The 55,605-nt window shown below is 61.6% G+C and carries 53 protein-coding genes (2 of these 53 only partly in view); 28 read left to right on the top strand and 25 right to left on the bottom strand.

The genetic code is table 11. From position 1 onward, the window contains the following. Nucleotides 1-319, top strand: partial view of an SDR family oxidoreductase gene (locus ACGKZZ_RS09555; RefSeq protein ID WP_411223318.1) — the 3' portion only. The gene continues 461 nt to the left of window position 1, outside the view; only the last 319 of its 780 coding nucleotides appear in the window; the start codon falls outside the window, past its left edge; the stop codon is at nt 317-319. Nucleotides 320-628: 309 nt separating this feature from the next. Continuing rightward, nucleotides 629-2,494 (top strand): excinuclease ABC subunit UvrC, encoded by a 1,866-nt coding sequence (gene uvrC, locus ACGKZZ_RS09550; RefSeq protein WP_411223427.1) that lies wholly within the window; start codon nt 629-631, stop codon nt 2,492-2,494. 78 nt (nt 2,495-2,572) lie between these two features. Here the strand turns inward: uvrC and ACGKZZ_RS09545 are convergent, their stop codons facing one another. The 13 genes from ACGKZZ_RS09545 to trpS form a co-directional block, all read right to left on the bottom strand. Then, the gene (locus tag ACGKZZ_RS09545; protein WP_411223317.1) at nt 2,573-3,331 is read right to left on the bottom strand and encodes a TIGR02186 family protein; all 759 of its coding nucleotides are present in this window, start codon (nt 3,329-3,331) and stop codon (nt 2,573-2,575) included. After that, nucleotides 3,331-4,245 (bottom strand): sulfite exporter TauE/SafE family protein, encoded by a 915-nt coding sequence (locus ACGKZZ_RS09540; RefSeq protein WP_411223316.1) that lies wholly within the window; start codon nt 4,243-4,245, stop codon nt 3,331-3,333. The genes ACGKZZ_RS09545 and ACGKZZ_RS09540 overlap by 1 nt, the downstream gene beginning before the upstream one ends. A gap of 114 nt (nt 4,246-4,359) precedes the next feature. Next, nucleotides 4,360-5,325 (bottom strand): ABC transporter permease, encoded by a 966-nt coding sequence (locus tag ACGKZZ_RS09535; protein WP_411223315.1) that lies wholly within the window; start codon nt 5,323-5,325, stop codon nt 4,360-4,362. Then, on the bottom strand, nt 5,325-6,416 hold the full coding sequence (locus ACGKZZ_RS09530) for an ABC transporter permease (RefSeq protein WP_411223314.1): 1,092 nt from the start codon (nt 6,414-6,416) through the stop codon (nt 5,325-5,327). The genes ACGKZZ_RS09535 and ACGKZZ_RS09530 overlap by 1 nt, the downstream gene beginning before the upstream one ends. Then, nucleotides 6,409-8,214 (bottom strand): ABC transporter ATP-binding protein, encoded by a 1,806-nt coding sequence (locus ACGKZZ_RS09525; RefSeq protein ID WP_411223313.1) that lies wholly within the window; start codon nt 8,212-8,214, stop codon nt 6,409-6,411. Before ACGKZZ_RS09525 ends, ACGKZZ_RS09530 begins: the two co-directional genes overlap by 8 nt. 106 nt (nt 8,215-8,320) lie before the next feature. Then, nucleotides 8,321-9,325 carry a BMP family lipoprotein gene (locus ACGKZZ_RS09520; protein ID WP_411223312.1) on the bottom strand — a complete coding sequence of 335 codons (1,005 nt, stop codon included), beginning with the start codon at nt 9,323-9,325 and terminating at the stop codon, nt 8,321-8,323. A gap of 96 nt (nt 9,326-9,421) precedes the next feature. Then, on the bottom strand, nt 9,422-9,880 hold the full coding sequence (locus ACGKZZ_RS09515; RefSeq protein ID WP_411223311.1) for a GNAT family N-acetyltransferase: 459 nt from the start codon (nt 9,878-9,880) through the stop codon (nt 9,422-9,424). Continuing rightward, the gene (gene tsaB, locus ACGKZZ_RS09510) at nt 9,877-10,452 is read right to left on the bottom strand and encodes a tRNA (adenosine(37)-N6)-threonylcarbamoyltransferase complex dimerization subunit type 1 TsaB (RefSeq protein WP_411223310.1); all 576 of its coding nucleotides are present in this window, start codon (nt 10,450-10,452) and stop codon (nt 9,877-9,879) included. The genes ACGKZZ_RS09515 and tsaB overlap by 4 nt, the downstream gene beginning before the upstream one ends. Then, nucleotides 10,442-11,005: a NifU family protein gene (locus tag ACGKZZ_RS09505; protein WP_411223309.1), complete on the bottom strand. Its 564-nt coding sequence runs from the start codon at nt 11,003-11,005 to the stop codon at nt 10,442-10,444. Before ACGKZZ_RS09505 ends, tsaB begins: the two co-directional genes overlap by 11 nt. A 109-nt stretch (nt 11,006-11,114) precedes the next feature. Continuing rightward, nucleotides 11,115-11,570: a universal stress protein gene (locus tag ACGKZZ_RS09500; RefSeq protein ID WP_411223308.1), complete on the bottom strand. Its 456-nt coding sequence runs from the start codon at nt 11,568-11,570 to the stop codon at nt 11,115-11,117. Nucleotides 11,571-11,636: 66 nt separating this feature from the next. Beyond that, nucleotides 11,637-12,101: a GNAT family N-acetyltransferase gene (locus tag ACGKZZ_RS09495; RefSeq protein ID WP_411223307.1), complete on the bottom strand. Its 465-nt coding sequence runs from the start codon at nt 12,099-12,101 to the stop codon at nt 11,637-11,639. Then, nucleotides 12,098-12,958: a branched-chain amino acid aminotransferase gene (locus ACGKZZ_RS09490; protein WP_411223306.1), complete on the bottom strand. Its 861-nt coding sequence runs from the start codon at nt 12,956-12,958 to the stop codon at nt 12,098-12,100. The genes ACGKZZ_RS09495 and ACGKZZ_RS09490 overlap by 4 nt, the downstream gene beginning before the upstream one ends. 81 nt (nt 12,959-13,039) lie before the next feature. Continuing rightward, nucleotides 13,040-14,071 (bottom strand): tryptophan--tRNA ligase, encoded by a 1,032-nt coding sequence (trpS, locus tag ACGKZZ_RS09485; protein WP_411223305.1) that lies wholly within the window; start codon nt 14,069-14,071, stop codon nt 13,040-13,042. Nucleotides 14,072-14,178: 107 nt separating this feature from the next. Between trpS and ACGKZZ_RS09480 the strand changes: the two genes are divergently transcribed. Beyond that, nucleotides 14,179-14,841 (top strand): rhomboid family intramembrane serine protease, encoded by a 663-nt coding sequence (locus ACGKZZ_RS09480; protein ID WP_411223304.1) that lies wholly within the window; start codon nt 14,179-14,181, stop codon nt 14,839-14,841. On the opposite strand, the gene murJ is transcribed toward ACGKZZ_RS09480, so the two are convergent. Continuing rightward, complete coding sequence (gene murJ, locus ACGKZZ_RS09475; RefSeq protein WP_411223303.1) at nt 14,838-16,385, bottom strand: murein biosynthesis integral membrane protein MurJ; 1,548 nt, start codon at nt 16,383-16,385, stop codon at nt 14,838-14,840. The genes ACGKZZ_RS09480 and murJ overlap by 4 nt on opposite strands. A gap of 287 nt (nt 16,386-16,672) precedes the next feature. Between murJ and ACGKZZ_RS09470 the strand changes: the two genes are divergently transcribed. After that, nucleotides 16,673-16,993: a hypothetical protein gene (locus ACGKZZ_RS09470; protein WP_411223302.1), complete on the top strand. Its 321-nt coding sequence runs from the start codon at nt 16,673-16,675 to the stop codon at nt 16,991-16,993. Nucleotides 16,994-17,058: 65 nt separating this feature from the next. On the opposite strand, the gene ACGKZZ_RS09465 is transcribed toward ACGKZZ_RS09470, so the two are convergent. Further along, entirely contained in the window at nt 17,059-19,863 is a 2,805-nt protein-coding gene (locus tag ACGKZZ_RS09465; protein WP_411223301.1) for a [protein-PII] uridylyltransferase, read from the bottom strand. After that, on the bottom strand, nt 19,823-21,004 hold the full coding sequence (locus tag ACGKZZ_RS09460; protein ID WP_411223300.1) for a penicillin-binding protein activator: 1,182 nt from the start codon (nt 21,002-21,004) through the stop codon (nt 19,823-19,825). Before ACGKZZ_RS09460 ends, ACGKZZ_RS09465 begins: the two co-directional genes overlap by 41 nt. An 89-nt stretch (nt 21,005-21,093) precedes the next feature. Here ACGKZZ_RS09460 and rsmI point away from each other — a divergent pair, with 89 nt between their 5' ends. The 3 genes from rsmI (at nt 21,094) to gshB (ending at nt 23,386) form a co-directional block, all read left to right on the top strand. Then, nucleotides 21,094-21,948, top strand: a complete 855-nt coding sequence (rsmI, locus tag ACGKZZ_RS09455) for a 16S rRNA (cytidine(1402)-2'-O)-methyltransferase (protein WP_411223299.1) — start codon at nt 21,094-21,096, stop codon at nt 21,946-21,948. A 37-nt stretch (nt 21,949-21,985) separates the two neighbouring features. Continuing rightward, nucleotides 21,986-22,390 (top strand): YraN family protein, encoded by a 405-nt coding sequence (locus tag ACGKZZ_RS09450; protein WP_411223298.1) that lies wholly within the window; start codon nt 21,986-21,988, stop codon nt 22,388-22,390. 63 nt (nt 22,391-22,453) lie between these two features. Then, nucleotides 22,454-23,386, top strand: coding sequence for a glutathione synthase (gshB, locus tag ACGKZZ_RS09445; protein WP_411223297.1), 933 nt, complete (start codon nt 22,454-22,456; stop codon nt 23,384-23,386). 9 nt (nt 23,387-23,395) lie between these two features. Here the strand turns inward: gshB and ACGKZZ_RS09440 are convergent, their stop codons facing one another. Then, nucleotides 23,396-24,907, bottom strand: a complete 1,512-nt coding sequence (locus tag ACGKZZ_RS09440; RefSeq protein WP_411223296.1) for a YifB family Mg chelatase-like AAA ATPase — start codon at nt 24,905-24,907, stop codon at nt 23,396-23,398. Nucleotides 24,908-25,106: 199 nt separating this feature from the next. Between ACGKZZ_RS09440 and ACGKZZ_RS09435 the strand changes: the two genes are divergently transcribed. From ACGKZZ_RS09435 to ACGKZZ_RS09400, 8 genes are all read left to right on the top strand, one after another. After that, nucleotides 25,107-25,985 carry an RNA polymerase factor sigma-32 gene (locus tag ACGKZZ_RS09435; RefSeq protein WP_411223295.1) on the top strand — a complete coding sequence of 293 codons (879 nt, stop codon included), beginning with the start codon at nt 25,107-25,109 and terminating at the stop codon, nt 25,983-25,985. Next, nucleotides 25,982-26,764, top strand: a complete 783-nt coding sequence (locus ACGKZZ_RS09430; protein ID WP_411223294.1) for a ChaN family lipoprotein — start codon at nt 25,982-25,984, stop codon at nt 26,762-26,764. The genes ACGKZZ_RS09435 and ACGKZZ_RS09430 overlap by 4 nt, the downstream gene beginning before the upstream one ends. Before the next feature lie 60 nt (nt 26,765-26,824). Beyond that, nucleotides 26,825-28,018: a bifunctional phosphopantothenoylcysteine decarboxylase/phosphopantothenate--cysteine ligase CoaBC gene (coaBC, locus tag ACGKZZ_RS09425; RefSeq protein ID WP_411223293.1), complete on the top strand. Its 1,194-nt coding sequence runs from the start codon at nt 26,825-26,827 to the stop codon at nt 28,016-28,018. 65 nt (nt 28,019-28,083) lie between these two features. Beyond that, complete coding sequence (gene dut, locus ACGKZZ_RS09420; RefSeq protein ID WP_411223426.1) at nt 28,084-28,527, top strand: dUTP diphosphatase; 444 nt, start codon at nt 28,084-28,086, stop codon at nt 28,525-28,527. Further along, nucleotides 28,524-29,597: a HesA/MoeB/ThiF family protein gene (locus ACGKZZ_RS09415; protein ID WP_411223292.1), complete on the top strand. Its 1,074-nt coding sequence runs from the start codon at nt 28,524-28,526 to the stop codon at nt 29,595-29,597. The genes dut and ACGKZZ_RS09415 overlap by 4 nt, the downstream gene beginning before the upstream one ends. 139 nt (nt 29,598-29,736) lie before the next feature. Beyond that, nucleotides 29,737-30,528 (top strand): transporter substrate-binding domain-containing protein, encoded by a 792-nt coding sequence (locus ACGKZZ_RS09410; protein WP_411223291.1) that lies wholly within the window; start codon nt 29,737-29,739, stop codon nt 30,526-30,528. Between the two features lie 21 nt (nt 30,529-30,549). After that, on the top strand, nt 30,550-31,338 hold the full coding sequence (locus tag ACGKZZ_RS09405; protein WP_411223290.1) for an amino acid ABC transporter permease: 789 nt from the start codon (nt 30,550-30,552) through the stop codon (nt 31,336-31,338). Between the two features lie 96 nt (nt 31,339-31,434). Next, entirely contained in the window at nt 31,435-33,447 is a 2,013-nt protein-coding gene (locus ACGKZZ_RS09400) for a M3 family metallopeptidase (RefSeq protein ID WP_411223289.1), read from the top strand. 21 nt (nt 33,448-33,468) lie between these two features. On the opposite strand, the gene ACGKZZ_RS09395 is transcribed toward ACGKZZ_RS09400, so the two are convergent. Both ACGKZZ_RS09395 and ACGKZZ_RS09390 read right to left on the bottom strand, forming a co-directional pair. Continuing rightward, nucleotides 33,469-33,810 (bottom strand): ArsR/SmtB family transcription factor, encoded by a 342-nt coding sequence (locus ACGKZZ_RS09395; protein WP_411223288.1) that lies wholly within the window; start codon nt 33,808-33,810, stop codon nt 33,469-33,471. 31 nt (nt 33,811-33,841) lie between these two features. Next, complete coding sequence (locus ACGKZZ_RS09390; RefSeq protein ID WP_411223287.1) at nt 33,842-34,867, bottom strand: hypothetical protein; 1,026 nt, start codon at nt 34,865-34,867, stop codon at nt 33,842-33,844. Between the two features lie 296 nt (nt 34,868-35,163). Here ACGKZZ_RS09390 and ACGKZZ_RS09385 point away from each other — a divergent pair, with 296 nt between their 5' ends. The 5 genes from ACGKZZ_RS09385 to ACGKZZ_RS09365 all read left to right on the top strand — a co-directional run bounded on the left by ACGKZZ_RS09385 (nt 35,164) and on the right by ACGKZZ_RS09365 (nt 37,749). Continuing rightward, nucleotides 35,164-35,511 carry an AtpZ/AtpI family protein gene (locus tag ACGKZZ_RS09385; protein WP_411223425.1) on the top strand — a complete coding sequence of 116 codons (348 nt, stop codon included), beginning with the start codon at nt 35,164-35,166 and terminating at the stop codon, nt 35,509-35,511. Beyond that, complete coding sequence (locus ACGKZZ_RS09380) at nt 35,495-36,256, top strand: F0F1 ATP synthase subunit A (protein WP_411223286.1); 762 nt, start codon at nt 35,495-35,497, stop codon at nt 36,254-36,256. Before ACGKZZ_RS09385 ends, ACGKZZ_RS09380 begins: the two co-directional genes overlap by 17 nt. Before the next feature lie 65 nt (nt 36,257-36,321). Next, nucleotides 36,322-36,546, top strand: coding sequence for a F0F1 ATP synthase subunit C (locus ACGKZZ_RS09375; RefSeq protein WP_072775827.1), 225 nt, complete (start codon nt 36,322-36,324; stop codon nt 36,544-36,546). Between the two features lie 85 nt (nt 36,547-36,631). Continuing rightward, entirely contained in the window at nt 36,632-37,183 is a 552-nt protein-coding gene (locus ACGKZZ_RS09370) for a F0F1 ATP synthase subunit B' (RefSeq protein WP_411223285.1), read from the top strand. 5 nt (nt 37,184-37,188) lie between these two features. Continuing rightward, the gene (locus ACGKZZ_RS09365; protein ID WP_411223284.1) at nt 37,189-37,749 is read left to right on the top strand and encodes a F0F1 ATP synthase subunit B; all 561 of its coding nucleotides are present in this window, start codon (nt 37,189-37,191) and stop codon (nt 37,747-37,749) included. Nucleotides 37,750-37,867: 118 nt separating this feature from the next. Here ACGKZZ_RS09365 and ACGKZZ_RS09360 read toward each other — a convergent pair whose 3' ends face one another. From ACGKZZ_RS09360 to ACGKZZ_RS09350, 3 genes are all read right to left on the bottom strand, one after another. Then, a complete protein-coding gene (locus ACGKZZ_RS09360) occupies nt 37,868-38,527 on the bottom strand; it encodes a YggS family pyridoxal phosphate-dependent enzyme (RefSeq protein WP_411223283.1) in 660 nt (219 codons plus the stop codon). Then, the gene (locus tag ACGKZZ_RS09355; protein WP_411223282.1) at nt 38,518-39,987 is read right to left on the bottom strand and encodes a tetratricopeptide repeat-containing sulfotransferase family protein; all 1,470 of its coding nucleotides are present in this window, start codon (nt 39,985-39,987) and stop codon (nt 38,518-38,520) included. The genes ACGKZZ_RS09360 and ACGKZZ_RS09355 overlap by 10 nt, the downstream gene beginning before the upstream one ends. A 100-nt stretch (nt 39,988-40,087) precedes the next feature. Next, nucleotides 40,088-41,056: a porin gene (locus tag ACGKZZ_RS09350; RefSeq protein ID WP_411223281.1), complete on the bottom strand. Its 969-nt coding sequence runs from the start codon at nt 41,054-41,056 to the stop codon at nt 40,088-40,090. Between the two features lie 277 nt (nt 41,057-41,333). Between ACGKZZ_RS09350 and ACGKZZ_RS09345 the strand changes: the two genes are divergently transcribed. Then, entirely contained in the window at nt 41,334-41,840 is a 507-nt protein-coding gene (locus ACGKZZ_RS09345) for a DUF3576 domain-containing protein (RefSeq protein WP_411223280.1), read from the top strand. A 35-nt stretch (nt 41,841-41,875) separates the two neighbouring features. Here ACGKZZ_RS09345 and ACGKZZ_RS09340 read toward each other — a convergent pair whose 3' ends face one another. Next, on the bottom strand, nt 41,876-43,135 hold the full coding sequence (locus ACGKZZ_RS09340) for a glycosyltransferase (RefSeq protein WP_411223279.1): 1,260 nt from the start codon (nt 43,133-43,135) through the stop codon (nt 41,876-41,878). Nucleotides 43,136-43,281: 146 nt separating this feature from the next. Between ACGKZZ_RS09340 and leuS the strand changes: the two genes are divergently transcribed. From leuS to ACGKZZ_RS09315, 5 genes are all read left to right on the top strand, one after another. Next, complete coding sequence (gene leuS, locus ACGKZZ_RS09335; RefSeq protein WP_411223278.1) at nt 43,282-45,867, top strand: leucine--tRNA ligase; 2,586 nt, start codon at nt 43,282-43,284, stop codon at nt 45,865-45,867. Then, nucleotides 45,854-46,348: an LPS assembly lipoprotein LptE gene (lptE, locus tag ACGKZZ_RS09330; RefSeq protein WP_411223277.1), complete on the top strand. Its 495-nt coding sequence runs from the start codon at nt 45,854-45,856 to the stop codon at nt 46,346-46,348. The genes leuS and lptE overlap by 14 nt, the downstream gene beginning before the upstream one ends. Then, nucleotides 46,345-47,370 carry a DNA polymerase III subunit delta gene (locus ACGKZZ_RS09325; protein WP_411223276.1) on the top strand — a complete coding sequence of 342 codons (1,026 nt, stop codon included), beginning with the start codon at nt 46,345-46,347 and terminating at the stop codon, nt 47,368-47,370. Before lptE ends, ACGKZZ_RS09325 begins: the two co-directional genes overlap by 4 nt. Nucleotides 47,371-47,462: 92 nt before the next feature. Next, nucleotides 47,463-50,231 carry a formate dehydrogenase subunit alpha gene (gene fdhF / locus ACGKZZ_RS09320; RefSeq protein ID WP_411223275.1) on the top strand — a complete coding sequence of 923 codons (2,769 nt, stop codon included), beginning with the start codon at nt 47,463-47,465 and terminating at the stop codon, nt 50,229-50,231. 73 nt (nt 50,232-50,304) lie between these two features. Then, the gene (locus ACGKZZ_RS09315) at nt 50,305-50,655 is read left to right on the top strand and encodes a PRC-barrel domain-containing protein (protein WP_411223274.1); all 351 of its coding nucleotides are present in this window, start codon (nt 50,305-50,307) and stop codon (nt 50,653-50,655) included. A gap of 21 nt (nt 50,656-50,676) precedes the next feature. On the opposite strand, the gene ACGKZZ_RS09310 is transcribed toward ACGKZZ_RS09315, so the two are convergent. Together ACGKZZ_RS09310 and ACGKZZ_RS09305 are read right to left on the bottom strand one after the other, a co-directional pair. Next, nucleotides 50,677-51,378, bottom strand: a complete 702-nt coding sequence (locus ACGKZZ_RS09310; protein WP_411223272.1) for a response regulator transcription factor — start codon at nt 51,376-51,378, stop codon at nt 50,677-50,679. After that, entirely contained in the window at nt 51,375-53,261 is a 1,887-nt protein-coding gene (locus tag ACGKZZ_RS09305; protein WP_411223270.1) for a PAS-domain containing protein, read from the bottom strand. Before ACGKZZ_RS09305 ends, ACGKZZ_RS09310 begins: the two co-directional genes overlap by 4 nt. A gap of 215 nt (nt 53,262-53,476) precedes the next feature. Between ACGKZZ_RS09305 and ACGKZZ_RS09300 the strand changes: the two genes are divergently transcribed. Both ACGKZZ_RS09300 and ACGKZZ_RS09295 read left to right on the top strand, forming a co-directional pair. Beyond that, nucleotides 53,477-55,441, top strand: a complete 1,965-nt coding sequence (locus tag ACGKZZ_RS09300) for an AMP-binding protein (RefSeq protein WP_411223424.1) — start codon at nt 53,477-53,479, stop codon at nt 55,439-55,441. A 106-nt stretch (nt 55,442-55,547) separates the two neighbouring features. Next, nucleotides 55,548-55,605, top strand: the 5' end (the start) of a protein-coding gene (locus ACGKZZ_RS09295) for an ABC transporter ATP-binding protein (protein WP_411223423.1). 698 nt of this gene lie beyond the right edge of the window; only the first 58 of its 756 coding nucleotides appear in the window; its start codon is at nt 55,548-55,550; its stop codon lies off the right edge, out of view.

Here is a 55,605-nt window from a genome sequence, read left to right as displayed (position 1 = left end):
GACGCCGGAGTTCATGACCTACACGCTTGCCAAGATGGGATTGTGGACGCTTACCCAAACGGCGGCGCAGGCGTTGGCGCCCCAATGCCGGGTCAATGCAATTGGGCCGGGGCCGACCTTGCGCGGCGCGCGCCAAAGCCCGGCGCATTTCGCTGCCCAACGGGCGGGAACCATACTGGAGCGGGGGGCCGATCCGGATGATATCACCGCGGCGTTGGGCTACTTTCTTGACGCCAAAGCTGTCACCGGCCAACTGATGTGCGTCGATGGCGGCCAGCATCTGGCATGGCAAACGCCCGACATCGTCGGCGTGGAATGATGCACCTGTCGTGCAAGTTTTGCACCGCTCACGTTGACGTTACGAAAGCGTTACGAAAGTCTTAATGTTTTCATAGGCTTGTTCGATGCCTAGAAAAATAAACATTGAAAACAATGGGTTATGCTTGAGCCTAAAAAAGAGGCAAATTTACGAACCTCCCGAAATACAATGGAAATTTCACAACCTCTGAAAGTTCTCCGCAGAGTTATCCACAGAAACCGTGGATGCCTTAACGGTTGCAATGGGGGGTGCCATTGTGCAGCCAACCTCCTAGAATCGGACCCTTGAGTGAATGATCGCGATCTCGACATGACGACCGACACGGAAGACGCAAAATCGACAGGGTACGCCTGTATCCAAAGCTATCTGAAGACGCTGGATTCAAGCCCCGGTGTCTACCGGATGCTGGATGCACAGGCGCGGGTTTTGTATGTCGGCAAGGCGCGCAACCTGCGGGCGCGGGTGTCGAACTATGCGCGCCCCACAGGGCATTCAGGGCGCATCGCGCGGATGATCTCGGAAACCGCGTCGATGATGTTTTTGACGACGCGCACCGAGACCGAGGCGCTGCTGCTTGAGCAGAACCTGATCAAGCAACTCAAGCCGCGCTACAACGTGCTTTTGCGCGACGACAAGTCCTTCCCCAACATCCATGTCACCGAGCACACCTTTCCGATGATCCACAAGCATCGCGGCGCGAAAAAGGACAAGGGCGCGTATTATGGCCCCTTTGCCAGCGCCGGCGCGGTGAACCGGACGCTGAACCAGTTGCAGAAGGCATTTTTGCTGCGCAATTGCTCGGACGCGATGTTTGAAAGCCGCACGCGGCCCTGTCTCTTGCACCAGATCAAGCGTTGCTCCGCGCCCTGTGTCGGCCGTATCAGCGAGGCGGAATACGCCGCCAGCGTGCGCGATGCGGAACGGTTTCTGTCGGGCAAGTCGACCCATGTGCAAGAGACTCTGGCGGCGCAGATGGCCGAGGCGTCGGAAGCGATGGAGTTTGAACGTGCCGCCGCCCTGCGCGACCGCATCCGCGCGCTGACGCAGGTGCAGACGGTGCAAGGCATCAACCCGCGCGGCGTGACCGAGGCGGATGTGATCGCGCTGCATCTGGAAAAGGGACAAGCCTGCGTGCAGGTGTTCTTTATCCGCGCCAACCAGAATTGGGGCAATCGCGACTTCTACCCGCGCGTCGGGCCGGATGTGGAGGAAGCCGAGGTGCTGGAGGCGTTTCTTGGCCAGTTCTACGACACCAAGGAACCGCCGCGGCAGTTGATCCTGTCGCACGGGATCGACAACGAAGATCTGATGACGCAGGCGCTGTCGGACAAGCTGGGCCGCAAGGTCGAGATCGTGGTGCCAAAGCGCGGTGAAAAGGCCGAGCTGGTGGATGGCGCGCTGCGCAATGCGCGGGAATCGCTGGCGCGTCGGATGGCCGAGACGGCGACGCAGGCCAAGCTGCTGCGCGGTCTGGCCGAAGCCTTCGGGCTTGATGCGCCGCCGGAACGTGTCGAGGTCTACGACAACAGCCACATTCAGGGCACCAACGCCGTCGGCGCGATGATCGTCGCGGGGCCGGACGGGTTTTTGAATAACCAATATCGCAAGTTCAACATCAAGGGCGATGATCTGACCCCCGGCGACGATTTCGGGATGATGAAAGAAGTGCTGACCCGTCGGTTCAAGCGGTTGCTCAAGGAAGACCCGGATCGCGAAAAAGGGCTGTGGCCCGATCTGTTGTTGATCGACGGGGGCGCCGGGCAGGTGTCTGCGGTGCGCGAGATCATGGCGGAATACGGTGTCGAAGATGTGGCGATGGTGGGGGTTGCCAAGGGTGTTGACCGCGATGCCGGCAAGGAGGAGTTCCACCGCTCCGGAACGCGCCCGTTTGCATTGCGGCACAATGATCCGGTGCTCTATTTCGTGCAGCGCCTGCGCGACGAGGCGCACCGATTTGCAATCGGAACCCACCGCGCCAAACGCTCAAAGGCCATCGGCGCGACTCCGCTGGATGAGGTGCCCGGCGTCGGTGCGGCACGCAAGCGCGCGTTGCTGGCGCATTTCGGCTCCGCCAAGGCGGTCAGCCGCGCAAATCTTGCGGACCTGAAGGTGGTGGACGGGGTGAGCGAAGCCCTGGCCGAGCGCATTTACGGGTTCTTCCACGAAAACGGCTGATCGCGGCGAGCGGGGCCGATGCCGGAGCCTCGGGCGGAGGTATTTTGAGCCCAAAGAAGCCTGTCTGCGGGAGAGGGTTTAGCCCGAGCGCAACATGCGGAATGCAGCGGACGCGCCCCAGCCGGCGGCGATGGCGATCGCAAGCGAGAGCAGGCCGTACATCAGCGGCTGTTCGCGCGACAGTTCGAACAACCAGCGCTCCATGCCGACCTTGCTGACGTCGATGCTGGTTTCATAGGTGGACACCACACTGCCACCGCGGGTGAGAAAGACGCGGATGGCGTAGTCACCTTCGGTCAGGTTTGCCGGCATGTCGATTTCGGTATTGAACAGCGTTGAATCGCGCAGATCGACACCGCCTTCATCCAGCGCGTAGAGACCATTTGCGGTGCGGATACGGACCAGCGCGTCGGAGAACACCTGTGGTCTTTCGACCGACATCGGTGCTCCGACCGAGCGGATCGCCCGGGGGATGGAAATGGTCTGGCGCAGGTCTTCGGTGTCGCTGATGACCTCGTCCCAGGGGGCCGATGTGGCCACCGCATAAAAGCTGGGCGCGGCATCGACATCGACCGCATCGACATTGACCCAGATACCGAACCGCCGTTCCTTTCGCCGGACCGTCACCGGAACGAGCGGACCGGAGACCGTCACGATGACCTGCAACGGTTCTGCGGTCGGGATCGGTTCCTCGCGCTTGATCGCGCCATAGAGGATGATTTCGGACCCGTCGAAGTTGGTCGAGATCGACACCTGCTCGCGACTGAGGCCAAGAACAACCTCTTCGGCGGACAGCGGTGCGGCCATCAGGGTCAGCAAGAGAAGAACCCAGCGCATCAGTGATCCCCCGCCGCGCCGATCGAGAACAGCTCGGACGGTTGGATCAGGAGGTCCAGCGCCAGTTTGCCGCACACGATCAGCACCATCATCGCCAGCAGGATACGCAACTGTTCGGCCTGAAGCTTGGCTCCGATCACCGTGCCGACCTGGGCGCCGATCACGCCTCCGACCAGCAACAGGACCGCGAGCACCATATCGACGGTATAGTTGGTCGTGGCGTGCAGCAGCGTGGTGAACGCGGTCACGAAGATGATCTGGAAGAGCGACGTGCCGACCACAACCTTGGTCGGCATCCCCAGCAGGTAGATCATCGCCGGTACCATGATGAAACCGCCGCCGACACCCATGATCGCGGCCAGAATGCCCACCAGAACCCCGACGATCACCGGCGGGATCACAGAGATATAAAGTCCCGATGTGCGAAACCGCATCTTGAAGGGAAGGCCGTGAATCCAGTTGTGTTTCTTGCGCGCAGGCGGCTTGCCGGATTTGGTCTTGCGGATCGCGTTCAGGCTTTCGACGAACATCAGCCCGCCGATGATGCCAAGGAAGACGACGTAGCAGAGCTTGACCAGAAGATCGACCTGACCGAGGCTCTTGAGATAGTTGAACAGCGCCACACCCAGTGCCGCACCGACAAGGCCGCCGATCAGCAGCACCGTGCCCATCTTGAGATCGACCGTCTTTCGCCTGAGATGCGCGAGCACACCAGAGAACGACGATGCGACGATCTGGTTGGCTTCGGTGGCAACGGCGACGGCCGGGGGGATGCCGATAAAGAACAACAGCGGCGTCATCAGAAACCCGCCGCCGACGCCGAACATGCCGGACAATATACCGACCATCCCGCCCAGACCGAGGAGCAGGAACGCATTGACCGACACTTCGGCGATGGGGAGGTAGATTTGCATGGTTGTCCATAAACCCAACTGTCAGGCCGTTTCAAGCGGTCCGATGACAGGCGGGTGAAAAGGACGGGGGCGACTGGCCCCCGAAATGAGTATTTTTGGAGAGAAGACGCGGGATCAGCGCTCTTTCACGTAAGGCTCGCCCCCGGCGCGGGGCGGGATTGCCTTACCGACGAAACCCGCAAGGATCACCACGGTCAGAATGTAGGGCAACGCATCCATGAACTGAACCGGAACGGTGAAGGCACCGAGGTCGATGTTCTGGTAACGCAGGGCGATCGCTTGCAGCAGGCCGAACAAGAGGCAGGCGTAAAGCGCGTACCAGGGACGCCACTTGGCGAATATCAGGGCGGCCAGTGCGATGAAGCCGCGCCCGGCGGTCATGTCTTTCACAAAGCCAGCTTGCAGCGCGGTGGCGAGATAGGCGCCTGCAATGCCGCACAGCACGCCGCAGATGCCAACCGCGACATAGCGCAGACCGATCACCGAGACGCCGGCCGTGTCGACCGCTTCGGGGGCTTCGCCAACGGCGCGGAGGCGCAGGCCGAAGCGGGTGCGATAGAGAACCCACCAGGTCAACGGCACCATCGCGAAGGCGACATAGACGAGGATCGAGTGACCGGAGATCAATTCGGCATAGATCGGGCCAAGGATGGGAATCCCCGAGAGGGCGTTCGCGCCGGGCAGAATAATCGCCTCGAACCGGCCTGCGCCGATGAGCGACGGGGTGCGGCCCCCTTGGCTGAACCAGTCCTGTGCGATGAGAACGGTAAGACCCGCCGCAAGGAAGTTAATCGCCACGCCGGAAATCAGCTGGTTGCCGCGAAAGGTGATGGAGGCCAGCCCGTGCACGATGGAGAGCGCAAGAGATGCGGCGATGCCTGCTGCAAGGCCGATCCAGACATCGCCGGTGATCGACGCAATTGCGGCGGAGAAGAAGGCGGCGGCAAGCATCTTGCCCTCAAGCCCGATGTCGAAGATGCCCGCGCGTTCGGAATAGAGCCCGGCGAGACAGGCCAGTAGCAACGGCGTGGCAAGGCGCACGGTGCTGTCGAGCACCTGCAAAAGGGTGGCGAAATCCATCAGGCTTTCCTCCGGCGGGCGAGAAAGAGTTTTTCGAGCGGCATTCGCACCATGTTGTCGAGCGCGCCGGTAAAGAGAATCACCAGCGACTGGATCACGACGATCAGTTCGCGCGGGATGTTTGTCCAAAGTGCCAGTTCCGCACCGCCCTGGTAGAGAAAGCCGAACAGAAGCGCCGCCAGAAACACGCCAAGCGGATGGGACCGGCCCATCAGCGCGACCGCGATGCCGATGAATCCGGCCCCTTCGGTGGCGTTCATCACAAGGCGTTCGGCCTCTCCCATCGTGGTGTTGATGGCCATCATGCCGGCCAGACCGCCAGAGATCAGCATGGTGACGACGGTGATCTTGACCGGGCTGATGCCCGCATATCTGGCGGCGGATTCGGATTCGCCAAAGGCGCGGATTTCATAGCCGAGCCGGGTGCGCCAGATCAGCACCCAGACCAGAAGGCAGGCCAGCACCGCGATGAAGAAGGACACGTTGGCGGGCGAGCCGCGGAACATGGGTTCGGCCGCTGTCGAGAACATGTCCTGAAACGTGGGCAGGTGGGTCGGTTCGGGAAAGCGTGCGGTTGCAGGGTCCATCGCGCCCTGGGGGCGGAGCACGTTCACGAGGATATAGTTCAGAAAGGCCGCGGCGATGAAGTTGAACATGATCGTCGTGATGACGATATGGCTGCCGCGTTTGGCCTGAAGATAGGCCGGGATCAGCGCCCAGAGCGCACCGAAGATCGCCGCCGACGCTGTCGCACCGATCAGTGCGATGTACCAGTTGGGCCACGGGATATAGAGGCAGCACAGCGCCACGCCGAGGCCGCCGATCATTGCCTGACCTTCGCCGCCGATATTGAAGAGGCGAGCGTGAAAGGCGATGGCCACGGCAAGGCCCGTGAAGATGAAATTGGTCGCGTAATAGAGCGTGTAACCCCATCCCGACGATCGCATCAATGCGCCGTCGACCATCAATTTGAAGGCGGCAATCGGGTCTTCGCCGATGCCGATGATCACCACTGCGGACAGGATCGCAGCAAGCAAAAGCGAAAACAGGGGGACGAGGACCGCATCGGCCCAGCCGGGCATCTTATCCATTCTTGTCGGTCTCCTCGGTGGGCGGGGTCGGGTCGGTCGAGCGGGCCGGTGGCGTCAGGGGGTTTGCAGCGTCGCCGCTTTCCGCCTCGTCTGCCGGCGCGGGCTGCGCCGCTTTGGGAAGGGCCTCTGTTTCGGCAGCAAGGCTGGGATCGTGCGTCTCCGCCTCGTCATGCGCTGCCTTTTGCAAATCACCGTCCGACAGCGCCATCGGCGAGTCGGGAACGTGCGCGTGGTCGGTGTCGGTGATCCCGGCCATCAAGAGGCCCAGTTCCTTCTCGTTCGTTTCGGAGGGCAGGCGTTCGCCCATGATCTGACCATCGAACATCACCGCGATGCGGTCCGAGAGTGCAAAGATCTCGTCAAGCTCGACCGAGACCAGCAGGATCGCCTTGCCTTCGTCGCGCAGGCGGATGATTTGCTGATGGATGAACTCGATCGCGCCGATATCGACGCCGCGGGTGGGTTGGCCGATCAGCAGGATATCGGGATTGCGTTCGATCTCGCGGGCCAGAACGATCTTTTGCTGGTTGCCGCCGGAAAAATTGCGTGCCGCGAGTTTGGGGTTGGGCGGGCGCACATCGAACCGCTCCATCTTGGCGGCGGCCTCGGCCTTGATGGCGGCGTTGTTCATCAGCGGTCCGGATTGAAGCGCCGGATCGCGGTGATAGCCGAAAATCGTATTTTCCCACGCGGTGAACGCCATGATCAGCCCTTCGCGGTGGCGGTCTTCGGGCACATGGGCGATGCCGCGCGCGCGCCGCGACTGGCCGTCAGAGGCGCCGCCCGTCAGATCGAGATCCTGACCGTTGACGCGGATTGTGCCGGTGGCGTCGGCGTAGCCGCCCAGCACTTCGAGAAGATCGGATTGGCCGTTCCCGGCGACCCCGGCGATGCCAAGGATTTCACCGGCGCGGACCTCAAGCGAGATGCCCTTGAGCCGTTCCACGCCCTTTTCGTCAGTCCGGCGGAGGTTTTCGATTTCGAGCACCGGTTCGCCGGGCTTCGCAGGAGATTTGTCGACCTGCATCAGCACCTTGCGGCCCACCATCATCTCGGCCAGCCGTTCGGGGCTGGTTTCCGAGGTCTTGACGGTCGCCGTCATCTCGCCACGCCGCATCACCGACACGGTGTCGGTGGCGTTCATGATCTCGCGCAGCTTGTGGGTGATGAGGATGATCGTCTTGCCCTCGGCGCGCAGGTTGTCGAGGATGCGGAACAGGTGATCGGCCTCGGCGGGGGTGAGCACGCCGGTGGGTTCGTCCAGGATCAGGATGTCCGCCTGCCGGTAGAGCGCCTTGAGGATTTCGACCCGCTGCTGGTGGCCGACGCTCAGGTTTTCGATGATGGCGTCGGGATCGACGTTCAACTCGTATTCCTCGGCCAGTTGCTTCAACACACCGCGCGCCTTGTTGAGCGAGGGGCGGAGCAACGCGCCGTCTTCGGCACCGAGGATGACGTTTTCCAGAACGGTGAAGTTCTGCACCAGCTTGAAATGCTGGAACACCATGCCGATCCCGGCCTTGATGGCGGCCTGACTGTCGGGGATGTCGGTTTTTTTGCCGTTGATGAAAATGTCGCCGCTATCGGCTTTGTAGAACCCGTACAGGATCGACATCAGCGTCGACTTGCCTGCGCCGTTTTCGCCGATGATGCCGTGAATCGTGCCGGGGCGCACGCTGATCGAGATGTTCTTGTTGGCCTGTACCGGACCAAAGGCCTTGGAAATGCCTTTGAGTTCGATCGCGGGGTGATCGGGCGCGGCAGAGGCTTCGGTCTCGGAGGCAACAGCGGTGGTCATGGCCTATCCCTGATTTTGTGTCCGGGTCTTTTTTGCTGTGCCCGGCTGACTCGATGGGGCGGCCTTTGCGGGCCGCCCCGATTGTAACGCTAAGACTTGCGCCCGATCAGAAGTTGATCGCAGGGCAGCTGTCATTTGCATAATAGCTGACGACTTCGATGTCACCGTCGATGATCTTCTGACGGGCCTCTTCCACAGCGGTCATCATCTCGTCGGTGACCAGCTCCTTGTTGTTGTCATCGACCGCGACGCTGACGCCTTCTTCGGCCAGACCAAGCGTCTTGCCAACGCCGGTTTCAAGATCGGCTCCCGCCATCAACGAGTCGTAGACGGCCACGTCCACACGCTTGAGCATGGAGGTCAAAACCTTGCCCGGATGCAGGTGGTTCTGGTTGCTGTCGACACCGATGGACAGAATGCCCTCGTCGGCGGCGGTTTGCAGCACGCCCACGCCTGTGCCGCCAGCGGCTGCATAGATCACGTCAGCGCCCTGGCTGACCTGCGCCTTGGCCAGTTCGGAGCCTTTCACCGGGTCATTCCAGGCTGCGGGCGTGGTGCCCGTCATGTTGGCGATGACCTTGATGTCGGGATTTACGGCCTTGACGCCCTGCGCATAGCCGCAGCCGAAATGGCGGATCAGAGGCACGTCCATGCCACCGATAAAGCCTACGGTGTTGGACTCGGTCGCCATCGCGGCCATCATTCCGACGAGGTAGGAGCCTTCGTGCTCCTGAAAGGTGATCATCTGAACGTTCGACGGAATCTCGGGCAGGAAGCCGTCGATGTTCACGAACTTGGTGTCGGGATAATCGGGAGCCACCTCTTCAAGCGAGGATGCGATGGCAAAACCGGTGGTGATGATCGGGTTGGCACCGGATTCCGCGAAACGGCGCAGCGCCTGTTCGCGTTGCGCTTCGGACTGGATCTCGATCTCGAGATATTTCTCGCCGGTTTCCTCGGCCCAGCGCTTGGCACCGTTATAGGCCGCTTCGTTGAAGGATTTGTCGAACTTTCCGCCCAGATCGTAGATCAGCGCAGGCTCGGCGGTTGCCGCGCCACCGACCAGCGCCATCGCGGCGGCGGCACTGTAAAGTTTTTTCATTAGGGTCATCTTGCAGCTCCCAGGTATTGACCGCGACGGCTTGATTGCGTCGCTTGATAAGATCAGGTGATCAGATGCAATTTAGGACGCAGGCGGGGCAGAGGGTCAACCGCTTTCTGCATCAAGCCCTTGTGACGTTGGAAGAGTTGCGGCGCCAATCGGGCGGGACAACAGCAACGCGTCGTCTTTTCGACCATCGCGCAGTGTGTAATAGCCGTGGCGTTCGCCAACCTGCGCGAATCCCTTCGCCGCATAAAAGGCGCGCGCGGCGGCGTTACTGCGCGCCACATCCAGAAAAACGCGCTCTGCGCCCTGCGCTTGAGCGGCTTGAAGAAGCGTGTCGAGCAAGCCTGTCGCCACGCCCGTGCGTTGCGCAACCGGATCGGTTGCGATGGACAGGATTTCACACTCTCCGGCGACGATCCGGGCGATCAGCCCTCCATGTGTCGTGGTGAAAAAGACAGTGTGAGGCGTGGCGAGCGACGATGCGACCTCCTCTGTCGACCAAGGGCGCATGTGGGTATAGGCGCGATCCATCAGCCGCGCGAAGGCCTCTGGTGTCACGACAGGATCACCGGGGCTGCATTGCGGGCAGGGGCTGCATCGGCGGGTTTGATGTAAAGCGGCTTGGGGCGGTCCGCCGATTGCGGATCGGCTTTCGCTGCACACTGCGCCATCGCGATCACCAGCGCCTTGGCATCTTCCAGGAACACAGGAGAGTCCACCGCATCGGCGGCGCATAAAAGAGGCTCGCCGCCGGCTGATTGGACGTAGAGCATATCGCGCGGGGCGGATACGGCACCGGTGGCTGCGGGGTGCACATGATGGATTGCGTCGAATGTCGAAACGCCGATGGTAGGAATGCCCAGCCCCAGCGCCAGTCCGCGCGCGGCTGAAACCGAAATGCGGATGCCTGTGAAGTTGCCCGGCCCGATCCCCACGCCGATGCGCGACAGGTCGGTCCAGTTCTTGCCGGCGTCGTGCAGCACTTCCTGCAATAGCGGCATCAAGCGTTCCGCCTGACCTTTGGCCAGTGTCTCCACCTGGCACGCAAGCAGCTCGTTCCCGCATAGCAAAGCGGCTGCGCAATGCGCAGCCGATGTGTCGAACGCCAGGACGAGAGAGTCAGACGGCAACCGGGCGGACCTCGGTCACTTCGGGGATGTAGTGGCGCAAGAGGTTCTCGATCCCCATCTTGAGCGTCAAAGTGGAGGACGGGCAACCTGCGCAGGCACCTTGCATGTGCAGGTAAACCACGCCGCGATCAAAACCGTGAAACGTGATGTCACCGCCATCCTGTGCCACGGCAGGGCGGACGCGGCTATCAAGCAACTCTTTGATCTGGTTCACGATTTCGCCATCTTCGCCGGTGTGCTCCGCGTGCCCGGACGGCGCCTTTGCGTCACCCGCCATGACCGGATCGCCGGACTGGAAATGCTCCATGATCGCGCCCAGGATCGACGGTTTCAGATGGTCCCAATCGCGGTCGTCTTCCTTGGTCACAGTCACGAAATCATGGCCGAAGAACACGCCTTTGACGCCCGTTATCGCAAACAGACGAGACGCCAGTGGCGACGCCGATGCGCCGTCAGCGGAGGGAAAATCGGCTGTTCCCATGTCAAGCACGGTCTGACCGGGCAGGAACTTGAGCGTGGCCGGGTTGGGCGTGGATTCTGTTTGAATGAACATGACGACATCTCCTGATGGGCCATCCTTATATGCGGTCTCGCCCGGCTGGCGTCAAGGTTTAGAACGGTTCTAAAGTCCTTGCCGGCGCGTGACGATCTGGGCGGACAAATCAGGTGATCGCTTCCAGCCGTTCCTTGGACAACTCACCCGGTACGATGGTGATCGGAATGGGCATGTTGCCGACGTTCTTGGTCAGTTGCGTGACCAGCGGGCCGGGGCCCTTCTTGTCGGAATTGGCCCCGAGAACCAGAACGCCGATCGCCGGGTCTTCGTTGACCTGTGCGACGATCTCGGCCACCGCTTCGCCTTCGCGGATCACCAGTTCGGGGTCGACGCCCTGCTTGTCGCGCATCCATTTGGCGAACACTTCGAAATGCGCATGAATCCGCTCCCGCGCCTCTTCGCGCATCACTTCGCCAACGCCGATCCAGTGGTTGAACTCGTCCGGCGAAATGATCGACAGGATCGCGACGCCGCCTTTGGTCTTGGCGGCCCGCATGGCGGCAAACCGCATGGCGTTCAGGCATTCGCGGCTGTCGTCCAGCACCACAAGGAATTTACGCATTGGTGGTCTCCATGTGCGGATCATGCCGCAGGACGGGGGGCCGTGCAATAGAACTTGCGGCGTAAGTCATGCGACTGTCGTGGGAATTTCGAGCAACGGCAGGCGGCGGCCGGGGATTGCGTCGGACGCGACATCGCCCACCTGCGTTGCCCCATGCGCGAGGTAGAACGGCACGGCCTGAGGATCGGAGTCGATCTGAAACGACAGATACCCGTTGCTTAACGCTTCTGCCTTGGCCCAGCGGATCAGCGCGGTTCCAATGCCTTTTCCCATGCGATTGGGGCAGACAAAAAGTCTGGTCAGCGCAGCGATTGGGTGTGACAGGTCGAGTTGCGCAACTCCGGTGAAGGATGCGCCTTCACGCGTCACGGCCACCGGCGTTGCCAGATCGTTTTGCGTCAAGCGCAAAACGTCCCGGCAGGCAGCCATGAACGCGGCGTCATAGCCCCAGTATGCCTTGGATCGCATGCAGAGATCGGACAGCTCCGCCAGGGTTTCATCGGTTGCCGTTGTCAGCCGCGTGGGCGTCATTCCGACAGCGCCCAGTCCCAGTAGAGCTCGCGTGCGCGACGTGTCATCGGGCCTACCTGATACGACTGGTCCTCGATCCCGGTGACGGCGGTGACCTTGCTCATGTTGCCTGACAGGAACACCTCGTCCGCGTCCTCGAAATCGGCAAAGCCCAGAACGGTTTCATGCACGCTCACGCCATCAGCGCGCAGATTGGCCATATGCCGCGCGCGGGTGATTCCGGCCAGAAACGTGCCGTTGGCGATCGGTGTGAACACCTCTCCGTCCTTGACCATGAACACGTTGGCGGTGGCGCTTTCGGCGACATTGCCCAACGCGTCGGTCACCAGAGCATTGCCGAACCCGCGCGCGCGCACCTCGGCCAACATCCGTGCGTTGTTGGGGTAAAGGCAGCCCGCCTTGGCATCGACCACAGAGCTTTCCAGCACGGGCCGCCGGAACCGGGTTTTGCCGAGCGTGACGGTAGCGGTGTCGGGGGCAAAAGGGATTTCCTCAAGGCAGATCGCAAAGCCGGTCTTGGTGGACAGCGGCACGATGGCGCTCTGGTCACCGTCGATCGCCCAGTACATCGGGCGGATATAGACCGCAGAGTCTTTGGAAAACGCAGCAAGCCCGTCCCAGACGATCTGCACCATGTCTTCGGCAGAGACCGTCGGCGTTACCATCAACGCCTTGGCCGAGCGGTTCACCCGTTGGCAATGGGCCAGCAGGTCGGGCGCCACGCCGTTGACGTATCGCGCACCGTCGAACACGCCGCTTCCAAGCCACGCGCCGTGATCGGCGGCGTTCATGATCGCGACATCACCGTCGTGCCATGCGCCGTTGAAATAGGTGCGAATGTTCTTGCCGATTGCCATGATGACTTCCTGTTTTCCGGTTCAGCGTAGAAGCGCGGCGCATAAAGGTCCAGTCGAACCCGGCGTCGCTCGACGGGGCGTTCAGCCAGTCATGCCGACGATTTCATAGGTGCGCTTGAGGATCGGTGCGGCGATCAGGCGCGCTCGTTCGGCACCGTCAGAGAGGATCGCATCAATCTCGTCGGGTTGTCGCATCAGGCGCGCCATTTCCGAGGAAATCGGCGACAATTTGTCGACCGCGAGATCAGAGAGCATCGGCTTGAATTCCGAGAACGGCTTGCCGCCGACTTCGCGCAGAACGTCGTCAACCGACTGCCCTGACAGCGCGGCGTAGATGTTCACGAGGTTGCGCGCTTCGGGGCGGTCGTCCAGACCCTTGGCTTCGGATGGCAGCGCATCGGGGTCGGTTTTCGCCTTGCGGATCTTTTGCGCGATGGCATCGGCATTGTCGGTCATGTTGATCCGGCTGGCGTCGGACGGGTCGGATTTCGACATCTTCTTTGATCCGTCGCGCAACGACATCACCCGCGTTGCCGCGCCTTCGATGACGGGTTCGGTGATCGGAAAAAACTCCTGCCCGAAGTCGTGATTGAACTTGGTGGCGATGTCGCGGGTCAGCTCAAGGTGCTGTTTCTGGTCTTCGCCCACCGGCACATGCGTCGCGTGATAGACAAGGATATCCGCCGCCATCAGCGCGGGATAGGCAAACAGCCCGAGCGAGGCGTTTTCCTGGTTTTTCCCCGCCTTGTCCTTCCACTGCGTCATGCGCTTCATCCAGCCCATGCGGGCGACGCAATTGAACACCCAGGCAAGCTGCGCATGCTCGGCAACCTGGCTTTGCTTGAACAGGATGGACCGGCTCGGGTCAATGCCGCTGGCGAGGTAGCCCGCCGCAAGTTCGCGCGTCTGGCGGCGCAGGGCGTCGGGGTCTTGCCAGACCGTGATCGCGTGCATGTCGACCATGCAATAAAGAGTTTCAAAGCCGTGGTTCTGCATCTCGGCGAACCGCTTCATCGCGCCGAGGTAATTTCCCAGCGTCAGCCCCCCGGAGGGCTGAATCCCCGAGAATACCCGGGGTGTGAAAGCGGGAGAGCTTTGGACCCCCTCGGACATGGCGAAAACTCCATCTGGCAAATGCGTTGCGGGTGGCTTACCCATGGCACCTATTGCCGTCAAGCAAGGGCCGAAGCTCAGTGACACATTCGCATAACGAACCTCCTTTGAACCCGCTGCCTCCGGTGGTGATTGCGTTGTTCCTGATCGTGGTCGGGCTCGAAGTGGCGTTCACGCTGGGTGCGCGTGGGATCATCGGCGGTCCAGCCGCTGTCGGCTGGAGATTGGGCGTGCTGGAGCGCTTTGCCTTTTCGGCCGAGATCTTCACATGGATGCGCGAAACGGGGCGTTGGCCGCTCGAGCATGTGGCGCGGTTTCTCACCTATCCGTTCGTTCATGCGAGCTTTACCCACGCACTGTTTGCCGGGGTCATGCTATTGGCGCTTGGCAAGATGGTGGGTGAGGCGATGGGCAGTGTCGCGGTGATCGCCATCTTCTTTGGCTCTGCCGCCGGAGGCGCGTTGGTTTATGCTTTGGTGATCGGCAGTGCGGCACCGCTTATTGGGGCATTTCCAGCGGTTTACGGATTGATCGGCGGGTTCACCTACATCCTGTGGCTGCGCCTCGGACAGACCGGAGAAAACCAGATCCGGGCATTCACCCTGATCGGGTTCTTGCTCTTCATCCAGTTGGTTTTCGGCTTGCTGTTCGGATCCAATCCCGAATGGGTTGCCGACCTGTCGGGCTTTGCGATCGGCTTTGCCTTGTCGACCGTTCTCGTGCCGGGCGGCTGGAGCAAATTGGTCAACCGCTTGCGTCAGCGCAACTAGGGCTGTCCCCGTCGGAAGGCGCGGGCGAAATCGCTCAGCGCGAAGGCGCCGAGCATTTGTCCGGCGATGGCGTAACTGACGATTCCGAGCGCGATCAGTGCGGCCAGGGCGATGAAGCGAATGCCGGCAATCTCGAGAAACGGGCCGATCAGAACCGTGCCCGCCCAAAGCACCGCGCCCATGATGATCGAGGCGAGGCAAATCCGCCAGACGCGACGGCGAAAGCGGGCATCGAAACGCGCCACATCGCCCAGTTTTCGCCCCCCTCGGGCGAGCAGCCAGACCATCACCCAACCCGCCAACGTGGTGGCAAAGGCGGGTGCGATCCAGCCGATATAGGGGGCAAGCCCAATGGCGATTGCCGCGTTCACGATCATTGCCCAAACGGCATATTTGAAAGGCGATTTGGTGTCTTCGCGGGCGAAGAAAAGTGGTTGCAGAACCTTTTGCAGAACGAAGGCCGGAAGGCCCAGTCCATAGACTGCGACCGCCATCGCAATGGCCGCGCTGTCGTCGGTTCCGGTAGCCCCGCGTTCGAACAGGACACTGACGATGGGCAGCGGGATAATGACCAGCGCGACGGCGGCGGGAATGGTTAACGCGAGGGACAGTTCTCCGGCGCGCGAAAAGGCGTGTTTGGCGCCGGTGTCGTCTTGTGCGCTGAGCCTGCGGGAAAGGTCGGGGAGAAGAACGATGCCGACGGCGATGCCGACCACGCCGAGGGGCAGCTGGTAGAGCCGGTCTGCGGCGTAAAGCCAGCCGACGGCCTTGTCAAAATGGGACGCAACCTGTTGACCGACAAGAAGATTTATCTGCATCACCCCGCCAGCGAGCGCGGCGGGTATGGCGACGATGACCAGCCGCTTCATCGCCGGGGTCCAACGCGGGCGCGACGGCCTGAGGCGCAACCCGGCGCGGTCGGTGGCCCACCAGACAAGGGCGAGTTGGGCGACACCTGCGAGCGGGATTGTCCAAACCAGCCAGAGAACCACCTTGCCCCCGATGAAATAAGCGCAAGCCATTGAAACGCAAACGAAAATATTGAGAAACACCGGCGCGGCGGCAGCGGCGGCAAAGCGGCCCGTGGCATTGAGGACACCGGAGAACAGAGCGGTCAGCGAAATCAGCAGGATATAGGGGAAGACGATGCGGCCATAGTTAACGGTGAGGGCGAAGCGTTCATCTCCGACAAATCCGCCTGCCGTGGCCCAGACCAGCACCGGCATGAAGACCATCGCCAGGGCGCTGAGGATCAGCAGGATGAAGGCCAGCCCGCTGAGCGCCTGGGTGGCAAAGCTCAAGGGCGCGTCATCCGCCTCTAACCGCTTGGAAAACATGGGAACAAAAGAGGCGTTGAACGCGCCTTCGGCGAAGAAGCGGCGGAACATGTTGGGCAGGCGGAACGCGGCGACGAAGGCATCCATCACCGGGCCGGGGCCGATGAGGGCGAGGATCATGACCTCGCGCAGGACACCCAGAACGCGGCTCATGAGGGTCCAGAAACCGACGGTCATGACACCGGAGATGAGGCGGATCGGTTTCATAGCGCTCCTTGCGAGTTTTGACGGGCGTAGAGCAGAAATCGCGCGTGGAAAAGGGGCGGTTGTACGAATGGAGCGTACGGGCCGTACGGTTCCGGCGCGGTTCTGGCGGATTTTGCGCCGATTTTCAGGATCGGCGCGGAGCGATCCGGGCAACCGTACGATGCGCCGGGGTGAGCCGTACGGTCCAACCGTACAAGAGCGATGTTGCGCAAAAACCGCGCGCCGCGCTTACGATTTGTCAACATTTCGCCGGCAAGGTGGTGTCACTCGCTGCCAGGAGGAGTGCGATGTACAGGTACAATCTGTCCCCGTTGGAGGATATCAGCACCGACTGGCTGCGCGCCAATCTGAGGCATGTCTTCGATCAGGTGAATTTTCACGAGGTGCGCTATGCGGTGCTGCGACGGGGACGACCCGTGGCGGGAATCGTTCCGATCACCGAAGCGCGTGCGCTGTTCGAGGCCACGCGGGCGGACCGGCAGTACCGCGACATCCATCGACAGCTTCAGGCGCGGGATGAAGACCGGCTGCGGTCGGCGGTGAAGGAGATGGGGGAGAGTGACAGGCAGGAGACGGGATTTTTCAGGACGGAGGGACTCGGAAGATGAGGATGACAGGGCGATGTGATGTTCATAATTCCCGAGCTTTGTGGGCACGGGCGGGATGGTGCGCGCTATTCCTTGGCGCGCCGCGCGCCTTCGGCAATGGCCTCTCGCAGTTTGGAATCGAGTGATTTTTGCTTGGCCTCGGAATAGAATTTCAGCCCGAACATGTCCTTCACATAGAAGGTATCGACCACCTGTTCGCCATAGGTCGCGATGACGGCGGAGGCGATATAGACGTTGGCGTTGGCCATCGTGCGGGTGAGATCGTACAGAAGTCCGGGCCGGTCGCGGGTGTCGACCTCGATGATGGTGTAGATCTCGGATCCTTCGTTGTCGAACGTGATCGAGGTGGGCACGCGAAAGGCGCGTTCGCGTTTCTTGATCTTGTCGCGCGGTTTGATCGCGTCGCCAGCCACGACCTGACCGCGCAGGGTCTTGGAGATCATGTCGCGCAGGCGCGGGATGCGAGCATTGTCATACGGGGAATCGTCGCCGTCCTGAATCCAGAACACGGCGGTGGCATAGCCGTCCTTGGAGGTGAAGGTGCGGGCATCGACGACATTGGCCCCCACAGACGCCAGCGCACCGGCAAGCCGCGAAAAGATGCCGGGATGATCGGTCAGCGCGAAACACACGCGGGTTGCGTCGCGATCTTCGTCAAGATGGATATCGACCTTGATTTCATTGTCGTCGATGTCGCGCAACAGTTCGGCAAAGATGACATGCGCGGTGACGTGCAAACCTTGCCAATAAGGGGGGTAATGGCGCGACGTTTCTGTGCGCAGCGCCTTGGCGTCCCAGTGCGACAGGGCTTCGCGCAGCGCTTTTTTGGCCTCTGCACCGCGATTTTCGCGATTCAACGCCTCCATCCCGTCTTCCAATGCGCTCCGGGTCTGGCGATAGAGGGCGCGGATCAGGGTGGCCTTCCAGTTGTTCCAAGTGCCCGGGCCAACGCCGCGAATGTCGCACACGGTCAGCACGCAGAGCAGATCGAGCCGTTCCTTGGTCTGGACGGCCTTGGCGAAGTCGCGCACGGTTCGCGGATCGGCGATGTCGCGTTTCTGCGCCATGTCGGACATCAGGAGGTGATAGCGCACCAGCCATTCGACGGTGGCGACTTCTTGCTTGTTCAGCCCGAGCCGCGGCGCCACCTTGCGGGCGATCTTGGCGCCCAGAACGGAGTGATCCTCATCGCGCCCCTTGCCGATATCGTGCAGCAGCAGGGCGACGTAGAGGATTTTGCGATTGATGCCCTCTTTCAGGATGGTGCTTGCGACCGGCAATTCCTCGGTGAGATTGCCATGTTCGATTTCCGACAGATGCCAGATGCACTGGATGGTGTGTTCGTCGACCGTGTAATGGTGATACATGTTGAATTGCATCATCGCGACGATGGGTTCGAATTCGGGAATGAAGGCGGCCAGAACGCCCAATTCGTTCATCCGCCGCAGGGCGCGTTCGGGGTTTCCGTGTTTGAGCAGAAGGTCAAGGAAGATGCGCTTGGCTTCCTTGGTGTCGCGCATGTCGGCGTCGATCAGGTGCAGGTTCGCGCTGATCAGGCGCATCGCGTCAGAGTGGATCAGAAGCCCGGTGCGCAGGGCTTCCTCGAAGATCCGCAGCAGGTTCATCTTGTCTGCGAGAAAGGCGCTTTCGTCCTTGATATAGAGGCGGTTGTTGATCACGTCGTAATCGGGTCTGGTTCTTGGCGCGCGTTTGAACAGACGCATGAGCAGCGGTGGCTGCTTTTGCTCCGCAGCCTCGAGGGAGGTGAGGAAAATGCGGGTCAGGTCGCCAACGGCGGTGGCGTGACGGAAGTAATCCTGCATGAACCATTCCACGGCGCGCCGCCCGCCGGTGTCGGCATAGCCCATGCGGTCCGCCACCTCGACCTGCATGTCGAAGGTCAGCTGTTCGGTGGCGCGGCGGGCGGCCAGGTGGAGGTTGCAGCGCACGGCCCAGAGGAAATTGGCCGCCTTCACGAAGGTCTGGTACTCCTCGGGGTGGAAGACACCGATGCGCACCAGTTCCTCGATGTCGTCGGTGCGGTGCAGGTATTTGGCGATCCAGAACAGCGATTGCAGGTCGCGCAGCCCGCCCTTGCCCTCTTTCACGTTCGGTTCGACCATGTAGCGCTGGCCCTGTTTGATGTGACGCTCGTCACGTTCGATCAGCTTGGCTTCGATGAATTCGCTCTCGGTGCCTTTGAACAGCGTGTTCCAGAGCCGCGCATCAAGGTCTTGAGCCAAGGGTTCATAGCCGACCAGAAAGCGCTGTTCGAGCATGGTGGTGCGGATGGTGAAATCCTCGGCCCCAAGGCGCAGGCAATCCTGGATGGTGCGCGAGGAATGACCGACCTTGAGCTTGAGATCCCACAGGATGTAGAGCATCGATTCGATCACGCTCTCGGCCCAGGCAGTGATCTTGTAGGGCGTCAGGAACAGCAGATCGACATCGGAATAGGGGGCCATGTCGCCTCGGCCGTAGCCGCCGACCGCGAGGATCGCCATGCGTTCGCCCTCGGTCGGGTTGGGGTTGCGGTGCATGCGCCCGGTGACGACCTCCCAGACCAAGGTGACAAGTTGATCGGTGAGCCAAGTGTAGGCTTTGATCACAGGCGCCGCATCGCGTGGGGCGGCGCTCAGCCTCGCGGCAATCGCGGCCCGCCCGTCGGCTTGCGCCGGGTTGAGGCACGCAACGGTCGCTGCGCGGATCGCGCGTTCGTCCTGCGCCTCCTCGACGCTCTGCCAGAGCGCGGATCGCAGTTTTGGAACGTCGAGGATGTCGGCGAACGTGTCGGGGGCGACACGCTCCGGGGTCGAAGAGGGCAGTGGATCAGAAGCCTGCGCCGCCGAAGCCGGATGGGGCTGGGTCAAGGATTGTCACCTGATTGTTGCGCACGGTGGCCACGGCGAGCCCGCGTTCATTGGTGCCGTCCGGGCGGATGCGGAACACGCCGTTGGCCCCTTGGAAACCGGAGTTCTGGGTCAGCGCGCGGGCGCTGAGCGCATCTGCGCGACCCTGGCGGGCAAGCGCGCCGACAGCGGCGATGCCATCGAACGCAAGACCTGCAAGCGGGTGCGGTTCGGATCCGAAACGAGCGCGGTAGCGGCTTTCGAACGCGTTGGTCGCGGCGGTATCGGCAAGCGTGAAATAGCCACCCTGCGCTCCGGGCATGGACAGGATCTGCGGTGGCACGTCCCAGCGCGCGAGGCCGAGATACTGCGTTGTGGCGGGGGCGATTCCGGCTTCTGGCATCAGTTGCAGCAACATCGGCAACGCGCCAGCCGCGGTGGAGGTCAGAAACACGGAATCCGCGCCGCTGGACTGGATGCTGTCGCGGATGCGCGGCACCGCGGAGGCGACGCCTTGCTGGGAGAACGGAAAGGATTGGACAGCGGCGACCCGCACACCGTTCTGTGCGGCAGCGGCCTGGATCGCGGTCTTGCCGAATTCGCCCTCGACGTTTTGCGGGTGCACGATCACGACCGAATTGCGGCCCTGCCGCGACGCGTAGCGCAACAGGCGGTCGGCGGTGTTGCGGAAGGTCGGACCGAGGATGAAGACGTTGCCGCCCGCGATGCTCGGGTTGTTGGAAAAGCTCAGCACGTTGATGCCGTTGTCGGCGACCGCAACACCGGCCGCATTGGCGGCTTCGCCGAAGAGCGGTCCAAGAATGATCTGGGCGCCTTCGGCAACGGCGGTTTCGGCCTGCACGGCTGCGCGCTGGGCGTTGCCGGCGGTGTCATAGACACGCAAGTCGATCTCGACCCCGTCGAGAGAGGCCAGCGCAAGGCGGGCGGCGTTTTCCAGGCTGCGGGCGATACCACCGGCGCCGCTGTCGCTTCGCGGGATCAACAGGGCCACGGGGATGGGGGCGTTGGTGTTCACACGCGGACCGGACCCGCCACCTGCACCAGCCATCATGGCGGGGTCACAAGCGGCAAGCCCCATGAATGCAGCCACGGCCACGGCTTTGCGCAACAACTTGCGAGGGGCGGACAAAACAGCCAACATAAAACGCACTCCCTGATCGCGCCACACCGATGGTGACGCTGATTATTGATTGGGAGCGATAATAGACAACGCGAAAGGCGGGTCCAGACATGAATTGGCAGACGCGCGATATCGCGCCGGGATTGTATCTGGTGGCGACCCCGTTGGGCAACGCGCGCGACATCACCTTGAGGGCGCTGGACGTGTTGGCGAGTGCGGATGTTCTGGCGGCCGAAGACACGCGGACATTGCGCCGGTTGATGGATATCCACGGCGTGCCGGTGGGCGACCGGCCTCTGGTTCCTTATCACGACCATAACGGCGAGAGAGCGCGCCCGCGGCTGATGGCGGCGTTGGCGGAAGGGCAATCGGTGGCGTATGCGTCGGAAGCGGGAACGCCACTGATTTCGGACCCGGGGTTCGACTTGATGCGCGCCGCGCTCGCAGAGGGCATTGCGTGCACCACGGCTCCCGGTCCGACCGCAGTGGTGGCGGCGTTGACGCTCAGCGGGTTGCCGTCTGACCGGTTTTTCTTTGCCGGGTTCCTGCCCAACAGCGCATCCAAACGCAAAAAGATGCTGGCGGAAGTTTCGGATGTGCCGGCAACGCTGGTTTTTTACGAATCGCCCAAGCGGCTTGGCGCCATGTTGCGCGACGCGGCGGAGGTTCTGGGAGATCGGGATGCGGTGGTTTGCCGGGAGTTAACCAAAAAGTTTGAAGAGCGTTATGCGGGGCGTTTGAGTGATTTATCAAAGAGATACAGTGACACGCCACCGAAAGGCGAGATCGTCGTGGTGATCGACAGGGGTGCTGATGCTCAAGCGGATCAGGCGACGCTGGATGCTGCGCTGGGCGACGCCCTGAAGCGGTTGTCGGTCAAGGATGCCGCCACAGAAGTGGCGCAGAAATATGGTATTTCGCGTCGCGATGCGTATCAACGGGCGATGGCGTTAGGCGAAAATTAGGTGATTTGTCTTAGGGTGATTCTGGAAGGGGATTGATGTGCCATTTGATTTTCAGAATGACGTGAAGCAACCGGTGCGCCGCGGAGCCCGCCAACAGACGAACTACCATGCCGGAGTGAGCGCGGAAAAATCGGTTGAGCGGTTTTATGAGACACAAGGCGCGAGATTGCGGGAAACGCGCTGGCGCGGGCCGGGTGGTGAGATCGACCTGATCGTGTCGGAAGGCGAGAGGATCGTGTTTGTCGAGGTCAAGAAAAGCCGGACGCATGCAGAGGCAGCGCAACGGATCACGGCGCGCCAGATGGGCCGGATCATGCGCAGCGCCGAGGCCTATCTGGGGCTCTGCCCCTGTGGGGCATTGACCGACGCGCGTGTCGATGTGGCGCTGGTGGATGCGCAGGGGGCGATCGAGATTGTTCCGAATGCGGGGATGATGATCTAGGCCGTGCTTGCACCGCTCGGAGCGTTGCGCCACAACGAGCGGGAAAAATTCAAGAGGCAGATCATGAAAATCGCGTTTCAGATGGATCCGATCCAGTCGGTCGACATCAAGGCCGATAGCAGCTTTCGTCTGGCCGAAGAGGCGCAGGCGCGGGGGCACGATCTGTTTTTCTACGGTCCCGACATGCTGGCTTATGACGAAGGCAGGATCATCGCTGTGGGACACCGGTTTACCGTGCAACGGGTGCAGGGCGATCATGTGGCGCTGGGCCCGCGAGAGCAGGTTGATCTGGCCGAATTCGATGTGGTCTGGCTGCGGCAGGACCCACCCTTTGACATGCATTATATCACATCGACGCATCTGCTTGACCGGCTGGCGGGGCAGGTGTTGGTGGTCAATGATCCGTTCTGGGTGCGCAACTATCCTGAAAAGCTGATGGTGCTGGATTTTCCGGATCTGACGCCGCCGACGATGGTGGCGCGGGATTTGGAGACGATCAAGTCATTCAAGGCGCGGCACGGCGATATCATTCTCAAACCGCTATACGGCAATGGCGGTGCCGGAGTGTTCCGGCTGGATGAAAACGACCGCAACCTGACCTCCTTGCACGAACTGTTCACCGGATTTTCGCGCGAGCCGTTGATTGCGCAGAAATTCCTGCCGGATGTTTCGAACGGCGACAAGCGGGTGATCCTTGTCGATGGCGAACCGGTCGGCGCGATCAACCGTGTTCCCGCGAAGGGAGAGACACGCTCCAACATGCATGTTGGCGGGCGACCTGAGAAAATTGGCCTGTCGGCGCGCGATCTGGAAATATGTGCGCGGATCGGGCCACTGTTGCGCGAAAAAGGCCAGATCTTTGTCGGCATCGACGTGATCGGAGATTATCTGACCGAGATCAATGTGACCTCGCCCACGGGCATACAGGAACTTGAGCGGTTTGATGGCATCAACGTCGCGGACATGATCTGGCAGGCGATCGAATCACGGTTTTGAGCGGCGTTATCAGGCTGTGGTTTTGGGCAGGCGATAGCTGAGCGCTTCGGCAACATGATCGCGGGTGATGGAGTCGCTGGCTTCAAGATCGGCGATGCTTCGCGCCACCCGAAGCACCCTGTGATAGCCACGCGCCGAGAGGCCGAAGCGGTCGGCGGCTTCGGTCAGGAGCGTGCGTGCCGCATCTGCGAGGTCCGTGGCTTTATCGAGCATCGCGCCCTGCAGATCCGCGTTTTGGCGCAGCCCTGTTTGTGATTTGAAACGCTCCGATTGAATGGCGCGCGATTTGGCGACACGGTGGGCGATTTCGGCGCTGGACGCCCCGGAGCTTGGCAGGTCAAGGTCGCGAAACGCCACCGGGGGCACATCGACGCGCAGGTCGAAACGGTCCATCAGAGGGCCGGAAATGCGGCCCATATAGTCTTCGCCGCAGACCGGAGCGCGGGAACAGGCGCGTGCGGGATCGCTGAGATAGCCGCATTTGCAGGGGTTCGCGGCGGCCACCAGCATGAAGCGGCACGGATATTTGACGTGGGCATTCGCGCGCGCGACCATGACTTCGCAGGTCTCGATCGGTTGGCGCAGCGTTTCCAGCACCGCGCGGGGAAACTCAGGAAATTCATCCATGAAAAGCACGCCATTATGCGCCAGGCTGATCTCTCCGGGTTTGGCCGTGCGACCGCCTCCAACGATGGCTGCCATGGACGCGGTGTGATGCGGTTCCCGGAACGGGCGATGGCGCGAAATGCCGCCCGTGTCGATCAGGCCGGAGAGCGAATGAACCATGGAGGTTTCCAGCGCCTCGACGGGTGTGAGCGGCGGCAGAATGCCGGGCAGGCGCGCCGCGAGCATGGATTTTCCCGAACCCGGCGTGCCAACCATCAACACATGGTGCCGCCCCGCCGCAGCGATTTCGAGGGCGCGTTTCGCCCGTTCCTGACCTTTGACATCGCGCATGTCGCGACTGTCGGGGGTGGCTGTCACCTCGCCGGGATCGCAGGGCGGCAGGGGCGTGCGGCCGGTCATGTGCTGGATCACGTCCATCAGCCCATGCGCGCCGATGACCTGACAGCCACCGACCCAAGCGGCTTCGGCGCCGGAGGCTGCGGGGCAGACAAGCGCACGGTTTTCCGCCGCTGCCGCCATCGCGGCGGGCAATGCACCGATGACGGGAACGAGAGCGCCGTCGAGGGACAATTCGCCCAATGCGACGCTCTGGGAGACCGCGTCCCTGGGCAGCACATCGAGTTCGGCGAGTAGGGCCAGGGCGATCGGCAAGTCGAAATGGGATCCCTCCTTGGGCAGATCGGCGGGCGACAGATTCACCGTGATGCGTTTGCTGGGCAGGGCGATATGCAAGGTGGAGAGCGCACCGCGCACCCTGTCGCGCGATTCCGAAACAGCCTTGTCGGCCAGGCCAACCACCGCGAATGCGGGCACGCCTGGAGTGACGGCGCATTGCACCTCGACCATGCGGGCATCAACGCCCTCAAAGGCGACTGTATAGGCGTGCGCGACCATGTATCCCCGTCCTCGTGTCGGGCGAAAATGGCCTGAACTTGGTTGCGAAATGGTTAACAGGGGCGCGCGTTCGGTCTTTTGCAGTGCAAGGCAGTGACCTTTGCCAAGTTAGGAAAATTTTCACGTTTCTCGATCAAACTTTGATCCATGCGGCCAGCCCCCGCGTATTCGGTACAAGATAGAAAGATTGGGGGGTATCATGGCACTCGATACGTTCAACGACCGTACATTGACACGTCGCGCGATGAAGGCAGAGCTGTTGGATGCGGAGACGGAGCTGAAGCTGGCCTATGCCTGGCGCGACGAGCGCGACGAGGCGGCGCTGCACCGGTTGATCACGGCCTATATGCGGCTGGCGATCTCGATGGCGTCGAAGTTCAAGCGCTACGGCGCGCCGATGAATGACCTGATCCAGGAGGCAGGTCTGGGCCTGATGAAGGCGGCTGACAAGTTCGACCCCGACCGCGGTGTGCGGTTTTCGACCTATGCGGTCTGGTGGATCAAGGCGTCGATCCAGGATTACGTGATGCGCAACTGGTCGATCGTGCGGACCGGGTCGACCTCGTCGCAGAAATCGCTGTTTTTCAACATGCGTCGTGTCCAGGCGCGGTTGGAGCGTGAAGCCTCTGCCGAGGGGCGCCAGCTTGACGGTCACGAGCTTCGTCGCTTGATCTCTGAGGAAATAGGCGTGCCGATCCACGATGTGGAAATGATGCAGGGTCGCCTTTCGGGGTCTGATTTTTCGCTCAATGCGACGCAATCTGCCGAAGATGAAGGGCGCGAATGGATTGATGCGCTGGAAGATGACAGCGCGCAGGCCGATGAAACGGTCGAGGTGGATCTGGATTTGGCGCAGTTGCGGCAATGGTTGCTGATGGCGATGAACCAGTTGAACGAACGCGAGCGGTTCATCGTGCGCGAGCGCAAGCTGCGCGAGGATGGGCGCACGCTGGAAAGTCTTGGCAACGAGCTTGGGCTGTCAAAGGAGCGTGTGCGCCAGCTTGAGGCTGCCGCGTTCGCGAAAATCCGCAAAACGCTTGAAACCGAACGTCCGGAAGTGCACCATTTTCTGGTATGAACCGATTGGTGGTAACAATATGCCTTGCCCCCGCGGCGCTTGCCGCCGGGGGCATTTTTGATGAAGCAGACGTGGTGTTTCTGGGCGAGTTGCATGATGTGCCCGGCCATCACCTGCGCCAGGCCGAGTATACCCGAGAGCTTGATCCGACCGCGTTGGTGTTTGAGATGCTGACGCAGGCGCAGGCCGATCTGGTCACGCCTGACTTGATCGCCGACCCGGATGCGCTGGAGCAGGTTCTCAACTGGAGCGACAGCGGCTGGCCCGATTTTGCCATGTATGCGCCGATTTTCGCCGCGGCACCGAATGCGGAATTTTATGGTGCCGCGGTGCCCAGAGATGTGGCGCGCGCGGCGATGCAGGGCGAGGTTGCAGAGAGTTTTCGCGGTGACGCCGTGGCGTTCGGGCTGTCCGACCCGTTGCCGACGGATCAGCAAGTGGAACGGGAACGGTTGCAAATGGCCGCGCATTGCGATGCGTTGCCCGCCGAGATGTTACCTGCGATGGTGGACATCCAGCGCCTGCGCGACGCCGAACTGGCGTATTCAGCGCGTCAGGCGTTTCAAGCGCATGGCAGCCCTGTGGTTGTGATCACCGGCAATGGCCACGCGCGCCGCGACTGGGGCGCGCCGGTTTATCTGGAAAGGGTTGCGCCGGAATTGTCGATCGCTGCCTTGGGACAGGGCGAAGAGGGCGACGGCGATCCGGACGGCCTTTTCGATCTTGTCGAGCATTCTCAACCAGCGATACGGGACGATCCGTGCGATGCGTTCCGCTGATTGAGTTTTGGCGACGGGCCTCGTAACACTGGTGGTGAAATGAGGCAGGACTTTAAGCCTATGTTAAGTGGCAAGCGGATACTTTTGATCATCGGCGGGGGAATCGCGGCGTATAAATCCCTCGATCTGATCCGTCGTCTGCGCGAACGCGGTGCATCGGTCACACCGGTGCTGACTCGCGCGGCAGAGGAATTTGTCACACCCTTATCGGTGGCGGCACTGGCAGGGGAGAAGGCCTATAGGGAGTTGTTCGATCTGACCGATGAGGCCGAAATGGGCCATATTCAGCTGTCTCGGGTGGCTGATCTCGTGCTTGTCGCGCCCGCGACGGCGGATCTCATGGCCAAGATGGCGCACGGTCTGGCCAGTGATCTGGCCACAACGCTGCTTTTGGCGACGGACACGCCGGTGATGATTGCGCCCGCGATGAACGTGCGGATGTGGGAACACGCGGCAACGCAACGCAACCTGGCGGTTCTGCGCGGCGACGGCGTCGCGGTTGTGGGGCCGAATGAGGGCGACATGGCCTGTGGTGAATTCGGGCCCGGACGGATGTCGGAGCCACTGGAAATTGTCGACGTCATGATGGGTGTGCTGGGCGACGGCGTTTTGCGGGGCAAACGCATGATCGTGACCTCGGGCCCAACGCATGAGCCGATTGATCCGGTGCGTTATATCGCAAACCGGTCTTCGGGTGCGCAGGGCAGCGCAATTGCGGCAAGCCTTGTCGCGTTGGGGGCCGACGTCGTGTTCGTGACCGGACCGGCAGAGGTGACCCCTCCGTTCGGGGTTGAACTGGTACGGGTTGAAACAGCGGTCGAGATGCGTGCGGCCGTTCTGGCGGCACTGCCGGCGGATGCGGCGGTGTTCGCCGCGGCGGTGGCCGATTGGCGCGTGGTCGGAGCATCTGACAGCAAGATCAAGAAGGTGGCGGGCACATTGCCGAGTCTGAGCTTTGAGGAGAACCCCGACATCTTGGCCGAGGTGTCGCAGTTGCATAATGGACGGCCGGATCTGGTCGTGGGATTTGCCGCCGAGACCGATGACGTGATCGCCAACGCGACGGCGAAACGCGCTCGCAAGGGCTGTGACTGGATCGTTGCCAACGATGTGTCGCCCGCCACCGGCATCATGGGTGGCGCCGAGAACGCAGTGACGCTGATCTCTGATGCCGGGGCGGAACATTGGCCCCGTATGGCCAAGGATGCGGTGGCGCGGCAATTGGCATCACGCATGGCCGATGCGTTGCGCTGACCGCGCAGAGCCGAGATTTAACCCAAGGGTCAGGAAGGTAAGGGCGGGCCGTGATCGCGATTGAAATGACGTGGACAGATGGGGCCGACCGATCGCTGGGGCTGCCGACCTATGCCAGCGCCGGTGCGGCGGGCGCCGATTTGCGGGCCAATTTTGCCGATCGCGGGGAATTTGTCCTCCAGCCCGGTGCAAGGGCACTTGTTCCAACAGGGCTTCGTCTTGCCATTCCCACGGGGTTCGAGGTTCAGATCCGGCCGCGTTCGGGGCTGGCATTGAGGCATGGGATCATGTTGCCGAATGCTCCGGGCACGATCGACAGTGACTATCGCGGCGCGCTTGGGGTGATCGTGATGAACGCCGGGGAAGACGCCTTCACGATCGCGCATGGAGACCGGATCGCGCAGATGGTGGTCGCACCTGTGGTGCAGAGCGAATTTGTCGAAGTGGCGCGATTGGACGACACGGCGCGCGGCGCGGGCGGGTTTGGATCGACCGGAGTGTCGACGTGATCGTTGTTTTCGCGATGGCGGCCGCGCTTTGGGGCATCGGGATTGCCATGAACGTGCCGCGTCGCGCACGGCTGTACATGATCGGGCTGCTTTACACGGGTGTCCTGTTTATCCAGATCGCCTTGCCCCTGGGCCACCCGTTGCGAATGGCGACCGGCCAAAGCGCGGCATTGTGGATCTTCATCGGGGTATTCGCCGTGATCGCCGTGGTTTACGGGCGGATCATCAAGCTGTTGAAAGACCGGGCGTCGGAAAAAAGCGCGTCCGGAGCCGCGCCTGTGACGCGCAACGGCGCGTTTTCCGGCACGGAGCTCGAGCGCTATGCGCGCCATATCGTGATGCGCGAAATTGGCGGACCGGGACAAAAAGCGTTGCGCAATGCGAGAATTCTGGTTGTCGGCGCGGGTGGGTTGGGATCGCCCGCGCTGCAATATCTTGCCGCTGCCGGAGTCGGCACCATCGGGGTGATTGACTCCGACGTTGTCGAGAATGCCAACTTGCAGCGCCAGGTGATCCATCGCGACGCCGATATCGGGATGCCGAAGGTGTTTTCGGCGCAGGCCGCGATGGTAGCGCAGAACCCGTATGTCGAGGTGCTGCCCTACCATCGGCGTCTGAGTGAGGAGATTGCGGCGGACTTGTTCAAGGATTTTCATCTGATCCTTGATGGGACCGACAATGCAGAGACCCGATATCTTGTGAATCGCCTGGCGGTGGCGACCAAGAGGCCTTTGATCTCGGGCGCGCTGACACAGTGGGAGGGGCAACTTTCCGTTTTCGATCCGGCGTCGGGAACGCCTTGCTATCAATGCGTTTTTCCGCACGCCGCCGCGCCGGGCCTGGCTCCCTCATGCGCCGAGGCGGGGGTGATCGGGCCACTGCCCGGGGTCATTGGATCGATGATGGCGCTGGAAGCCATCAAGGTGATCACCGGAGCCGGGCAGCCATTGCGCGCAGAGATGCTGATCTATGACGGGCTTTGGGGCGAAACCCGTAAAATTGCATTGAAATCCCGCAAGGATTGTCCGGTGTGCGGTGGGAAATCCGGAGCCGAATTCGCACAATCTTAACGCTTTGCGCTGACATTTGAGACCGCAACTGCGATGCAGGCGTGTGGATCGGGGGAGTTGTATGGCGCAAACCCGTCTGCGGGCTTGTCCTGAGACAAACTTGCGGCATACTTCGACAGGAACTTGATCGGGAGTCGGTATGAAACATGTGATTGGCGCGGTGCTGAGCGTCGTGTTCCTCGCGGGTGCGGCGATGGGCGCTGGAACGTTGCCCGACCTGGATGGGCGCGAAGTGGTGATTGCCACGGAAAACGCCTATCCTCCACTGCAATTTGTCGACCCTGCGAGCGGCGATGCCGTGGGCTGGGAATACGACGCCATGGCCGAGATCGGAAAACGGCTGAACATGAACGTCGTCTACGAGAATATTTCTTGGGACGCGATGATCGCCGCGGTTTCGGCGGGGCAGTATGACATGGGCATGACCGGCATCACCATTCGCGACGACCGGGCCGAGCAGGTCGATTTCTCCGACAGTTACATGACGTCGGAAATGGTGATGTTGGTGCGCGGCGATGAAGACCGGTTCAGCGACGCTGCCGGGTTTGCCGCCGATGACGATCTGCTGATGGCGGCGCAGCCGGGCACGACACCGTTTTACGTCGGCGTCTACGATGTGCTTGATGGCGACGAGGGGAACACGCGGATCAAGCTGTTCGAGACATTCGGCGCAGGGGTGCAAGCGTTGCGGACCGGCGACGTCGATCTTGTGCTGACGGACGGGACGGCGGGCGAAGGATATGTCGATGCGGCGGATGGCGCGTTGAAAATCGTCGGCGAAAAGCTGGGAACTGAGGAGTTCGGATTTATCTTCCCCAAAGGTTCGGATCTTGTGGAACCGATCAATGCGGCGATTGCGGAAATGAAAGCGGACGGTACCCTTGATGCGCTTAACAAGCGTTGGTTCCTTGATTTCAAGATTGGCGGCTAAGCGGGGGCGTTTTGCCGCGTGATGCCGCCTTCGCCGCCGAAACGCGATTTCCCATATTGGCTGTTGGCCGTGATTGGCCTTGGCCTCTGGGGGATTTGGCAAATCATTACCAGCGAATTGCATTTGCAAATCCTGGCCACCCTGCTGCGTGGGGTTCAGGTGACGATCTTCGTCACGCTCATGGGCTTTTCGCTGGCCGCACTTCTTGGGTTGTGCATCGCGTTGATGTCGCTGTCGGGGAGTTTGATCCTGCGGCAAGTGGCGCGGTTTTACACCGAGATCGTTCGCGGCATTCCGATTATCGTGCTGCTGTTATATGTGGCTTTCGTGCTGGCGCCCGGCATGGTGGTGTTTCGCAACATGGTGTTGGAGCCTCTGGGCTTCGAGCCTCTTCGCACGCGGGACTTTTCGTTGTTGTGGCGGGCGATCATCGCGCTGACCATCGGCTATTCGGCATTTATCGCCGAGGTGTTTCGCGCTGGTCTCCAATCGGTCGACATCGGCCAGATCGAGGCCGGCGATGCCTTGGGTCTTAACCGGTGGCACCGATTCCGATTCATCGTGTTTCCGCAGGCCATCCGAACCATTCTACCTCCCTTGGGCAATGATTTTGTCGCCATGATCAAGGATTCATCGTTGGTTTCGGTGTTGGGGGTGCTGGATGTCACGCAGTTGGGCAAGGTCACGGCGGCGGGAAATTTCCGATATTTCGAGACGTATAACGTTGTGGCATTGGTGTATCTGACAATGACGATCGGATTGTCTCTCCTGTTGCGCAGACTTGAGGCGCGGTTGCGAAACAGACCCTGAAATTGAATGTTGCTCATCCGGATGGAGCGAAGACAGACGCTGCCTTGCCGATCCGCTATTGGATGCCTAGCTTGCGTGCTGACACAGGAGAATTTCATGACCAATCCATTGATGCAGGCGTGGGACACGCCATTTGGCCTGCCGCCGTTCGATCGAATTGAGGATGCGCAGTTTGCGCCCGCGATAGAGGCCGGAATGGCCGAAGGACTGGCGCAGGTCGAGGCGGTTGCCAACACGCCGGCGGATCCGACATTTGCCAACACCATTGAAGGGTTGATGCAGACCGGGGCGGATCTGGACCGGGTTCTGGGGGTGTTTTACAACCTTGCCGGAGCTGACAGCACGCCCGAGCGTGAAGCGTTGATGCGGGAATTTTCACCGAAACTTGCAGCACATTCGGCCGCGATCTACAGCAATACCGATCTGTTTGCGCGCATAGAGGCGGTTTGGCAGGCGCGCGCGGAGTTGGATCTGACGCCGGAACAGCATCGGGTGTTGATGCTGACGCATCGCGGATTCGTGCGTGCCGGGGCTGGATTGAGTGGCGATGCGGCGGCGCGAATGAAAGAGATCAAGGGGCGCCTGGCGGTCTTGGGAACGCAGTTCGCACAGAATTTATTGGCAGATGAGCGGGAATGGCAGCGTGCCTTGTCCGAAGATGATCTGGGCGGTCTGCCCAGATTCGTGGTCGATGCGCTGCGCGCGGCGGGGCGGGAACGTGGCGCGGATGGGCCGGTTCTGACGTTGTCCCGGTCTGTCATCGTGCCGTTCTTGCAATTCTGTCCCGATCGGTCGTTGCGCGAAGAGGCATGGCGGGCCTGGGTTTCGCGTGGCGAAACCGGAGGCGAGACGGACAATCGCGCGATTGCCGCCGAGATTCTGGCATTGCGCCACGAGCGGGCGCAGCTGCTGGGCTATGCGGATTTTGCGTCCTACAAGCTTGAGACCGAGATGGCCAAGACACCGGATGCGGTGCGCGCGTTGTTGATGGAAGTCTGGGAGCCGGCCAAGGCACGCGCAGAGGCAGACGTGGCCGAATTGGCCCTGCGGATGCAGGCGGACGGGGTCAACGGAGCGTTGAAGCCGTGGGATTGGCGCTATTATTCCGAAGCGCGGCGGCGTGAGGAATTTGCGCTCAACGAGGCCGAGTTGAAGCCCTATTTACAATTGAACCGTATGATCGAGGCTGCGTTTGATTGTGCGCACCGGCTGTTCGGGTTGGACTTCAAGCGGCTGGACGTGCCGCTCTATCACAAGGATGCCCGCGCGTGGGAGGTGACGCGGGAGGGTGAACATGTCGCGGTGTTCATCGGAGATTATTTTGCGCGTGCGTCCAAGCGGTCGGGCGCGTGGTGCTCGGCAATGCGGTCGCAGCGGAAGTTTCCGGATGTGCAGGGGCCGATCGTGGTGAATGTGTGCAATTTTGCCAAGGGCGATCCGGCGCTGTTGTCCTATGACGATGCGCGCACGTTGTTTCACGAGTTCGGCCATGCGCTGCACCAGATGCTGTCGGATGTGCGCTACGAGATGATCTCGGGCACGTCCGTGGCACGGGATTTTGTCGAACTCCCCAGCCAGTTGTTCGAGCATTGGCTGGAAGTGCCGGAGGTGTTGCAAGAATTTGCGACCCATGCAGACACGGGCGCACCGATGCCGGCGGAGATGTTGGACAAGGTGCTTGCGGCTGCGACCTATGACATGGGGTTCCAGACGGTGGAATATGTCGCCTCGGCGCTGGTCGATCTGGCGTTTCACGAGGGCACGCCGCCCAGCGATGTGATGGCGCGGCAGGCGGAGGTGCTGGCGGAGATCGGCATGCCGGAGTCGATCGTCATGCGCCATGCCAGCCCGCATTTCGCGCATGTGTTTACCGGCGACGGCTATTCGTCGGGGTACTACAGCTACATGTGGTCCGAGGTGATGGACGCCGACGCGTTCGAGGCATTTCTGGAGGCAGGGGGCGCATTCGATCCGGTGATGGCGCAGAAACTGGAAAGCTTCATCCTGTCCGCCGGCGGGTCCGAGGAGGCGGATGTGCTTTATCGCAAGTTCAGGGGGCGGATGCCCGGCGTGGCAGCGTTGCTCAAGGGGCGCGGACTGGCGGCCTGAGGGGGCGAAGGTTCGCGGCGGCTAGTCCTGCTCTGTATCGGCGCTCAGGTTCTCGGTTTGCAGGAAACGCTCGAACGCGTCGAGGTTGATCGGCTCGAATTGTCCAAAACCTTGCATCCAGACGCTCGCTTCGCGCAGGGCGTCTGGCTCCAGCTTGCACCATTTGACCCGGCCCCGCTTTTCCTGGCTGATCAGACCGGCTGCGGCGAGGATCATCAGATGTTTCGAGATCGCGGCGAGTGACATGTCGAACGGGTCGGCCACGTCGGTGACGGCCATGTCATCCTCGAGCAGCAACGACAGGATCTGCCGGCGCGTCGGATCGGCGAGAGCGGCGAAAACGGTGTCGAGCGAGTGAGCCATGCACAACAGGTTTCGCGAACCGACGGTGGCGTCAAGGGGACTTGTCAGGGAAAAGGTGTCGGGGGTCGGCACTGAGCCCGCTTGAAGACCACACCCGTCGGTGCATCAGGCCCGGACGAAAGTCTATGTTGAGTTCGTAGCTGTGTTCATCTGTAAGAATGGGAAGGTCGGCAACTTCGTAAGAGTACCCGGTGACGCGGCCAGTGACGACGAACGCACCGGCGACTTTTTGTCTAAGGGTATGCTGTGTCACATGCAGCTTGCGCATCCCGAACTGCGTATCCGGCACATAGGTATTGGTCTCTTCCCAAAGTAGGTCGGCCGCGTCACGCTGGGCCTGTTCGATGCGGATGCAGGTTGCAAGCTCAGGGCGGCTAAGTCTAATCGCTGCAAGGAATTTTGCCTCGGGGGCCAGTGCATCGCAGGGCGGTGTGGTGATATCGTGAAGGGTGAAAAGCGTTCCGGTTTCCGCATTCCCGGTGACGGACAGCATCAGTACTCCGTCAAGACCCGCAGACAGGGCGCGCAGGCAGGGGCGGTCGCACCAGTCTGTATTGCCGCGCAGGGCAAGGACGCCGTCGGGTTGGATCACTGGCATGGGAATATCTTCGGCGCGGAAACGTTCGGCATGATCAGCGGCGCGCGGGGCGATCCACAGCGACGGAATAGCGGCGAAGACGCCGACCAGTGCCGCGCCCAATAGCCAGCCATGCCGCACGCCCACCAATCCGAGACCGCGGTTTGTGTAAAACAGCACGGCGAGAGCCAGAGTGACCGTGGGCAGCAGGAAGATGGCAAAAGTGATCGGCAATCCGATGATGAAAAGCGCGCCCAGAAGGGCGATAACCTCCAAAGCGGGGGTCCAGCTGAGTATCGATGCGATGGCCAGCACCACCAGCCAGAACGGCAGGACTGACTGCAAACCGGCGCCGTAAAGTTTCGGACGGTAAAATTCGCGACGCGCGGCTTTGCCGGGGGCGTTTTTGGCCATCAGTACGACAAGACCGATGCTGGCGACGATGGCAGCCAGGACGATGAGATTCACGAGATCAAGCATGGGCGTCCCTGTGTGGAGCGATCCTTTGTTGATGGCGGTCTAGCGCGCGATCAAGGCGAGAGTTTGGAAGGGGCGTGTCGGAGGGGTGCAGCGAAGATCAACCGTTGGGTTGAATATCAGATTTGTGAGATCTTGCGGCTCGTTGCGCCTGCGACGGGTTGGTACAGGCTGAAGTTGGATTGAAATTATCAATGAATTTCAGCGCATTGACCGTTTCAGGAGCGGGCTTTGCAGCGACTTGACTCGGGTGGCGGCACGCCATAGCACATGGCGAAAGTTCCGACGAGGTGGAGCACGTGTCTGAGGGCGATCCGAAACAGCGACTGGCAGAGCTGGAAGCGCGGATTGCGGCGGCCAAGGGGGCCCCAAAGAACACGCCACATCAGGAGGAACACTATTCCCAAGCGCAACAGGCGTGGCGGATGGTGATTGAATTGGTGGCCGGTCTGGGGATCGGATTTGGCATCGGATACGGGCTCGACGCTCTTTTTGGCACGCAACCGTTTCTGATGGTGCTGTTTACATTGCTGGGCTTCGCGGCGGGGATCAACGTGATGATCAAAAGCGCGAAGGAAATGCAGAGAACGAACCTGGCCGAGACGGCCGGACAGAATGAGAGGGATCACGATGGCAACGGCAGTTGACGATCACGGCGAAGGCGGCGGCCTTGTGTTCCACCCGATGGACCAGTTCATCATCGAGCCGGTCTTTGGCGACGGGGCTGTTGGCATGTTCACCTTCACCAATGCGGCGCTCTGGATGCTGCTGGCGGTGGCCTGTGTGATCCTGCTGATGGTGCTTGGCACCTCCAAGCGCGCGACGGTTCCGACGCGGACGCAATCGGTGGCCGAACTGGCCTATGGCTTTGTCTACAAGATGGTCGAGGATGTGACCGGCAAGGATGCGGTGAAGTATTTCCCGTATATCTTTACCCTGTTCATGTTCATTGTCTTCTCCAACTTCCTGGCGCTGATCCCGACATCGTTTTCGCCCACGGCGCATATCGGTGTGACGGCCGTTCTCGGCTTTGGCGTGTTCTTTGCGGTGACCATTCTGGGCTTCGTCAAGAATGGCGCGAGTTTCCTGGGCCTGTTCTGGGTGTCGAGCGCGCCGCTGGCGCTCCGCCCTGTTCTGGCGATCATCGAGCTGATCTCGTATTTCGTGCGTCCGGTCAGCCACTCCATTCGTCTCGCCGGCAACATCATGGCGGGGCACGCGGTTCTCAAGGTGTTCGCGGGCTTTGCCGCAATCACCGCAGTGGCGCCGCTCTCGGTTCTCGGCATCACCGCGATCTATGCACTGGAAGTGCTCGTCGGCTTTATTCAGGCCTACGTGTTCACGATCCTGACCTGCGTGTACCTCAAGGACGCGCTGCACCCATCACACTAACGACAGGTGCGTGACATCACGCACCCTACGACATACCGCAACTTCCAATCGTAAGGAGAATTCACATGGAAGGCGATCTCGCACATATCGGCGCAGGCCTGGCAGCAATCGGTTCCGGCGCAGCCGCAATCGGGGTGGGCAACGTGGCCGGCAACTATCTTGCAGGTGCCCTGCGCAACCCGTCCGCTGCGGCTTCGCAGACAGCGACGCTGTTCATCGGTATCGCGTTCGCGGAAGCGCTGGGGATCTTCGCGTTCCTCGTGTCGCTGCTGCTGATGTTTGCCGTCTAAGCTTCGGACCTCATTCCTTACGCGCGGGCGGTGTTGCAGTGATGCGACCCGCCCGATGTAACGACACGTTCCGACGGAGAATGACATGGCAACCGAACCCATCGACCTCGAGGCCGCAGGCGTCTGTGTCGGCCCGGATGGCAGCGCCATCGGCATGCCGCAGCTTTGCGCCGACTGGATGCCGAACCAGATCTTCTGGCTTCTGATCGCGCTGGTCGCGATTTACTTTGTCCTGTCCCGCGTGGCATTGCCGCGCATCGCAACGGTTCTGGCGGAACGGCAAGGCACAATCACCAACGACCTCGCGACAGCAGAAGATCTCAAGCAGAAGGCTGTCGAGGCGGAAGACGCGTATAATCAGGCGCTGGCCGATGCCCGATCCGAGGCGCACAAGATCATCGCCCGCAACAAATCCGAGTTGCAGGCGGAACTGGACAAGGCGATCGCCAAGGCAGATGCCGAGATCGCGGCCAAGACAGCAGAGTCGCAAAAGGCGATATCCGAGATTCGTGCCTCTGCGGTGCAGAGCGTCGAAGCCGTGGCGAAAGACACGGCGGGCAGCATCGTTGCCGCGCTGGGCGGTCAGGCGGATGACGCGACAATTGCCGCCGCAGTCGATGCGCAGATGAAGGGGTGAGCGACATGTACCGTATGATGACACTTACCGCCGCCGGCCTGATGGCGACACCGGCGCTGGCTGCCGATGGCCCGTTCGTGTCGCTGGGCAATACCGATTTCGTGGTGTTGCTGGGCTTTCTTCTGTTCATTGGCGTGCTGATCTATTTCAAGGTGCCGCCGCTTTTGATGGGCTTGCTGGACAAGCGGGCGGAGAATATCCGCTCGGAACTGGACGAGGCCAAGGCGCTGCGGGAAGAAGCGCAGGCGTTGCTTGCCTCTTACGAGCGTCGCCAGCGTGAGGTTCAGGATCAGGCCGACCGGATCATCGCGCATGCCAAGCAGGAGGCCAAGGTGGCCGGGGAGCGGGCTCAGGTCGATTTGAAAAACTCGATCGAGCGGCGGTTGGCTGCGGCAGAGGATCAGATCGCCTCGGCGCAGGCGGGAGCCGTGAAAGAGGTGCGCGATCGTGCGATTGCCGTCGCCATCGAGGCGGCGCGTGCCGTGGTCTCCAAGCAGATGACCGCCAAGGAAGCCGCCAAGACCATTGACGAGTCGATTGCGACTGTGGGTCAGAAGCTGCACTGAAGGCTGATTGGATTTGAGTGCGAAACGCCCCGGCCTTGCGCCGGGGCGTTTCCGTTTGGGGGCTCTGCCCCCTGGCGCTGGCGCGCCTCCCCCCGAGGTATTTTGAAACCGGAGACGATCAGGGGGTCTCTGTCACCCGTTCTCCGAAGATGGCCGAGCCGACGCGGATGTGGGTGGCGCCGAAGGCGATGGCCTGTTCGAAATCGCTCGACATACCCATCGAGAGGCCGCTCAGACCGTTGCGCCTGGCGAGTTTTTGCAGAAGCGCGAAGTGCAGGGACGGGGTTTCCTCGATCGGCGGGATACACATCAGCCCCTGTATCGGCAGATCGAGCGATTGGCATTCCTTGACGAACGCATCGGTGTCGGTGGGGGCGATACCGGCCTTCTGCGGTTCTTCTCCGGTGTTGACCTGAATGAAGAGCGGCGGACAGTGACCGGTTTCCTGGGCAAGGCGGGCGAAGGTATTTGCCAGCTTGGGGCGGTCGAGCGTGTGGATGACATCGAACAACTCGAACGCCTGACGGGCCTTGTTAGATTGCAGCGGTCCGATGAGGTGCAGGTCTATGTCGCCATAGGTCTCGCGGAAATCGGGCCATTTTCCGGCCGCTTCCTGCACCCGGTTTTCGCCGAAGCTGCGGTGGCCTTCTTGAAGAACGGCTTCGACGCGGGCGTTGGGCTGGACCTTGGAGACGGCGATCAGGGTGATGTCTTCGGCGTCGCGACCGGCTGTTTTGGCTGCTTTGGCGATGCGGGATTTGATGTCGGTCAGTCCCATGGTGTGTCTCCCCATGCGTCAAGGAACGGTTGAAGCTCTGCCTCGTGGCGGCGCCATGCCGCGGCGGAGCTTTGGTAGATCGGTTGGCGGACCTGATGCAGGCTCAGGGTTTTGACTGTGCCGCCGGATTTGTGGAAATCGAGACACCGCTCCTGCCAGTCGAGCCCGGCGGCGGCGATCAGGGATTTGGAGGTTTGGTCAGGCGCGGCCACGAGGTCTTCGTAGCGGATTTCGCTGAACCGGTCGGGCAGGGTGTCGCGCCAGTGGGCGGTGATCTTGCGGAAGGTCTTGATGACCTCTGCGATGGCGGCAAGATCGGTGGCGTAGCGATGGGTGCCGCCGCTGAAGTGGTTCTTGTAGACCGACAGCGCAATATCGCGCGGATCGCGGTGGATGACGATGAAACGGGCATTGGGCAAGCTGGCGTGCAGCAGGCCGTAGATCAGGAACGCCATGATGGATTTATCGGTCATCCACGGCTTTGACGGGTCGGCGTGGGCGCGGTTGGCCTGTTGAAGGCGCGATGCGAAATCTGCCAGCTTGGCGGTGGGCGCGTCCTTGAGGGCCATCATCTCGGTGCCGGCGCCGAACTGGGCGTAGGCGGTGCGCAGGGCGGTGGCGATTTCGCCGCCTGCATGAACCTCGCTGTGGCTGGCGATGATCTGTTCGGCGAGCGTGGTGCCCGAGCGGGGCAGGCCGGTGACAAAGATCAGACCGGGAGAGGTTGCGGTGCTGTCGGAGCGCGGTGTCAGGCCCGCTTGTGCATCGACGACGGCGGACCATTCGCTAGCGCGCGCGGCGGCATCGTCGGGCCAGAGTGCGGATTGCGCCGAATTGGCGCGTTTGAGATGTGCAAACACCTTGTCGTGCTGTTTGGTGTCTTCCATCGCCTTGGCGAGGGCGAAATGGATGTGCATTTGGCCATGTGGTGAGAGTTTGGGGTGCCTGGCAAGGCGGCGCATGGCGCCGATCAACCCATCGTTCGGCGCAAAGCGGATGGTGGCGGCGAACATTCGGTAGAGTTCGGCATCGTCGGGGTGCTTTTTCAGCAATTGCCGGAACAGGGCTTCGGAGGCTTCGAAGCGACCCGCGCGTTGCAGGTAGAGCGCCTTGTCGGCCTGGGGTTTGATCGCCTTTGGATCGCGCGCGATGTGACGGTCGAGCAAGGTGAGAACCCGGTCGTGATCGCCAAGGGCGCTGTAGGTCTCTATCGCTTCGGTCAGGATCGCCGGTTCCTCGGGGCGCATGCGCAACGCGGTGTCGATGGCGGCGCGACGCTTTTCCGGATCGCCCAGACGGGCGGCGAGGCGGGCGCGATGGTAGTGGATGTCGGGGCTTTGCGGGGCTTGCAGGGCAAGACCGTCAAGCAGCGCGGCGGCTTGCGACAGGTTGCCCGAATTCGCCAGACGCAGCGCGTTTTGAAATGTCGTCTTGATCGCGTTCTGGGCGTTTGTGTGCATCTTGGCCTCGACCGTTTGGTGTTAGCTACTTGGCTGCCGCACAAAAGAAAAGAGCGGGCGCAAGGCCCGCTCTTTCCCTAACCAATCTGGTTATGAGCTCTTAGAAGCTCATCGACAGACCGAAGGAGTAGCTGTCTTCGTCGTCGAATGTCACGTCGTCGCTGGAACCGTAACCGAGGTGAGCAGCAAGACCGCCACCCAGGTCGTATGTTGCGGCCAGGCCCCAACCGGACGAGTCGGGATCGGCTTTTGCGGCCCAATCTTCGTACTCACCGTAGTTCACGCCAATCGACAGAGCGTTCATGGTGTAGCCGAGGCCAACTGCCATGAATGTGCCGTTGTCGGACTGACCTTCGATGTCTGCTTCTGCGTAGTTGATCGCAGCGGAGAAGCCATTTGCGAATGTCGCGTCAAGGCTCACACCGATCAGCTCGATGTCGGCGAGGATGTCACGGTCGACAGTCTGGTAACCAAGACCAACACCGATTGCTGTGCCACCGAAGTCGGTTGCATAGCGAACACCGAGACCCCAGACGGGATCGTCGTCGCCGTTGTCGTCAACTTCTGCGGACAGGGCTGCTGTGAAGCCTGCTGCGGAGTAGGACACGCGAGCGATCTGGCCGTCATGTGTGCCGTCGAGGCCTGCGTTGCCGGAGTAGCCCGAATGCTCGGTCTCGTCGTCGGCGATGGATGCGCCGGCAAGTGCGACTTCCTGGAGAACGGCGTCATAGGCACCGTCTGTGTCGCCCATGTCGAGGCGCATTGCGCCATAGGACAGGAAGTAGACTTCGCCGTCCTGCTTGGTTGCGTCAAATGCGCCGGAAGGGGCGCCATCGGACTCGTCGAGGTCGATGGATGCACCGAATGCCAGGCCGCCGTCGGATTCGCCGGTCATGGCGAATGTGACGTCGATGTCTGTGTGGAACTGGTCAACACCGTCGCCGTCGGATCCCTGGTAGCGATCGCCACCGATCACACCGATTTCAGCGTAACCCGTGATCGAAACTTCGGCAGCTGCGATGCCAGCGGTTGCAACCAGTGCGGTGGAAGCAAGAAGAAGCGTTTTCATTTTTTTTCCCTCATGTGTTCGTAAGGCACGTACCAAACCGGGATGGTCCGGATCAGCTGAGGCTTCTATGCTCTTCGGGGGGGCGTGTTTGCAAGACAAGCGAACGGCCAACGGTCAACTTGGAAATCTGTGATGCTGATTTGCCACAAGAAATGGGACCGGGTTTCCGCCTGAAAGAACACAGCCTTAGGAGGTCGGGAGCAAGTTCACCTTGTCGTGGTAAGGATCGGCTTGTATGCAAAGCAGGAGGCAAACAAGCAGTCGAGGGCAGTCACTTATGGACCTTACACGTTTCAGGACCGGCGTCGGCATCGTCCTTGCAAGTGCGCTTGTGACGGGATGCGGGTTTTTCGGCGGCGAGGACGCGGAACCGGTCGAGACGCGGCCGGCGAGCGAAATCCTTGACGATATTCAGGAAGAGCGTCGGCCGAACCGGTCGCAATCGAGCTTTTTCGACTTTTTCCGCAACCGTGGCGACGCGGGGCAGATCGGTGCGGTCAACAAGTATATCTGGAACGCTTCGCTTGAGACGCTCGATTTCCTGCCGGTGCAGTCGGTCGATCCGTTCACCGGCGTGATCACCACCGGATTCGGAACACCGCCCGGGGGCGGGCGCGCCTATCGCGCGACGATTCTTGTGAACGATCCGGCGCTTGATGCGCGGTCGTTGAACGTGGCACTGATGACGCGCAATGGCCCGGCGAGCGCCGCAACCGTGCGCGCGGTCGAGGACGCGATTCTGACACGGGCGCGCCAATTGCGTCAGCAGGACAGCCGGTTCTAGAGCCTTGGGCCTCTGATCCGTCGCCGCCGTGCAGGTCAGTCCTGCGGTTGGCGAACGGGATCGGTTTGAGACAGCGCGTCGACCCATGCGAGCTGGCGTGGCAGGCAGATACGGTTGAGATCATAGCGATCACGCACGAATCGGCGGGCATTTCGGCCCAAGGCGCGTCGCCGTTCGGGGGCGTCGAGCAGGGCGCAAGTTTCATCGACCAGCCCCGCCTGATCGAAGAAATCCACCATGACGCCGTTTGTCCCGTCGCTGATCGCTTCGCGCACCGGTGCGGTGTCGGAGGCCACAATGGCGCATTCCGCGCTCATCGCTTCGAGCAGGGACCATGACAGCACGAACGGATAGGTGAGGTAGATGTGCACCGTGCTGACCTGCAAGAGCGACAGGAAGGTCGGGTAGGGCACGCGGCCGAGGAAATGCACGCGGCACCAGTCGTCATTGGGGATCTGCGGGCGCACCTCGTCGATGAAGGTCTGTTTCCAGCTTGTGCCATTTGAAGGCTTGGCCCCGTAGCTGGTTTCGTCGCCGCCGAGGATCACCACCTGCGCCTGCGGACGACGCCGCAAGAGGTCTGGCAGGGCGCGCATGAAAACGTGATAGCCGCGATAGGGTTCGAGGTTGCGGTTCACGAAGGTGATGACTTCGTCTTGTGTAGTGAGGGTGCGCCCCGCCACGTCAAGTCGGGCTTCGGGGTTTGGAGTGATCCGGTCGGTGTCCACGCCGTCATGGGCGACGGTGATGCGCGCCCGATACGTGTCGGGATAGGTGGCGGCCTGATACTGCGTCGGGCTGAGACCGGCATCCATGACCTCTTCGTGCAAGCGATTGTTGAGGTTCTTGAGCCGCAGGCGCAGCGCGTCCGTGTCGGGCGTTGGGCTGGGAAATTCAGGGTCGAACCCGGTCTGGTCGGGGCCGGAGCGGTGGTAGAGTTCGCAATAAAGGCCAAGGCGGGCCGCTGGCCAGACATCCTTGAGAAACAGGCTTTCGCCCCAGCCGTGATGGGCGAGGATCACATCTGGCGCGTAGCCAGCATCGCGTAGCGCCATTGCAGCATCAAAGCAGCCAGAACCGCGCAGGATTTTCGTCTCGAAGTCGATCAGCCAGGGATGGATGCCGGGCGTGCTGGCGCCGGTGACGGTGTAGGGCAGGACGGTGATGCCGCGCCAGTTGGTCGGTTCCTTGACCTTGGGGGTCAGAACCAGAACGTCATCTCCGCGCCCGGCGAGCGCCGGTCCGAGGTATTTGAATTGGCCCGGAAAGTTCTGATGTATCAAAAGCACGTTCATAACAACACACGCATCAAGGACTTACGCGCCTTGGTATGCCCGCATTTGTGACAGGCCACAACGCGGGGTGTGTCTTTCGCTGGACGATCCGCTGCGACCGTCCTATCACCCGTTGCAACAAAACTGCACACCCGAAGGACTGCCTCATGTCGCGTTATGACCCCTCTGCCATTGAACGGAAATGGCAGGCCACCTGGGACGAGCATCAGACGTTCCGCGCCGTGCGCTCGGACGACAAGCCGAAATACTATGTGCTGGAGATGTTTCCCTACCCGTCGGGGCGCATTCATATTGGCCATGTGCGCAATTACACGATGGGCGACGTGATCGCGCGCTACAAGCTGGCGACGGGGCATAATGTGCTACATCCGATGGGGTTCGATGCGTTCGGCATGCCTGCGGAAAACGCCGCGATGGCGAGCGGCGGGCACCCGAAGGATTGGACCTATTCCAACATCGACACGATGGTCAGCCAGATGAAGCCTTTGGGCTTTGGTCTCGATTGGTCGCGCATGTTCGCGACCTGTGATCCAGAGTATTACGGCCAGCAGCAGGCGCTGTTCCTCGACATGCTGGAAGCCGGGCTGGTCTATCGCAAGAACGCGGTCGTGAACTGGGATCCGGTGGACATGACCGTGCTGGCCAACGAGCAGGTGATCGACGGCAAGGGCTGGCGCTCGGGGGCCGAGGTCGAGCGGCGCGAGTTGACGCAGTGGTTCTTCAAGATTTCCGATATGTCCGAGGAACTGCTCGAGGCGCTGGACACGCTGGATGACTGGCCCGCCAAGGTGAAGCTGATGCAGGCGAACTGGATCGGCAAATCGCGCGGTCTGCAGTTTGCTTTTTCGACCATCGACGCGCCCGAAGGGTTTGACCGGATCGAGGTTTACACGACGCGGCCCGATACGCTGATGGGCGCCTCGTTCGTGGGCATCTCCCCCGATCATCCGCTGGCGCGCCAGTTGGAAAAAGACAGCCCCGAGGTTGCCGCGTTCTGCGCCGAAGCGCGCAAGGGCGGCACCACCGCAGAGGCGTTGGAGAAAGCCGAGAAGCTGGGTTTCGACACCGGATTGCGGGTGCGCCATCCGTTTGACACGTCATGGGAATTGCCGGTCTACATCGCCAATTTCATCCTTATGGATTACGGCACCGGCGCGATCTTCGGCTGCCCGGCGCATGACCAGCGCGATCTGGAATTCTCGCGCAAATACGAATTGCCGGTGATCAGCACCTTCGTTCCGGCAATGGGCGAAGACGCCTTCATCCTGCCCGAAGACGGTGGGCCGGCCTATGTGCCGCCCAAGCCCGAAACCGTGCGCTACATCAATTTCTTCGCCGGTGAGGAAGCCCAGACCGGCGACGAGGCCATCGAGGCGGCGGTTGATTTTTGCGAAGAGAACGGCGTCGGGCATGGTGTGACCAAGTTCCGTCTGCGCGACTGGGGGCTGAGCCGCCAGCGCTATTGGGGCTGCCCGATTCCGGTCGTGCATTGCGACGCCTGCGGGGTGGTGCCAGAGGCGAAAGAGAACCTTCCGATCGCGTTGCCTTATGACGAGGACGGCGCGGCGATTGATTTCTCGATCCCCGGCAATCCGCTGGACCGGCACCCAAGCTGGCGCAACGTGCCGTGCCCGTCCTGTGGTCAGCCCGCGCAGCGCGAGACCGATACGATGGACACGTTTGTCGATTCGTCGTGGTATTTCGCCCGCTTCACCGCGCCCCATGCCGACACGCCGACCGATATGGACGATGCGGCCTACTGGATGAATGTCGATCAGTATATCGGCGGTATCGAGCACGCGATCCTGCACCTGCTCTATTCGCGCTTCTTTGCGCGGGCGATGCATATCACCGGGCATCTGCCGGAGAAGTGCAAGGAGCCGTTCAACGCGCTGTTTACGCAAGGGATGGTGACGCACGCGATTTACCGCACCAAGACCGAAAACGGCCGCGCCGCCTATCACTATCCCGAGGATGTGGAATTGCGCGACGGCAAGGGGTTTCTGGCCGATGGCACAGAGGTCGAGATCATCCCATCGGCCAAGATGTCGAAATCCAAGAACAACGTGGTCGATCCGGTGGCGATCATCCAGCAATACGGTGCCGATACCGCGCGGTGGTTCGTGCTGTCCGATTCACCCCCCGAAAGGGACGTGGAATGGACGGCGTCGGGGGCCGAAGCGGCGTCGAAACATCTGGGGCGCGTCTGGCGGATCGCTGCCGATGTGGCAGAGGCTGACGAGGCTCCGAACTCCGAGGACGATGCGCTGTTGCGCGAGATGCACAAGGCGATCAACGATGTGACACTCGGGGTCGAGAGTTTCGGCTTCAACGCCTCGATCGCGAAACTTTACGCCTTTACCAACGTATTGGGCAAATCGAAGGCGGGTTCAGACGCCAAGCGGCAGGCGACGAAGACGCTGGCGCAGCTCATGTCGCCGATGACGCCGCACCTGTCGGAAGAGATCTGGTCGATGCTGGGCGGCGAGGGCCTGATCGCCAACGCGCCCTGGCCTGTTGCGGACGCCGGGATGCTGGTCGATGACACGGTGACGATGCCTGTTCAGGTGAATGGCAAGCGGCGCGATGAAATCACCGTGCCGCGCGACATGGACAAGGCGGAGGTTGAAAAGCTGGCGCTGGCGACCGATGGTGCAAAGCGGGCGCTGGATGGTGCCGCGCCGAAAAAGGTGATCGTCGTGCCGGGTCGGATCGTGAATGTGGTTGCATAGACGCCAGACGCTGTTCGCGCTGGGCGCGGTTTTCGCGGCTGCGGCCTGCGGGTTTACGCCCGTCTACGGCCCGCAGGGCGCGGCGTCGGTATTGCAGGACAACCTGCGCGTCGAGACGCCTCGCAATCACAACGGCTATCTGATCAGCCAGCGGCTCGAAGACCGGTTAGGGCGCAATGACAACGGGCGATACGTCTTGACCGTGACGCCGACTGTCCGCCAGCAGGGGCTTGCAACCTCGGTCGAGGGCACGACGAACCGCTTTCAAGTCACTGGAGACGCGGATTACGCGCTGAAGGACGCCGAGAGTGGTGCCGACGTGCAAAACGGGCGGGTGACGAACTTTACCGGCTATTCGACCACCGGTTCGACAGTGGCGACACTGGCCGCCGAGCGTGACGCGGCGGCGCGCTTGATGGTGATTCTGGCGGATCAGATCGTGGACCGGTTGATCCTGTCTGCGAAGGACTTGCCGGAATGAAGCTGTCGGCGCGCGATGCGGCGGGCTATTTCGCTCGGCCCGATCCCGACAAGACCGGCGTTCTGATCTTTGGCGAGGACGCGATGCGCGTGGCGCTGAAGCGGCAGGAGTTGATCGCGGCCCTGATCGGCGCCGAGGGCGAGAGCGAGATGCGCCTGACGCGGATTCCAGCGACCGAACTGCGCCGCGAGCCAGCGCTTCTGGGAGACGCGATCAAGTCGGTCGGGTTTTTTCCCGGTCCGCGCGTGGCCTTTGTCGAGGATGCCAATGACACGGTTGCCAAGATCGTGGCCGGTGCGTTGGAGGATTGGCAAACGGGCGATGCGCAGATCGTTGTGACCGGCGGCGCGTTGCCCGCCAAATCGGCGCTGCGCAAAATGTTTGAAGGCCATCCCAATGCCTATGCGGCGGCGCTATACAACGATCCGCCCAGCCGCGCCGAAATCGAAGCCGAGCTGACGCGCGCCGGATTGGGGCGACCGCAAGGCGCGGCGATGGAGTTGCTGACGGCGCTGTCGCGCGAGTTGGATCCGGGTGATTTCCGCCAGACCCTGCAAAAGGTTGCGCTTTACAAGCTGAACGACGATGCGCCGTTGAGCCCCGAGGAAGTGACGCTCTGCGCGCCGGGCTCCACAGAGGCCGATCTGGATGATGTGCTCAACATCGTGGCCGAAGGGCGCACCGGCGAGATCGGGCCGGTCATGACGCGGCTCGGTGCGCAGGGCACGGCGGCGGTGACGCTTTTGATCATGGCGACACGGCATTTCAAGGCGCTGCACCGCGCCGCCTCTGATCCCGGTGGTGTCGGGCAGGGGATGGGGCGTTTGCGCCCGCCGGTCTTTGGCCCGCGCCGCGACCGGATGGCACGGCAGGCGTCGGGCTGGGGCATGCACCGGCTTGAACAGGCACTGAAGATGTTGCTTGAGACTGATCTGTCGCTGCGTTCGGCCGGGCAGCACGGGCCTGCAATGGCGATCGTGGAGCGGTCGTTCATCCGGCTGGCGATGCTGGCGCGGCGTTAGGCGCAAGGCGCAAATCCGTGGCAAGATGTCGGGATTGCCTGCCTGCTTTCTCTTCATCAATGGTTTACACTGTGCGTGATAGGGAGGCCCAGATGACAGACACGATCCGATTTACGCTGAACGGCCAAGAGGTCGAGGCCCGCGCCGGTGAGACCATTTGGGAGATCGCCAACGGGCGCGGCCTTGTGATTCCCCACCTCTGCCACACCCCGGCGCCGGGCTACCGCCCCGACGGCAATTGCCGCGCCTGCATGGTCGAGGTGGAGGGCGAGCGCGTTCTGGTGGCGTCCTGCATCCGCGAACCTGTGGACGGGATGGTCGTCACGACCGAATCCGCCCGCGCCAAGAACGCGCGCAAGATGGTGATCGAGATGCTCGTTGCCGATCAACCCGAGCAAGACGCCGCGCATGACCGCTCGTCGCGCTTTTGGGACACGGCCCACGCTGCCGGAGTGAGCGAAAGCCGCCTGCCGACGCTGGATGCCGAGCGGATTCCGCTGCTTGATGACAGTCATGTGGCGATGCGGGTCAATCTCGATGCCTGTATTCAATGCGGGCTCTGCGTGCGCGCCTGCCGCGAGGTGCAGGTCAATGACGTGATCGGCATGGCCGGGCGCGGGCATGATGCCTGGCCGGTGTTCGATTTCGACGATCCGATGGGGGAAAGCACCTGCGTCGCCTGCGGCGAATGCGTGCAGGCTTGCCCGACCGGAGCCTTGATGCCCGCGAGCGTGGTTGACGAGGCGCAGATCGGCGACAGCGCGGATTTCGACAGCGAGGTCGAAAGCATCTGCCCGTTCTGCGGTGTGGGGTGTCAGGTCTCGCTCAAGGTCAAGGATGGCAAGGTCAAGTATATCGACGGGATCAACGGGCCGGCGAATGAGGGGCGGCTGTGCGTCAAGGGGCGGTTCGGGTTCGATTACATCCACCATCCGCACCGCCTGACCAAACCGCTGATCCGCCGCGAGGATGCGCCGGAGAAGGGGCTGAACGTTGATCCGGAAAACTGGCAGGAGGTGTTCCGCGAGGCAAGCTGGGACGAGGCGCTGGATTTTGCGGCTGGCGGTCTGAAGGGGCGCGGGCGCGAGGTGGCCGGGTTCGGCTCGGCCAAATGCACCAACGAGGAAGCGTATCTGTTCCAGAAATTCATCCGGCAGGGTTTCGGGCACAACAATGTCGATCACTGCACGCGGCTCTGCCATGCGTCGTCGGTTGCCGCGCTGTTGGAAAATGTCGGCTCTGGCGCTGTGACGGCCACGTTCAACGAGATCGAGAATGCCGATGTGGCGATCATCATCGGCGCCAATCCGGTGGAGAATCACCCCGTTGCCGCGACCTATTTCAAACAATTCACGAAACGCGGCGGCAAGCTGATCGTGATGGATCCGCGCGGCGTCGGCTTGCGGCGGTTCGCGACGCATATGCTGCAGTTCCGGCCCGGCGCGGATGTGTCGATGCTCAACGCGATCATGCATGTGATCGTCGAGGAGGGGCTTTACGACAAGCAGTATATCGAGGCCTATACCGAGAATTGGGAGGCCGAGAAGGCCCATCTTGCCGATTTCCCGCCTGAAAAGATGGCCGCCATCTGCGGCATTGACGCCCAGACGCTGCGTGAGGTGGCGCGGGAATTTGCGACGGCGAAGGCTGGAATGATCTTCTGGGGTATGGGGGTCAGCCAGCATATCCACGGCACCGACAATTCGCGCTGCCTCATCAGCCTTGCGCTGATGACGGGGCATGTGGGCAGGCCAGGCACCGGGCTGCATCCGCTGCGCGGACAGAACAACGTGCAGGGCGCGTCGGATGCCGGGCTGATCCCGATGTTTCTTCCCGATTACCAGAGCGTGACCGATGACGGTGTGCGCCGCGCCTTTACCGAGGTGTGGGATTCGGGCGATTTTTCGTCCGAGAAGGGTCTGACGGTTACCGAAATCCTTGATGCGGTGCATGACGGCGACATCAAGGCGATGTACATTCTGGGTGAAAATCCGGCCATGTCCGACCCCGATGTCGAACACGCGCGCGTCGCCCTGGCCAAGCTCGATCATCTTGTGGTGCAGGATATCTTCCTGACCGAAACCGCGAATTTCGCGGATGTGATCCTGCCCGCGTCTGCCTTTTACGAGAAATCCGGCACGGTGACGAACACCAACCGGCAGGTGCAGATGGGGCGCGCCGCGATTGCGCCTCCGGGCGAGGCGCGCGAGGATTGGCGGATCGAGGTCGAACTGGCGCGGCGCTGCGGGCTCGATTGGTCTTATGACAGCCCGGCGGATATTTTCGCCGAGATGAAGCTCAACATGCCGAGCCTCGACAATATCACATGGGACCGTCTTGAGCGCGAGAATGCCGTGACCTATCCGTCCCTGTCGCCGACCGATCCGGGGCAGTCGATCGTGTTCGGTGACGGCTTTCCGCGCGCTGACGGACGCGCGCGATTCACCCCCGCCAGCATCATCGCCCCCGATGATGTGCCCGATGCGGACTATCCGATGATCCTGACCACCGGACGTCAGCTTGAGCACTGGCACACCGGGTCCATGACGCGGCGATCCCGCGTCCTCGACGCGGTGGAGCCCGAGGCGAATTGTTCCATGCATCCCAGCACCTTGCGCCAACTTGGGGTCGAGCCGGGCGGACATGTGCGGCTGACCACGAAACGCGGGACGGTCACGGTGATGGCGCGGGCGGATCGCGCGATTGCACCGGACATGGTGTTTCTGCCCTTCGCCTTCGTCGAAGCGGCGGCGAACATCCTGACCAATCCGGCGCTTGACCCTTACGGCAAGATTCCGGAGTTCAAGTTCTCGGCGGTGCGGGTCGAACCGGCGGACGGGGGAGCTTTGGCCGCGCAATAGAGCGCGCGCAGATTGGAACCGCGTCTGAGGGTGCGCGTTGTTCTCCTGAAACAGCTTCTCAGGAGGACATACGATGTTACGCTCAACAGCGATTGCCGCGCTTTTGCTTGCCTCGCCGCTTGCCGCGCAGGATGCCGAGGTCGGCTCTGCCGGTCCCCGAGACACGCGTGATGGCACCTACATGCAAAGTATCGATGACATTGACGTACGCAATGCCGATGGCGAGGTGATCGGGGAGATTGAAGAAATCCTGATTGACCAAGACGGCAAACCGGCCGGTTTCGTCATCGAATTCGGTGGATTTCTCGGATTGGCGGATTCCGACGTCGCGGTGCCGCTGGAGGCGCTGACGTGGAACGAATCGCACTATGTGTCGAAGATGACCCAAGAGCAGCTCGAGGCGCTGCGGCCTTGGGACGAATGAAACGGTCGAGCTGATGCGTCGCTAACTCCAGACGACGTCTCCCAGAAAGATATAGCCCGCGCCGTAGATCGTCTTGATCAGGCGCGGGTTTCTCGGATCCTCGCGCAGCTTGGTGCGCAGCCGTGAGATCCGCACATCCATCGCCCTGTCAAAGCTGTCGCCGGCCGCGCCGCCAAGGGTGTTTTGCATGTAGTCCCGCGTGATCAGCCGGTTCGGGCTTTCCAGAAACAAGCGCAACACCTCGCCTTCGGCGTGCGAAAACGGCGTTTCCTCGCCGCGTTCGTCTTGCAGAGAGTAGCGATCAAAAAACGCCGTCCAGCCGTTGAAACGCGCGGTTTGCCCGGTGGGTGCGGGATGCGCGCGGGTCCGCAAGCGGGCGCGGACACGGGCGACAACTTCGGCCGGATCGAACGGTTTGATGATGTAGTCGTCCGCACCCAGTTCCAGACCGGTGATCTTGTCCTGCACCTGAGCGCGGCCCGAAATGATGATGACCGTCGCCCCCTGTTCCAGCGCCAGACGGTGCACGAGGCTCAGCCCGTCGCGATCGGGCAGGCCAAGATCCACAAGGCAGACATCTGGCGTGGTCCGGCGCAAGGCCGCTTCGAGTTCGGCGGCGCGGCCAAAGCTCAGCGTCTTGAAACCCGCTTCGTGCAACGCTTCGGAGAGCATGGTGCGGATGGCCGGTTCGTCGTCCAATATGGCGATGAGCGGTTTGGTCATGGCGAATCATCCTCGTGGCCCAGAAAGGCGGCAAGATCGGATTGCGTGAACGGTTTGGGCAACACGGCAGCGCGGGCTGCCGCATCGGCGTGGCGTGGATCGGTCGGCGGCAGCGATGTGGTGAGGTAGACCGTCTTGTCGGGCAGGGCCGTCACCAGTTCCGTTCCGAGAGCCGGACCTTCCAGCGAGATATCCGACAGCACAAAGGCGATGTCGGGCACGCCACGCGCCAGCGCCAGCGCCTCGTCAACCGACGCGGCTTCGATCACGCTATGTCCCAGCGCGGTCAGCATGTCGCGGATGGTGGTGCGCAGGTCGGGGCTGTCCTCGACCAGCAGGACCAGCCCGGAATTGGTGTGCGATCCCGCCGTGCGCAACGGCAGGCGCAGCGTCACGCGTGCGCCGGTATTGGTATTGGCGATATGAAGCTGGCCGCCGGCAAGTTTGGCCATGTCATAGACCATCGACAAGCCAAGTCCCGACCCGCCCTCTCCCTTGGTGGTAAAGAACGGATCGAGCGCATGTTGAAGCGCCATTTGCGAGAATCCCGCGCCGCTGTCCTCGACCGTGAAGTCGATCCAGGTGTCGCGCAATTCGGTCGCGCTGACGCGGATTTCGCCCGTGGCGCCGCAGGCATCGCGGGCGTTCAGGATCAGGTTCAGCAGGCTGTCCTGCAACTGTCCGGGATCGAGCAAGGCGCGGCGGGTGATGTCGGTCGCGACCGTCAGCATGATGCTGTCTGGCAGGGACGGCGCGGCGAGGGTGTTGATATCGCTCATGAAGTTGGCCACATCGAGCGGTTCGGGCCGCCATGCGCGGTGCGCGGTGATGTCGGCGATCCGGTTGAGCAGGGCGCCGCCGCGCCGCGCCGCTTGCAATGTGGCAGTGATCAGCGGGTCGGCCGGAGCAGGCAGGTCCATGCGGGCGAGTTTGGACTGCATACCGAGAATGATCGTCAACAGGTTGGAGAAATCATGCGCCAGACCGGAGGTCAGCTGCGCCGCCATCTCGCGTCGGCGGGTTTGTTGCAGGGCAGCGCGAACCTGGGTTTCCTCGGTCACGTCCATCGACAGGATATAGACGCCGTTTTCGGTCTCATCCGGCGTGAACGCCGCGCGGATGCGGCGGGAACTGTTTTCATCGGTGAATTCGAAGGTCGAGGGATCGCCGTTCAGCGCCATTTGCAGATGCGGCAGCACACGCGCGTAGGCATCCGCGCCAAGCGCGTCGGAAATATGCAGCCCGACGATCTGAGAGGGACGCCCCGGCATCACCGACGACAACTTGCGATTGGAATATGTATAGCATCCGGAGCTGTCGACATGGGCGATATGGGCGGGCATCATTTCTGTCGTCAGGCGGGTGCGCGCCTCCATCTCGGTCAACTCGCGCTGCGCTTCTTCAAGCGCCGAGACGGTGGCGGCCAGTTTGCGGTTGGTGGACGCCAGCTCCTCTGAGCGGGCCAACACCTCCTCGGAGAGCAGTTCGGAGCGCGTGCGCAAAAGCTGTTCCTGCGATTTCGCTTCGGTGATGTCGGTATAGACCGTCACCCACCCGCCTTGCGGCAGCGGCGCGCCCTCGACACTGATAAAGCGCCCGTTGGCGCGGACGCGCTCCATGTAATGCGGCTGGAACGCACGCGCCTGTTCGACGCGGGTTTTCACAAAGCTCTCGAAATCGTCGATCTCGCCATATTCGCCGCGCTCGGCGAGGTGGCGGATGGTGTCCTCGAAATCGGCGCCGCGCCGGGTCAGCCTGTCGGGCAGGTCGAACATTTCGGCGAGTCGCGCATTGCAGACCGCCAGTTTCAGATCGCTGTCATAGATCGACAACGCCTGACCGATCAGGTTCAGCCCGGCCTGGATAAGCGCGTCGGTTTTCATGCAGCACGGCCCTGACAGATGGTTGCCCCATCTGGCTACCACCCGTGCGACATCACGCAAAGGGTGTGTATGCGCGCTGTTACAATTCGTTGGGATTGTGAAAACTTCAGGAAAAAGTTGACCGTCACGGTGGCATCTGTCCAACTTGAGACAATGTCGCGCAAAGCGATCGGTTCGGGAGCACCCGGACAACGGGAGGAAACATTTTGGATCATATGACCAAGGGCGTGGAAGGTTTGCGCTCTATTCCGGCCTTGTTGGCGCGCAACGCTGCGCAATTCGGCGATTCGCCTGCGTATCGCGAGAAGGAATATGGCATCTGGCAAAGCTGGACCTGGGCCGAGACGGCCAAGGAAATCGAGGCTCTGGCGCTTGGATTGCTGACCCTGGGGGTAAACGAGGGCGATTTTATCGCCATCATCGGTCGCAACCGGCCGTATCTTTATTGGTCGATGGTCGCTGCCGAATGTGTCGGTGCTGTTCCGGTGCCGCTTTATCAGGACGCTGTGGCAGAGGAGATGGAATACGTTCTGTCCCATTGCGGTGCGCGGTTCGTGATCGTGGGCGATCAGGAGCAGGTCGACAAGGTGATCGAGGTGCAGGAGCATCTGCACCAGTTCGAACACATGATCTATCTCGACCCCAGAGGTCTGCGCAAATACGATCACACGCGCCTGCACCAGTTCAGCGATGTGCAGAACCAGGGGCGCGCAGCTTATAACGAGCATATCAAGGAATTACAGGCCCGCAGCGCCAAGCTGGATTATGACAGCACCTGCGTGATGCTGTATACGTCGGGGACGACGGGCAAGCCCAAGGGGGTGGTGCTGTCGAACCGGAACATCATCGAAACCGCCAAATCCTCGTCTGAATTCGACCATCTGAAACCCAATGACGAGGTTCTCGCCTATCTGCCGATGGCATGGGTCGGGGATTTCATCTTTTCCATCGGGCAGGCCTATTGGTCGGGCTTCTGCGTCAACTGCCCCGAGAGCCCCGAGACGATGATGACGGATCTGCGCGAGATCGCGCCGAGCTATTATTTCGCGCCGCCACGGGTGTTCGAGACGCAGCTGACGCAAATCATGATCCGCATGGAAGACAGCGGCACGTTCAAGAAAAAGACGTTTGATTATTTCATGGCGCACGCAAACAAGGTGGGGCCGGATATCCTTGACGAAAAGCCGGTCAGCACCTTTGACCGCCTGAAATACAAGCTTGGCGAATTCATGGTCTATGGCCCGCTGAAAAACGCGCTCGGGTTTTCCAATGTGCGCGTCGGATATACGGCGGGCGAGGCGATCGGGCCGGAGATTTTCGACTTCTATCGCTCGCTCGGCATCAACCTGAAGCAGCTTTACGGTCAGACCGAAGCGTCGGTGTTCATCACGCAGCAGCCCGATGGCGAGGTGCGCTCTGACACCGTTGGCGTGCCGAGCCCCGGCGTCGAGATCCGCATCGCCGAGAATGGCGAGGTCTTTTACCGCTCGCCCGGTGTGTTTGTGGAGTATTACAAGAACGCTGAATCGACGGCCGATACCAAGGATGCCGAAGGCTGGGTCGCCACCGGAGATGCCGGCTTTATCGAGGAGCGTACCGGCCATCTGCGCATCATCGACCGTGCCAAGGATGTCGGCACGATGGCAGATGGTGCGATGTTCGCGCCCAAATATGTCGAGAACAAGCTGAAGTTCTATCCCAACATCCTTGAAGCCGTGGTGTTCGGCGCGGACCGCGACCGCTGCACGGCGTTCATCAATATCGACCTTGCCGCTGTCGGCAACTGGGCAGAGCGCAACAATATCGCCTACGCCTCCTATCAGGAACTGGCGGGGCACAAACAGGTTCTCGATACCATTCAGGCGCATATCGAAGAGACAAACCAGAGCATCGCGCAGGATGACATGCTGTCGGGCTGTCAGGTGCATCGCTTCCTGGTGCTTCACAAGGAGCTTGATGCCGATGACGGTGAGCTGACACGCACCCGCAAGGTGCGGCGCAAGATCATCGGTGAGAAATTTTCCGACCTCGTGACCGCGCTCTATGACGGATCGTCGTCGATCTACACCGAAACCGAAGTCACCTATGAGGACGGGCGCAAAGGGAAAATCAAGGCGACGCTGGAAATCCGCGATGCCAAGGTCGTTCCGGTGACCCCCAAAGCGATGGCCGCGGAATGACCGTGGAATCGATTAATATTTGTGAAGAGAAGAAACAGGGGACGGGCGCGTGAAAGACACCGAAGGATACGTCACCGAAGACGGACGCCAGATTGGTGGCACCCTGATGGACATGCGCAACATCACGCTGCGCTTTGGCGGGGTGGTGGCGATTCAGGACATCT

The sequence above is a fragment of the Marivita sp. S2033 genome (genome assembly GCF_046592965.1).
Classification (GTDB): domain Bacteria; phylum Pseudomonadota; class Alphaproteobacteria; order Rhodobacterales; family Rhodobacteraceae; genus Marivita.
This window is presented reverse-complemented; position numbering and strand designations above follow the sequence as displayed.

What these genes read in the sequence shown, in the direction of transcription:
- uvrC (WP_411223427.1), top strand. Translation starts at nt 629, where the DNA reads ATGACGACCGACACGGAAGACGCAAAATCGACAGGGTACGCCTGTATC.
- ACGKZZ_RS09545 (WP_411223317.1), bottom strand. Translation starts at nt 3,331, where the DNA reads ATGCGCTGGGTTCTTCTCTTGCTGACCCTGATGGCCGCACCGCTGTCC.
- ACGKZZ_RS09540 (WP_411223316.1), bottom strand. Translation starts at nt 4,245, where the DNA reads ATGCAAATCTACCTCCCCATCGCCGAAGTGTCGGTCAATGCGTTCCTG.
- ACGKZZ_RS09535 (WP_411223315.1), bottom strand. Translation starts at nt 5,325, where the DNA reads ATGGATTTCGCCACCCTTTTGCAGGTGCTCGACAGCACCGTGCGCCTT.
- ACGKZZ_RS09530 (WP_411223314.1), bottom strand. Translation starts at nt 6,416, where the DNA reads ATGGATAAGATGCCCGGCTGGGCCGATGCGGTCCTCGTCCCCCTGTTT.
- ACGKZZ_RS09525 (WP_411223313.1), bottom strand. Translation starts at nt 8,214, where the DNA reads ATGACCACCGCTGTTGCCTCCGAGACCGAAGCCTCTGCCGCGCCCGAT.
- ACGKZZ_RS09520 (WP_411223312.1), bottom strand. Translation starts at nt 9,325, where the DNA reads ATGACCCTAATGAAAAAACTTTACAGTGCCGCCGCCGCGATGGCGCTG.
- ACGKZZ_RS09505 (WP_411223309.1), bottom strand. Translation starts at nt 11,005, where the DNA reads ATGTTCATTCAAACAGAATCCACGCCCAACCCGGCCACGCTCAAGTTC.
- ACGKZZ_RS09500 (WP_411223308.1), bottom strand. Translation starts at nt 11,570, where the DNA reads ATGCGTAAATTCCTTGTGGTGCTGGACGACAGCCGCGAATGCCTGAAC.
- ACGKZZ_RS09495 (WP_411223307.1), bottom strand. Translation starts at nt 12,101, where the DNA reads ATGACGCCCACGCGGCTGACAACGGCAACCGATGAAACCCTGGCGGAG.
- ACGKZZ_RS09490 (WP_411223306.1), bottom strand. Translation starts at nt 12,958, where the DNA reads ATGGCAATCGGCAAGAACATTCGCACCTATTTCAACGGCGCATGGCAC.
- trpS (WP_411223305.1), bottom strand. Translation starts at nt 14,071, where the DNA reads ATGTCCGAGGGGGTCCAAAGCTCTCCCGCTTTCACACCCCGGGTATTC.
- murJ (WP_411223303.1), bottom strand. Translation starts at nt 16,385, where the DNA reads ATGAAACCGATCCGCCTCATCTCCGGTGTCATGACCGTCGGTTTCTGG.
- ACGKZZ_RS09470 (WP_411223302.1), top strand. Translation starts at nt 16,673, where the DNA reads ATGTACAGGTACAATCTGTCCCCGTTGGAGGATATCAGCACCGACTGG.
- ACGKZZ_RS09460 (WP_411223300.1), bottom strand. Translation starts at nt 21,004, where the DNA reads ATGTTGGCTGTTTTGTCCGCCCCTCGCAAGTTGTTGCGCAAAGCCGTG.
- rsmI (WP_411223299.1), top strand. Translation starts at nt 21,094, where the DNA reads ATGAATTGGCAGACGCGCGATATCGCGCCGGGATTGTATCTGGTGGCG.
- gshB (WP_411223297.1), top strand. Translation starts at nt 22,454, where the DNA reads ATGAAAATCGCGTTTCAGATGGATCCGATCCAGTCGGTCGACATCAAG.
- ACGKZZ_RS09440 (WP_411223296.1), bottom strand. Translation starts at nt 24,907, where the DNA reads ATGGTCGCGCACGCCTATACAGTCGCCTTTGAGGGCGTTGATGCCCGC.
- ACGKZZ_RS09435 (WP_411223295.1), top strand. Translation starts at nt 25,107, where the DNA reads ATGGCACTCGATACGTTCAACGACCGTACATTGACACGTCGCGCGATG.
- ACGKZZ_RS09430 (WP_411223294.1), top strand. Translation starts at nt 25,982, where the DNA reads ATGAACCGATTGGTGGTAACAATATGCCTTGCCCCCGCGGCGCTTGCC.
- coaBC (WP_411223293.1), top strand. Translation starts at nt 26,825, where the DNA reads ATGTTAAGTGGCAAGCGGATACTTTTGATCATCGGCGGGGGAATCGCG.
- dut (WP_411223426.1), top strand. Translation starts at nt 28,084, where the DNA reads ATGACGTGGACAGATGGGGCCGACCGATCGCTGGGGCTGCCGACCTAT.
- ACGKZZ_RS09410 (WP_411223291.1), top strand. Translation starts at nt 29,737, where the DNA reads ATGAAACATGTGATTGGCGCGGTGCTGAGCGTCGTGTTCCTCGCGGGT.
- ACGKZZ_RS09405 (WP_411223290.1), top strand. Translation starts at nt 30,550, where the DNA reads ATGCCGCCTTCGCCGCCGAAACGCGATTTCCCATATTGGCTGTTGGCC.
- ACGKZZ_RS09400 (WP_411223289.1), top strand. Translation starts at nt 31,435, where the DNA reads ATGACCAATCCATTGATGCAGGCGTGGGACACGCCATTTGGCCTGCCG.
- ACGKZZ_RS09395 (WP_411223288.1), bottom strand. Translation starts at nt 33,810, where the DNA reads ATGGCTCACTCGCTCGACACCGTTTTCGCCGCTCTCGCCGATCCGACG.
- ACGKZZ_RS09390 (WP_411223287.1), bottom strand. Translation starts at nt 34,867, where the DNA reads ATGCTTGATCTCGTGAATCTCATCGTCCTGGCTGCCATCGTCGCCAGC.
- ACGKZZ_RS09380 (WP_411223286.1), top strand. Translation starts at nt 35,495, where the DNA reads ATGGCAACGGCAGTTGACGATCACGGCGAAGGCGGCGGCCTTGTGTTC.
- ACGKZZ_RS09375 (WP_072775827.1), top strand. Translation starts at nt 36,322, where the DNA reads ATGGAAGGCGATCTCGCACATATCGGCGCAGGCCTGGCAGCAATCGGT.
- ACGKZZ_RS09370 (WP_411223285.1), top strand. Translation starts at nt 36,632, where the DNA reads ATGGCAACCGAACCCATCGACCTCGAGGCCGCAGGCGTCTGTGTCGGC.
- ACGKZZ_RS09365 (WP_411223284.1), top strand. Translation starts at nt 37,189, where the DNA reads ATGTACCGTATGATGACACTTACCGCCGCCGGCCTGATGGCGACACCG.
- ACGKZZ_RS09360 (WP_411223283.1), bottom strand. Translation starts at nt 38,527, where the DNA reads ATGGGACTGACCGACATCAAATCCCGCATCGCCAAAGCAGCCAAAACA.
- ACGKZZ_RS09355 (WP_411223282.1), bottom strand. Translation starts at nt 39,987, where the DNA reads ATGCACACAAACGCCCAGAACGCGATCAAGACGACATTTCAAAACGCG.
- ACGKZZ_RS09350 (WP_411223281.1), bottom strand. Translation starts at nt 41,056, where the DNA reads ATGAAAACGCTTCTTCTTGCTTCCACCGCACTGGTTGCAACCGCTGGC.
- ACGKZZ_RS09345 (WP_411223280.1), top strand. Translation starts at nt 41,334, where the DNA reads ATGGACCTTACACGTTTCAGGACCGGCGTCGGCATCGTCCTTGCAAGT.
- ACGKZZ_RS09340 (WP_411223279.1), bottom strand. Translation starts at nt 43,135, where the DNA reads ATGAACGTGCTTTTGATACATCAGAACTTTCCGGGCCAATTCAAATAC.
- leuS (WP_411223278.1), top strand. Translation starts at nt 43,282, where the DNA reads ATGTCGCGTTATGACCCCTCTGCCATTGAACGGAAATGGCAGGCCACC.
- lptE (WP_411223277.1), top strand. Translation starts at nt 45,854, where the DNA reads ATGTGGTTGCATAGACGCCAGACGCTGTTCGCGCTGGGCGCGGTTTTC.
- ACGKZZ_RS09325 (WP_411223276.1), top strand. Translation starts at nt 46,345, where the DNA reads ATGAAGCTGTCGGCGCGCGATGCGGCGGGCTATTTCGCTCGGCCCGAT.
- fdhF (WP_411223275.1), top strand. Translation starts at nt 47,463, where the DNA reads ATGACAGACACGATCCGATTTACGCTGAACGGCCAAGAGGTCGAGGCC.
- ACGKZZ_RS09315 (WP_411223274.1), top strand. Translation starts at nt 50,305, where the DNA reads ATGTTACGCTCAACAGCGATTGCCGCGCTTTTGCTTGCCTCGCCGCTT.
- ACGKZZ_RS09310 (WP_411223272.1), bottom strand. Translation starts at nt 51,378, where the DNA reads ATGACCAAACCGCTCATCGCCATATTGGACGACGAACCGGCCATCCGC.
- ACGKZZ_RS09305 (WP_411223270.1), bottom strand. Translation starts at nt 53,261, where the DNA reads ATGAAAACCGACGCGCTTATCCAGGCCGGGCTGAACCTGATCGGTCAG.
- ACGKZZ_RS09300 (WP_411223424.1), top strand. Translation starts at nt 53,477, where the DNA reads ATGACCAAGGGCGTGGAAGGTTTGCGCTCTATTCCGGCCTTGTTGGCG.